The 57,671-nt window shown below is 54.0% G+C and carries 46 protein-coding genes (1 of these 46 running past the window's edge); 27 read left to right on the plus strand and 19 right to left on the minus strand.

The window, feature by feature from the left end; all coding sequences use genetic code 11:
- Positions 1-234: 234 nt before the first annotated feature.
- Together FUA23_RS17750 and FUA23_RS17755 are read left to right on the plus strand one after the other, a co-directional pair.
- On the plus strand, positions 235-1,506 hold the full coding sequence (locus FUA23_RS17750; RefSeq protein ID WP_147932109.1) for a T9SS type A sorting domain-containing protein: 1,272 nt from the start codon (positions 235-237) through the stop codon (positions 1,504-1,506).
- Between the two features lie 962 nt (positions 1,507-2,468).
- Positions 2,469-5,456: a glycoside hydrolase family 3 N-terminal domain-containing protein gene (locus FUA23_RS17755; protein ID WP_147932110.1), complete on the plus strand. Its 2,988-nt coding sequence runs from the start codon at positions 2,469-2,471 to the stop codon at positions 5,454-5,456.
- A gap of 67 nt (positions 5,457-5,523) precedes the next feature.
- Here the strand turns inward: FUA23_RS17755 and FUA23_RS17760 are convergent, their stop codons facing one another.
- On the minus strand, positions 5,524-6,243 hold the full coding sequence (locus FUA23_RS17760) for a hypothetical protein (RefSeq protein ID WP_147932111.1): 720 nt from the start codon (positions 6,241-6,243) through the stop codon (positions 5,524-5,526).
- 84 nt (positions 6,244-6,327) lie between these two features.
- Here FUA23_RS17760 and FUA23_RS17765 point away from each other — a divergent pair, with 84 nt between their 5' ends.
- Positions 6,328-8,706, plus strand: a complete 2,379-nt coding sequence (locus FUA23_RS17765) for an APC family permease (RefSeq protein WP_147932112.1) — start codon at positions 6,328-6,330, stop codon at positions 8,704-8,706.
- 213 nt (positions 8,707-8,919) lie between these two features.
- A complete protein-coding gene (locus FUA23_RS17770) occupies positions 8,920-9,396 on the plus strand; it encodes a cytidine deaminase (protein WP_147932113.1) in 477 nt (158 codons plus the stop codon).
- Between the two features lie 67 nt (positions 9,397-9,463).
- Here the strand turns inward: FUA23_RS17770 and FUA23_RS17775 are convergent, their stop codons facing one another.
- From FUA23_RS17775 to FUA23_RS17785, 3 genes are all read right to left on the minus strand, one after another.
- Positions 9,464-10,402 (minus strand): D-2-hydroxyacid dehydrogenase, encoded by a 939-nt coding sequence (locus FUA23_RS17775; protein ID WP_187271115.1) that lies wholly within the window; start codon positions 10,400-10,402, stop codon positions 9,464-9,466.
- Between the two features lie 215 nt (positions 10,403-10,617).
- Positions 10,618-13,314 (minus strand): sensor histidine kinase, encoded by a 2,697-nt coding sequence (locus tag FUA23_RS17780; protein WP_147932114.1) that lies wholly within the window; start codon positions 13,312-13,314, stop codon positions 10,618-10,620.
- Positions 13,315-13,405: 91 nt separating this feature from the next.
- Entirely contained in the window at positions 13,406-13,942 is a 537-nt protein-coding gene (locus FUA23_RS17785) for a hypothetical protein (RefSeq protein ID WP_147932115.1), read from the minus strand.
- Between the two features lie 233 nt (positions 13,943-14,175).
- Between FUA23_RS17785 and FUA23_RS17790 the strand changes: the two genes are divergently transcribed.
- From FUA23_RS17790 to FUA23_RS17830, 9 genes are all read left to right on the plus strand, one after another.
- A complete protein-coding gene (locus tag FUA23_RS17790) occupies positions 14,176-15,060 on the plus strand; it encodes a YicC/YloC family endoribonuclease (protein ID WP_147932116.1) in 885 nt (294 codons plus the stop codon).
- Between the two features lie 2 nt (positions 15,061-15,062).
- Complete coding sequence (gene gmk, locus FUA23_RS17795) at positions 15,063-15,656, plus strand: guanylate kinase (protein WP_147932117.1); 594 nt, start codon at positions 15,063-15,065, stop codon at positions 15,654-15,656.
- A 230-nt stretch (positions 15,657-15,886) separates the two neighbouring features.
- Positions 15,887-16,333 (plus strand): DM13 domain-containing protein, encoded by a 447-nt coding sequence (locus FUA23_RS17800; protein WP_147932118.1) that lies wholly within the window; start codon positions 15,887-15,889, stop codon positions 16,331-16,333.
- A 134-nt stretch (positions 16,334-16,467) separates the two neighbouring features.
- Positions 16,468-17,316: a hypothetical protein gene (locus FUA23_RS17805; RefSeq protein ID WP_147932119.1), complete on the plus strand. Its 849-nt coding sequence runs from the start codon at positions 16,468-16,470 to the stop codon at positions 17,314-17,316.
- Between the two features lie 183 nt (positions 17,317-17,499).
- The gene (locus FUA23_RS17810; protein ID WP_147932120.1) at positions 17,500-17,892 is read left to right on the plus strand and encodes a hypothetical protein; all 393 of its coding nucleotides are present in this window, start codon (positions 17,500-17,502) and stop codon (positions 17,890-17,892) included.
- Positions 17,893-18,243: 351 nt separating this feature from the next.
- Positions 18,244-19,155, plus strand: coding sequence for a transporter (locus FUA23_RS17815; RefSeq protein WP_147932121.1), 912 nt, complete (start codon positions 18,244-18,246; stop codon positions 19,153-19,155).
- Between the two features lie 97 nt (positions 19,156-19,252).
- Positions 19,253-20,122 carry an MbnP family protein gene (locus FUA23_RS17820; RefSeq protein ID WP_147932122.1) on the plus strand — a complete coding sequence of 290 codons (870 nt, stop codon included), beginning with the start codon at positions 19,253-19,255 and terminating at the stop codon, positions 20,120-20,122.
- 105 nt (positions 20,123-20,227) lie between these two features.
- Positions 20,228-21,235 (plus strand): cytochrome-c peroxidase, encoded by a 1,008-nt coding sequence (locus tag FUA23_RS17825; RefSeq protein ID WP_147932123.1) that lies wholly within the window; start codon positions 20,228-20,230, stop codon positions 21,233-21,235.
- Between the two features lie 66 nt (positions 21,236-21,301).
- A complete protein-coding gene (locus FUA23_RS17830; protein ID WP_147932124.1) occupies positions 21,302-22,828 on the plus strand; it encodes a hypothetical protein in 1,527 nt (508 codons plus the stop codon).
- A 66-nt stretch (positions 22,829-22,894) separates the two neighbouring features.
- On the opposite strand, the gene fumC is transcribed toward FUA23_RS17830, so the two are convergent.
- Both fumC and FUA23_RS17840 read right to left on the minus strand, forming a co-directional pair.
- The gene (gene fumC, locus FUA23_RS17835) at positions 22,895-24,283 is read right to left on the minus strand and encodes a class II fumarate hydratase (protein WP_147932125.1); all 1,389 of its coding nucleotides are present in this window, start codon (positions 24,281-24,283) and stop codon (positions 22,895-22,897) included.
- 91 nt (positions 24,284-24,374) lie between these two features.
- Positions 24,375-25,136, minus strand: coding sequence for an SDR family NAD(P)-dependent oxidoreductase (locus tag FUA23_RS17840; RefSeq protein WP_147932126.1), 762 nt, complete (start codon positions 25,134-25,136; stop codon positions 24,375-24,377).
- A gap of 411 nt (positions 25,137-25,547) precedes the next feature.
- On the opposite strand from FUA23_RS17840, the gene FUA23_RS17845 reads away from it, so the two are divergent.
- Together FUA23_RS17845 and FUA23_RS17850 are read left to right on the plus strand one after the other, a co-directional pair.
- Positions 25,548-26,015: a (2Fe-2S)-binding protein gene (locus tag FUA23_RS17845; RefSeq protein ID WP_147932127.1), complete on the plus strand. Its 468-nt coding sequence runs from the start codon at positions 25,548-25,550 to the stop codon at positions 26,013-26,015.
- Positions 26,016-26,138: 123 nt separating this feature from the next.
- Entirely contained in the window at positions 26,139-28,331 is a 2,193-nt protein-coding gene (locus FUA23_RS17850; protein WP_147932128.1) for a xanthine dehydrogenase family protein molybdopterin-binding subunit, read from the plus strand.
- Positions 28,332-28,466: 135 nt separating this feature from the next.
- Here FUA23_RS17850 and FUA23_RS17855 read toward each other — a convergent pair whose 3' ends face one another.
- The 5 genes from FUA23_RS17855 to FUA23_RS17870 all read right to left on the minus strand — a co-directional run bounded on the left by FUA23_RS17855 (position 28,467) and on the right by FUA23_RS17870 (position 30,939).
- The gene (locus FUA23_RS17855) at positions 28,467-28,949 is read right to left on the minus strand and encodes a hypothetical protein (RefSeq protein WP_147932129.1); all 483 of its coding nucleotides are present in this window, start codon (positions 28,947-28,949) and stop codon (positions 28,467-28,469) included.
- A gap of 126 nt (positions 28,950-29,075) precedes the next feature.
- Entirely contained in the window at positions 29,076-29,555 is a 480-nt protein-coding gene (locus FUA23_RS17860) for a hypothetical protein (RefSeq protein WP_147932130.1), read from the minus strand.
- A gap of 120 nt (positions 29,556-29,675) precedes the next feature.
- Positions 29,676-30,170, minus strand: coding sequence for a DUF4385 domain-containing protein (locus FUA23_RS17865; RefSeq protein ID WP_147932131.1), 495 nt, complete (start codon positions 30,168-30,170; stop codon positions 29,676-29,678).
- Positions 30,167-30,319, minus strand: coding sequence for a hypothetical protein (locus FUA23_RS22425; protein ID WP_187271116.1), 153 nt, complete (start codon positions 30,317-30,319; stop codon positions 30,167-30,169). The genes FUA23_RS17865 and FUA23_RS22425 overlap by 4 nt, the downstream gene beginning before the upstream one ends.
- A gap of 77 nt (positions 30,320-30,396) precedes the next feature.
- Positions 30,397-30,939 (minus strand): type 1 glutamine amidotransferase domain-containing protein, encoded by a 543-nt coding sequence (locus tag FUA23_RS17870; protein WP_147932132.1) that lies wholly within the window; start codon positions 30,937-30,939, stop codon positions 30,397-30,399.
- A gap of 269 nt (positions 30,940-31,208) precedes the next feature.
- Between FUA23_RS17870 and rlmD the strand changes: the two genes are divergently transcribed.
- On the plus strand, positions 31,209-32,639 hold the full coding sequence (gene rlmD, locus FUA23_RS17875) for a 23S rRNA (uracil(1939)-C(5))-methyltransferase RlmD (protein WP_147932133.1): 1,431 nt from the start codon (positions 31,209-31,211) through the stop codon (positions 32,637-32,639).
- Here rlmD and FUA23_RS17880 read toward each other — a convergent pair.
- The 4 genes from FUA23_RS17880 to FUA23_RS17895 form a co-directional block, all read right to left on the minus strand.
- Positions 32,626-33,336, minus strand: a complete 711-nt coding sequence (locus FUA23_RS17880; protein WP_147932134.1) for a ComF family protein — start codon at positions 33,334-33,336, stop codon at positions 32,626-32,628. The two genes, rlmD and FUA23_RS17880, sit on opposite strands and share 14 nt — an antisense overlap.
- Positions 33,326-34,111 (minus strand): hypothetical protein, encoded by a 786-nt coding sequence (locus FUA23_RS17885; RefSeq protein ID WP_147932135.1) that lies wholly within the window; start codon positions 34,109-34,111, stop codon positions 33,326-33,328. Before FUA23_RS17885 ends, FUA23_RS17880 begins: the two co-directional genes overlap by 11 nt.
- A gap of 112 nt (positions 34,112-34,223) precedes the next feature.
- Entirely contained in the window at positions 34,224-35,609 is a 1,386-nt protein-coding gene (locus FUA23_RS17890) for a glucosaminidase domain-containing protein (protein ID WP_187271117.1), read from the minus strand.
- Positions 35,610-35,842: 233 nt separating this feature from the next.
- Complete coding sequence (locus tag FUA23_RS17895) at positions 35,843-40,870, minus strand: T9SS type B sorting domain-containing protein (protein WP_187271118.1); 5,028 nt, start codon at positions 40,868-40,870, stop codon at positions 35,843-35,845.
- A gap of 506 nt (positions 40,871-41,376) precedes the next feature.
- Here FUA23_RS17895 and FUA23_RS17900 point away from each other — a divergent pair.
- The 7 genes from FUA23_RS17900 to FUA23_RS17925 all read left to right on the plus strand — a co-directional run bounded on the left by FUA23_RS17900 (position 41,377) and on the right by FUA23_RS17925 (position 47,647).
- Entirely contained in the window at positions 41,377-41,616 is a 240-nt protein-coding gene (locus tag FUA23_RS17900) for an acyl carrier protein (protein WP_147932138.1), read from the plus strand.
- 156 nt (positions 41,617-41,772) lie between these two features.
- Positions 41,773-43,038, plus strand: a complete 1,266-nt coding sequence (gene fabF / locus FUA23_RS17905) for a beta-ketoacyl-ACP synthase II (RefSeq protein ID WP_147932139.1) — start codon at positions 41,773-41,775, stop codon at positions 43,036-43,038.
- A gap of 6 nt (positions 43,039-43,044) precedes the next feature.
- A complete protein-coding gene (gene rnc / locus FUA23_RS17910) occupies positions 43,045-43,788 on the plus strand; it encodes a ribonuclease III (protein WP_246144337.1) in 744 nt (247 codons plus the stop codon).
- Between the two features lie 403 nt (positions 43,789-44,191).
- Entirely contained in the window at positions 44,192-45,214 is a 1,023-nt protein-coding gene (locus FUA23_RS17915) for a sensor histidine kinase (RefSeq protein WP_246144339.1), read from the plus strand.
- A gap of 130 nt (positions 45,215-45,344) precedes the next feature.
- A complete protein-coding gene (gene mnmE, locus FUA23_RS17920; RefSeq protein WP_147932141.1) occupies positions 45,345-46,742 on the plus strand; it encodes a tRNA uridine-5-carboxymethylaminomethyl(34) synthesis GTPase MnmE in 1,398 nt (465 codons plus the stop codon).
- A gap of 331 nt (positions 46,743-47,073) precedes the next feature.
- On the plus strand, positions 47,074-47,307 hold the full coding sequence (locus tag FUA23_RS22430) for a hypothetical protein (protein ID WP_187271119.1): 234 nt from the start codon (positions 47,074-47,076) through the stop codon (positions 47,305-47,307).
- Complete coding sequence (locus FUA23_RS17925; RefSeq protein WP_147932142.1) at positions 47,264-47,647, plus strand: hypothetical protein; 384 nt, start codon at positions 47,264-47,266, stop codon at positions 47,645-47,647. Before FUA23_RS22430 ends, FUA23_RS17925 begins: the two co-directional genes overlap by 44 nt.
- A 236-nt stretch (positions 47,648-47,883) precedes the next feature.
- Here the strand turns inward: FUA23_RS17925 and FUA23_RS17930 are convergent, their stop codons facing one another.
- Complete coding sequence (locus FUA23_RS17930) at positions 47,884-48,651, minus strand: glycoside hydrolase family 73 protein (protein ID WP_147932143.1); 768 nt, start codon at positions 48,649-48,651, stop codon at positions 47,884-47,886.
- A gap of 185 nt (positions 48,652-48,836) precedes the next feature.
- On the opposite strand from FUA23_RS17930, the gene FUA23_RS17935 reads away from it, so the two are divergent.
- Positions 48,837-49,340 (plus strand): OmpH family outer membrane protein, encoded by a 504-nt coding sequence (locus FUA23_RS17935; RefSeq protein WP_147932144.1) that lies wholly within the window; start codon positions 48,837-48,839, stop codon positions 49,338-49,340.
- Positions 49,341-49,347: 7 nt separating this feature from the next.
- Here the strand turns inward: FUA23_RS17935 and FUA23_RS17940 are convergent, their stop codons facing one another.
- Together FUA23_RS17940 and FUA23_RS17945 are read right to left on the minus strand one after the other, a co-directional pair.
- Positions 49,348-51,012 (minus strand): amidase, encoded by a 1,665-nt coding sequence (locus FUA23_RS17940; protein WP_147932145.1) that lies wholly within the window; start codon positions 51,010-51,012, stop codon positions 49,348-49,350.
- A 299-nt stretch (positions 51,013-51,311) separates the two neighbouring features.
- A complete protein-coding gene (locus tag FUA23_RS17945; protein WP_147932146.1) occupies positions 51,312-54,098 on the minus strand; it encodes a 2-oxoglutarate dehydrogenase E1 component in 2,787 nt (928 codons plus the stop codon).
- 365 nt (positions 54,099-54,463) lie between these two features.
- On the opposite strand from FUA23_RS17945, the gene FUA23_RS17950 reads away from it, so the two are divergent.
- From FUA23_RS17950 to rpsT, 3 genes are all read left to right on the plus strand, one after another.
- Positions 54,464-55,198, plus strand: coding sequence for an electron transfer flavoprotein subunit beta/FixA family protein (locus tag FUA23_RS17950; RefSeq protein WP_147932147.1), 735 nt, complete (start codon positions 54,464-54,466; stop codon positions 55,196-55,198).
- A 144-nt stretch (positions 55,199-55,342) separates the two neighbouring features.
- On the plus strand, positions 55,343-56,302 hold the full coding sequence (locus FUA23_RS17955) for an electron transfer flavoprotein subunit alpha/FixB family protein (protein WP_187271120.1): 960 nt from the start codon (positions 55,343-55,345) through the stop codon (positions 56,300-56,302).
- Between the two features lie 461 nt (positions 56,303-56,763).
- Complete coding sequence (gene rpsT, locus FUA23_RS17960; protein ID WP_147932149.1) at positions 56,764-57,018, plus strand: 30S ribosomal protein S20; 255 nt, start codon at positions 56,764-56,766, stop codon at positions 57,016-57,018.
- 90 nt (positions 57,019-57,108) lie between these two features.
- Here the strand turns inward: rpsT and FUA23_RS17965 are convergent, their stop codons facing one another.
- A protein-coding gene (locus FUA23_RS17965) for a YpdA family putative bacillithiol disulfide reductase (RefSeq protein WP_147932150.1) crosses the window boundary here: on the minus strand, positions 57,109-57,671 show its 3' portion. It continues 418 nt past the right edge of the window; 563 of the gene's 981 nt are visible here — the last part of the coding sequence; the start codon falls outside the window, past its right edge; its stop codon occupies positions 57,109-57,111.

A 57,671-nucleotide genomic window follows, 5' to 3' on the forward strand; every position in this document is an offset into this window, starting at 1 on the left:
ACGACGATTAGTCCGTTCTGGTCCCCCCGGCCCCTGTTCCGCTACGCTCCACAGGGGCCGGGGGACCAGAACGGAAAGAAGAAACTCCACTTTTAAACTGTCCGGCTAAAGCCGACCACCTCAGTAGACATCCCAATTCAGTTTGAAGGAGGTTCTGCCCAGATTTCCGATAGAAATGGTAACTTGTTGCTTTACACCAACGGATGCGAAATATACAACGCTTCTCATCAGTTAATGGAAAATGGTGATCACCTCAACCCCGGATTTATCTACGATCTGATTTGCACTGACGATAGAAGGGGGTATGCAAACTCTCACCAATCCGCTACGATACTACCATGGCCAGGAGACGATACTAAGTATATCCTTTTTCATAAGACACTAGAGTTCGATGAAGATCAAGTGGATGGAGAGTTTTCCGATAATCGTCGTACAATGATGACGGTCATCGACATGAAACTGGGGGAAGGATTAGGAGCAGTCACCATCAAGAATGATTTGTTCGATACTACCCGGGTGGAGCCCACCATGTACTTTAACCGTCACGCAAATGGAGAAGACTGGTGGATGCTTAGCCCTCATCGTAGCATTGATGTTTTTTCTATTTTCCTGATTGATAGTGCAGGCGTTCATTTTCAATTTACGCAGCAAACAGGGCTGATCGACTCAAAGTGGACGAGAGGTGGCGACCAAGGCTTGTTTAATCCGGCGGGCGACCAGTTTTACCGCTGGAACGGCAAGCAAGGAATGCAGTTGTTCGATTTTGACCGGGAAACAGGAATGCTGAGTAATTTTCGACACATTCCGCTGTCTTTGGCTGACCAGACCATTGGGCAGAATGCATCGGGAGGTATGGGGGTGTCACCAAGCGGTCAGTACGCTTACACAAGCAATGTGTACGATATTTTTCAGTACGACCTCTGGGCTGAAGATGTCGGGGCCAGCCGTCTCACGGTCGGGGAAGTCGGTAACCCCGATAACCTGCCACAGGGCTTGCAGCCTTCGGCCTTCAGCTTTCAGTTGGGCCCAGACTGTAAGTTGTACTCCTTTGCCATAACGGGCGATGCTCACCACGTGATCCACAACCCCGACGAACGCGGCCTGGCGTGTGGTTGGGAACAGGGGGGGCTGCAACTGCCATTTCCAGTCTTTCGCGACCAGATTTACTATCCCAACTTTCGGCTCGGCCCTCTGGGCGACGAGGGCAGTCCCTGCGCTGAACCTATTGTGACCTCCACGGATGGCCCCACAATGGAGCCAACAAACTTGTCCGTTTATCCTAATCCCGCTACGGGGCCGGTCACACTGTCTTTGGCCGCACGTGCTGGAATGTTACAACTTCGCTGGGAGCTGATAACGGGCCAGGGCCGAATAGTCAGAACAGCGATCCTGGGTTTTGGGGAGGACGTCTCCGTTCAATTGGAGGGGCTGCCCGCTGGGATGTATTTCTGGCGATTGTCCGGGCAGGGGCATCTGGTTGATTCGGGCAAGTTGATAGTCGAGTAAGTAGTGGTTATACCCTGCTGTAGCTACACGGGGTCCGCGACCTCATTCTGTTGAAATTTCTGACGTTTTTCTTTAGATTTCCAGCACCGGCTATTCTCCGTCTCCTTAGCTGGTTACGATTTCATAACTGAATAGATAGAAACCTACCGTTTAGATCGCGTTATGTTTAACTGAACATTCTTATAAGGACTAGATTTACAGGCTCCATAGCAATGAAATCCTCCACCTCAACCCGAACTTCTACTTCTTTGGAGGCGCCTTTCGGGTCGTCTTCGTACTTTTTGAAGGTTTCAGAGAAGGAGTATTACCTGGAGTACTCTTGTTATCTCTCTGGCGTCTGTCGGGTTTGCCGGTTGACTTGGCTATCCTTTTCGGTCCTGGTTTAAGTGGCATGATATTTTATGTTTTACTTTTAATAATACGCACCCTTAAAACAAACGGCAGGTTTGAGAAGTTGCAAGAAGCTTAGTAAAGTTGGGATAAGCTATGTGTAACATAGTGAACACTATTAGCTATAATGTTTCACCAAGGCAGGCCATCTGTCTCAAAAAGCCCGACTATTAGGCCTGATGATCAACTCTTACCCGCAAAATCTGAAACACTACTGGCAGGTACTGTTTCAACCTTCATTGTGCCGAAATCCACCTGACAGAATACTACGCTGGGACAGATTTCCCTGCCAGGGAACGATCCTCCCTCTAAATTCCGTACCTTGAACCCGGGCGCAAACCAGATTGTCACTCAACCCCCTCCCAGCCTCCCCACACCGCTGCGCTGGGGAGGAGCAATCGCGACAATCTGGTTTGCGCCCCCTTCCACCCGGCCTACTTTAACAAAGGTTTTTCCATCGTTTAAGAATCAAGTCGTAAGCGGAGAGCGTTCTCTGTAAACCTCCGCTCCGCATCCTGCGACCGCGCCGTACTATTATTGTCAGATAGCTTTACCCCAGTCTTTCCCGAGTTATGAACATGATCCCGCGTATTCTTTCCCTGATCCTGCTGTGTGCAGCCAGTACCCTAACCGCCCAACAGTCATACAGGGGCGACCTTTCCACGCATACCGCAGAGGAGGGGCGTTGGGTAGATTCCGTTTTTGCCACCATGAACCTGGACCGTCAGCTGGGGCAACTCATTATGCTGCGGGCACACTCGGACCGGGGAGCAGACCATGTCGCTCACGTGAAGGCCGAGATAAAAAAGTACCACGTCGGCGGACTCTGCTTTTTTCAGGGGACACCCGAAAAGCAACTGGCCCTGACCAACGAATACCAGGCGCTGAGCAGCCTGCCGATGATGGTGAGTATGGACGCGGAATGGGGGCTGGGGATGCGCCTGCCCGACCATACGATCAGCTTCCCGAAGCAGATCGCGCTCGGAGCGATCCGTAACAACGAACTCATCTACGATATGGGCGCTGAGATTGCCCGGCAGATGCACCGTATGGGAGTGAATGTCAGCTTCAGTCCCGTGCTGGACGTCAACAACAACCCCAATAATCCGGTCATCAATACGCGTAGTTTCGGCGAAGACCGCTACAACGTTATGGCCAAAGGATACCAGTACATGAAAGGCCTGCAGGACAATGGCATCCTGGCCAGCGCCAAGCACTTTCCCGGTCACGGAGATACGGGCACCGACAGCCACTACGACCTGCCGGTGATAACCCATGACCGCGCCCGCCTCGACAGCCTCGAGCTTTACCCGTTCAAAGCGTTGATCCGTTACGGTATCGGGTCGATCATGGCTGCTCACCTGCAAATACCGGCGCTGGACGACCGGAAAAACCGCCCGACTTCTATGAGCCTCCCGGTCATTACCGACTTACTACGTCACGAACTCGGCTTTACGGGATTGGTGTTTACCGATGGGTTGGAAATGAAAGGTGTAACCAACCATTACAGTAACGGGGAAGTTGAAGCCGAAGCGATTATGGCCGATTCCGACATCTTACTCTTGCCGGAAAGCACGCCGGCAGCCATCACTGCGATAAAGAGGTACATCGCTGAGGGGAAGATCACGGAGGCGGATATCGAGAAGAAGGTCCGTCGGATTTTGTTGAGTAAATACCGGCTTGGCCTGAACCGACTTACGTTTCCCAGTCCGCGAAACCTCCGCGGCGAGTTGAACAGCCCGGAGGCTTACAGCCTGAAGCAGCGTCTGTTCGAAAACGCTATGACCCTGGTGCGCGATAGTGAAAAACTAGTGCCTGTACAACCAAAAGCACGGGGCAAAGTCGTGACCGTTCACATCGGGCAGCAAAGTCCTACTCCGTTCAGCCGGCGGGTCGATGACTACGTAAAGACAACACATTACAGTACTTCTTACAAGGTCTCCGGGGCCGACCGCCAGCGGATCGAAAATGCCGTTGGCGAAGGAGATCAGGTGATTGTGGCACTGTATTCCGATGGCAGCCGCTTCCTCGAGAAAGTTCCCGTGGGGCCGGAGGTGCTGGGGCTTCTCCGGGCGCTGGATGCTAAAGCCGAACTGGTACTTTCGGTATTCGGCAATCCTTACAGCCTGGCCGGGCTCGATGGTTTTGGGACCGTATTGATGGCTTACAGCCGCGATGATGTAGCCCAGGATGCCGCGGCTCAGGGTTTATTCGGGGCCAATAAGATTAACGGTCGCCTGCCGGTGACGGCAAGCCCCTCGGCGGCGTTCAACGCCGGCCTGGAAACCTCGCCCGCCTTCCGGATGGGCTACGCCAACCCGGAAGCAGTAGGTATAGACGGTAACCTGCTGGATGCCAAAATAACCACCCTGGCGAATCAGGCAATGAGCCGCAAGGCGACCCCAGGCATGGTAGTGCTGGTAGGGCGCAACGGAAAGATTGTTTACGAAAAAGGCTTTGGCCGCCATACGTACAGCCGGAGCTCCCGGAAGGTAGACCCCAGTGATATTTATGACCTGGCCAGCCTCACCAAAGTATGTGCCACCACCCTTTCAATCATGAAGTTGGTGGAAGAAGGAAAACTCAACCTCGATGTCCCGATTAGTAACTACATGCCCGAATTGGTGGGCACCGAGGTGGAATTTCTAACCCTGAGACCGATTCTGGCTCATCGTGCAGGCCTGCGCAGTTGGGTCCCTTTTTACGTGGAAACCCTGAACGCAAACGGGAAACCGAGCTCGCAGTATTACCGGAGTCAGAGAACAGGGGATTTCCAGATTGAAGTCGCCGAAAAATTATTTATGCACAAGAGCTACGTTGATTCGATGTGGCATAAAATATACACCAATGAGTTGCCCAACGAGGGGCAGTACCGCTACAGCGACCTTGGTTTTTACATTATGGCTAAGTTGATTGACCAAATCTCGGGCCTTACGGTAGACGAGTACGCTGCACGTAATTTTTACCGCCCTATGGGCCTTGAAACGATGACTTACCGCCCGCTGAGGAGCTTTCCTAAGAGCCGCATACCGCCGACGGAGAACGATAATTACTTCCGTCATGCGCAGGTTCACGGAACGGTCCATGATATGGGCGCTGCTATGCTTGGTGGCGTAAGCGGACACGCTGGCTTGTTCGGGTCGGCACGGGATATTGCAACCATCTTCCAGATGTTGTTGCAGGAAGGCAACTACGGCGGGGTACAGTACCTGCGCCCCGAGACCGTCCGCCTCTTTGCGCACCGGTATGCTGATGAAACACGCCGTGGGCTTGGCTTTGATATGAAGCAACTCAACGAAAACCGGAGTATGAACATTTCACCCTTTGCCTCCGAGAAAGCATTTGGTCACCTCGGGTTTACGGGAATTGCTGCCTGGGCGGACCCCGTAGAGGACATAGTTTTTGTCGTGCTCTCTAACCGGACTTACCCGAGCATGAACAACAATACGTTCGGGAAACTGGACACGAGGCTACGACTACACTCCGCCTGTTACGAGAGCATCATGAAGGGGAAATCCTTTGAAGGTCGGGGCGGGTTCGGGTTCAGTAAAGCGCCCTGATCGGAAAAGCATAGAGGCTTTATCCGGCTTTGACCTTACGCTCTGTTGAACCCTCGTTGTTGATCTGTCACTCCAATTCTTTTTGCACTAATGCCAGCGTGCTGCGGGCTTGTTCGATGGCCTCTGTATAAGCGTCGATGGTGGAACTGATACTGAACTGGTTGTAGACGACGTGATTCATAGCGGCCCGTTTTACGGTCAGATCGGTCAGGTTAGGTAGGATGTCCGGACTCTGCTGGTTATAAGCCGCAAAGTTGAAGTTTTGTACTATGAAAGGTAGCAGGAAATTATCGCGGTAGCGGGTTACGTCGTCATTGTTGTGCTCAACCAGGCTGTAGGACCTTGTGTACAATTCGGTCAGGTTGCGAACGATGTCGTCGTTGCGAATGAGCTCCATACGGCCGGTGCTTTCCAGGGCCCGGAAAGTGACCAGGCTGGGGTTGAAGTTGATTGTACTGGTAAGACTTATAAACGAAGCTGCCATACCTGCGGTCTGGCCCGGAGTGGGATTCTGCTCGCTAAAAAAAACGCTTATTTGCTGGCAGGCGTCGATTTGATCCTGGCGTTGTTCGAGGTCAGCTTCCAAAGCTTCCAGATCGCTGGTCAGGTCTTTGACGATGTCGTTGAGATAGGCGCTTTCGCGGGCTCCGTCTTTGTATCCGTTAAACCATTCGGTGATGGCAACCGAAAGCAGAATACCAACGATGATGATGGAGATTTCGAGCAGTGCTTTTCTGAGCCAGGAGCGTTTGGCGGGGGGAGTTGAAGCAGGTGGCTTGGTAACCATAAGGCGAAATATGGGTTTGAGTATTTCAAATATACGGTACGGCGGTGAGCCGTACCTTCGCGTTTCAGGCAAGCCAGTCGACACATGAGTAAACAAAAATTCGGAACAGCCCCGGTATTCTTCACCGCCATCAGCACCATCCTGGGAGCAATCATGTTCCTCCGGTTCGGGTTTGCGGTAGGTATGGTTGGGTTGGCGGGTACTATGGTCCTCATCCTGATTGGCCATGCCGTTACGATTCCTACGGCGATGGCCATCGCCGAAATCGCCACCAACCAGAAGGTAGAAGGCGGCGGAGAATACTACATCATTTCCCGGAGTTTCGGCTTAGTGATTGGTTCAACGATCGGGATGGCGCTCTATATGTCTCAGGCGATTTCGGTAGCGTTTTACATCATGGCTTTTACGGAAGCCTTCCGGCCGTTGGTCGATTGGGTGCTAGCTACCTATTCACTCCTTCCGTGGGCAGACTGGCTGCTGTCTCAGCCGCAGACGATTGGTATTCCTGCTCTGTTGCTGCTGACCGGCCTGATCCTCTCCAAAGGGGCAGACCTGGGCGTGAAGGTGCTCTACAGCGTGGTGTTCACGCTGGGTATTGCGCTGGCCGCTTTCTTTTTGGGAAGCACGGAGTATGCTGAGAACAACGACATCAACTTCTTCAACAGGTATACAGGTACGGTAGCAGAGAGCCAGGCAACCATCGACGGAATAACCCAGGCTGACCCTTCCGATACCGTGTCTTTTGGGGGCGAAGAAGTGGGGCTTCGCGAAGCACCCTCCGCTGCACCTGCGTCCGCGCCTGCTCCGAAACCAGTTGTTCCCAATATCAGTTTTTTTACCGTTTTTGCCATCATTTTTCCTGCTTTTACCGGCATGACGGCGGGCGTGGGATTGAGTGGAGACCTCAAGGATCCCGGGCGCAGCATTCCGTTGGGAACCCTTGCCGCGACGATTGGCGGAATGGTGATTTATTTCTTCATGGCGTGGAAACTGTCGGTTTCCGCTTCTCCGGAAATGCTGGCTGATACCAACCGCCTGGTGATGGCCGACATCGCATGGCAGGGTTGGTGGATTATCCCACTGGGACTCGCCGCCGCAACGATCAGTTCTGCCCTCGGGTCAATTCTGGTCGCGCCCAGAACGTTGCAAGCTATTGCCGCAGATGAAATTTTCCCCGCTCCGGCACTCAATAACTGGATCAGCAAAGGGAAGGGCGAAAACAACGAGCCCTACAACGCCAGCCTGATTACCGTGCTGCTGGCTGCTTTTTTCATCATGCTGGGAGCGCTGGACAGTGTCGCCGAGATCATCTCGATGTTCTTCATGGTTACTTACGGCTCGCTTTGCCTGATCAGTTTCCTCAACCACTTCGCGGCCGATCCGAGCTACCGCCCCACTTTCCGCTCCAAGTGGTATGTCTCCCTTTTTGGCGCGCTTGCCTGTTTCGGGCTAATGTTTTTCATGAACTCGACTTACGCTGCGCTGGCGGTGGTCCTGATCGGGATCCTCTACGTTTACATCGCCTACGCTAACCCGGACAAGCGGAGCATGGCCCTCATCTTTCAGGGGGTTATTTTCCAGTTCAGCCGGCGGCTGCAAATTTTTCTGCAAAAGGCCGATAAGGAGGAAAAGAAGAGCTGGCGCCCGAGTGTGATCGCAGCCAGCGATGCCACGTTTACCCGCCTGGGAGCCTTCGATTTACTGCGCTGGCTGAGCCAGAAGTACGGATTCGGAACTTACCTGCATTACGTAAATGGCTACCTGAGCCACGAAAAAAGTGAAGAGGCCGCACAAATTAAAAAACGGATCATCCGGATGGCCGAAGCGACCGACAGCCGCATCTATGTGGACACCATCGTCTCGCCTTCTTACACTTCAGCTATCGCCCAAACGGTACAGTTTCCGGGCATTGCAGGTACCGAAAACAATCTTTTGCTGCTGGAATATTCCAAGAACAACAAAGAAGGCTTGTCGGACATCATCGACAATTTCAAGCTCATCAAGTCGGTTGATTTCAACGTAGGAATTCTTGGCTTGTCGGAGCGGGGCTTCGGACTGAAAAAAACGATCCACGTATGGATCACAAGGGCGCACTACGAAAGTGCCAACCTGATGATTTTGCTGGCTTACGTGATGACGGGACATCCCGACTGGCAAGGTGCGCAGATCAAACTCTTTGCGGTCTTCGAAGAATCCAAGATGGCTGCCGAAGAGCAGGCGCTTTACGACCTCATCGAAACCGGTCAGTTGCCCATCAGTCGCAACAATATCGACGTGTTGTGCCGGATGGACGACACGGACTCCAAGGCCGTCATCGCCCGCAAATCGGGCGAAGCAGACCTCGTTATCCTCGGCTTCCGGGACAAAGCCCTCAAGCGTATCGGCGAAGATTACTTTGCGGGCTACGATGAGATTGGTAACGTCCTGTTCGTGAATGCGAGTGAGGAGGTGGAAATCCGTTAAGTTTTTTTCCCGGGCACGGATGCAGGTGCAGGGCCAGGTTGCTGAAGGGGAACGTACGTCAGGGTGAGTTCGGAATGTATGCCATAATTTTACCTTCTCCGGGCAGCCCAATCGCTACACTTACCCGGTTGGGCAGGGTTAAAGTGGTCTGATGTCGGCAGTCACTTGAACCTCAGGAGGCTCATTTCAATTTAGTTGTTACAAATTTCGGTTATGCCAACGCACAACATTTCTTACGACGCCCATCCATCACCAGCAGCACTGAGTGCTGAGGACCAGGAACTGCTGGAGGCCGCAAAAGGAGCTCTGCCCAATTCTTACTCTCCTTATTCCAACTTTCAGGTGGCTGCCGCTGCCCGGTTGGAAGACGGTACCGTCGTCACCGGTTGGAATACCGAAAACGCTGCTTACCCAATGTGCATCTGCGCCGAGCCGGCGACCCTGGCGGCGGCCGCCAGCCAGCGGCCCGGAATGCCCGTCGTTGCAATGGCCATCACGGTAAAGTCGGCCAACCACGTGCTCGATCAGCCCGCGAGCCCCTGCGGCTCCTGCCGGCAACAACTGCACGAGCACGAGTCGCGCTTCGGAACCAAAATGAAGCTCATCCTCCGTGGAGAAAGCGGACCGGTTTTCGTTTTCGAATCGGCAGGTGATATTCTACCCTTCGGTTTTTCGGGGAAGTTGCTCTGAGGTAGAAACTAAAATGCCAGCAACCCTGTGTGGTTACTGGCATTCTAGCTTAATGGCTTCCTGCGTCTTATTTCTTGAAGTGCGCAATAATCTGATCCGCAAGTTCAGTACCGATGTTGTACTGCGCTTCGCCGGTGGCAGCGCCGATGTGTGGCGTTACGCTGATCTTCGGGTTCTCGAGAAGGTCACGGCGTGGGTTGGGCTCGCCTACGAATACGTCAAGGGCCGCACCGCGGACTTTACCAGATTCGAGCGCAGCGAGCAGGGCATCTTCGTTGATGACACCTCCACGGCTGGTGTTGGCGAGGATGACGCCGTCCTTCATTTTGGCGAGTTCATCTTCTCCGATGAGGTTGCCGCCGGGAACGTGGATGGTGATGTAGTCGGACTCGGCCAGCATTTTGTCCATGCTGACAACGGGTACGTCGACCATCACTTTCTGACCCATCAAATCGATTTCGATGGCTTCGGTTTCTTTGACGAGGTCTACGGGCAAAACGTTCATGCCCAGACCGATCGCAATGCGCGCAGCTTCGACGCCGATACGGCCGAAACCGAGGATGCCGAGCGTACGGCCGCGCAGCTGCTGGCCGCCGGCGTAAGACTTCTTGAGTTTCTTGAACTCGCTGCCTTCGGCGCGCAACTCGAAGTTGGAGCGCTGTACGTCGCGGCTCAGGCCGAAGAAGTGAGCAAAGACGAGCTCGGCAACACTGGCGCTGGAAGCGGCGGGGGTGTTGTAAGTCGGGATGCCCTTGGTCTTGGCGTAGGCGTGGTCGATGTTGTCGATGCCCACACCACCGCGGCAGATCACCTTCAGGTTCGGGCTGGCGTCGATCAGTTCCTGCCGCACCTTGGTGGCGGAGCGGACGCAGATGACGTCGAAATCGTTGAGTTTGGTCATCAGCTCATCCTGGGGGATGTGATCCGTGACGACTTCGAAGCCAGCGGCTTCGAGTTGGGCTTTACCGTTGGGGGCAATTCCGTCGTTGGCAAGTACTCTGATCATTACGTTTAGTTTTCTTGGGGGTTAAAGTCGGGCTCGTTAGCAGGTGCAAAGAAACGTAAAAAGATGGGGCTAGTAAGCGGAAATAGTCGGCTTTTTACGGTGGCTCTCCACCCCGGCCGCAGTACACTCCGTGTGCAAGTGGCTGCGGTGCCGAGTAGACCTTCGCGCTCGGAGAGCACGACGACCGCTCGCAGCCGGAGGCTGCATCGACCGGGTTACCAACTTTCGACGGGGAAGACCAACTCCACCCGCGTACCGGCCACCTCGCCTTCCGCGTCGAGTACATCCGCAACCTCCATCCGCCCCTTCATCGTTTTCAGCCGGGCCTGGGTAACGTCCAGCGCGACGGATTTGTGGCTGGTCGGGCGGCTGGCTTTCCGTGCGGCGGCGGCGTTGCGGCCGATACCGTTGTCGGAAACCGTACACTGCATCCTGCGGCCGCGCATAATGAAACTTACGCTGATGTGCCCGGCCCGGCCCTCCAGCGGGGACAGTCCGTGGAGCACCGCGTTTTCGAGGAACGGCTGCAGTAGCATCGAGGGCATGCTCACCTCTTCGGGGTCCACGTTTTCTGGTGGGGAGATGGTGTAGGTGAAGTCGAACGGTTGGCAGAAGCGCTCCATTTCGAGGTACTCCGTCAGGGTGCTGATTTCCTGGCTGAGCGGTATTGTTTCGCGGCGGCTGTTGTTCAGGATGCCCCGCATCAGCTTGGCGAAGCGCCCGATCTGGCGGCGGGCTTCGGCGTCGTTTTTTCCGTCTACTAAACCTCTGATGCCGTTCAGGGCATTGAAGATGAAATGCGGATTCATCTGTAGTTGCAGCGCTTTTTGCTCCAGGCTGAGGAGTTGGTTTTGGGCTTCAATTTCTTCGCGCTTCCGGGCCTCGGAACGTTGAATGCGCCGGTAGAAAAAATAAAAAGCAGCGACCATAAGCGCGATGCCCGCCAGTGCCATAAGCGACCAAACCCAGCCTTGCCGCCAAAAGGGAGTCGCTACAGCGAAGGTATATTCGGCTGTCTCGCCCCAGGTTTTGCCGCCGTCGGTAGTCGCCCGGACTTCAAAGGTGTAATTCCCGGCTGAAAGGGAAGTGTACCTGACCGACGTCTCGTCGGTCACCGGCGACCATTCTTTCTCGTAAGGTGCGAGCCGCCACTGAAAGCGGACACGGTCGGGGTAAGTAAGGTCTACGGCTCCGAAGCGGAAATTGAGGTGGTTGTTGCCGGCAGCCAGATGCGGAATTCCGTTCTCAAGGACGTAATCTTCTTCTTCAATTGGTTCGTAAAACAAGTCGATGCGACTGATATTGACGGGAGGAGGAGCAACGTAGCCATCGGCGTCATCGGGAAGGACCGACACGAGCCCGTTGGTGGTGCCGAACCACATCCTTTCGCCGTCGTAGGCCGAGGAGATGACGCTTGCGGCAGGAAATCCCTCCGCCTTTCCGTAGCGGCGGAACCAGTCTGGTCGGCCATCCCGGTCGAGGTAAATGCGTACGAGGTCCCGATCGGTTCCCAGCCATATCTCAGCGCCGTTGTTGTTCCGTTGCCTGGTGTAGCCTTGCGGGACAAGTATAGTGTTGATGTCGGTCGGCATCACCCCGAATCTGGAGGGTAGGGGAGCGAAGCGGACTTTGTCCATCATCAGGTCCGTATAGTACAACCCGTAGCCAGCGACCGCAACCCACAGCTGGGTGCCGGAGCGAACGCCCATTGCGGTTACGGGCCCGCGGGGCAACCCCGTTTCGGAACCATAAATGGCTACCATCGTGTCAACTTCCTGATCCCAACGGTAGACGTTACCGAGCTTGTCGCCCAAGATGATGTTTCCTCGTGGCCCGTAGGTTGCAGCGGTGAAATTGGTCAGGGGGATATCTTCGTCTGGGCCAAAGTTCTCGACCTGAAAGGTCGAATCCGCTGGCCTGATCATACAAATTCCCTGGTCGTAGCTCACCGCCCAGAGGATCTCTTCCCTACTTGGGAGAGAAGTAAGGAACTGGTTGCCGGGCAGCCCGTCCCGAAAGGTGAGGTGGCTTACTTTCAGGCTGTCGTTGAGGACGTAGATGCCCCGGTCTGCGGTAGTGATGAAGAGCCCGTAGCCCGGTACTTCGTTCAGGGAGGTTATCTCGGTTCGGGGTGGAACCACGTCCGTAAGCGGCGGATAAAACCTGCTGGAATCATAGCGTTGCAGGCCATCCTTGCCCAGCGCCAGCCACAGGCCTCCGTCGTAGGCGGCATAAATATCCGTGATGCGCCGGCCTGCGGGGCCGTCTTTACCGGGAGGGGAATACTGGATTTCGGAGGGGACCATCCGTGCAAGGCCGCCGTTGGTCGCTATCCACACCCGTCCCTGCCGGTCCTGAATCAGGGCGCGGACGCGGGTGCCGGGTAAGTTGAGGGGAGCGGTGAAATGCCCGTTGGGCTCACCGTTTTTACCGATGAGATAGAGACCATCCTCAGTGCCCAACAATTGCTCTCCTGAGGGCAGTTTGAGCTCAGCGGTAACGGAGAGGTTCTTTCCGCCCGGAAGGCGAACGTTCTTTGGGGCGGCGGGCTCCGGCGCTTCAACTTTCTCTGCACCTGCGTCTGCGCCCGAAAACAGGTTTTTTACGGCAGAGAAGCGCGATGTTCCGGTGTTGGTCCTGACGGTCAATCCCCGGCCATCGCTATACACCGACCTGACGAAATTGTCGGAGAGCCCCTCTGCGGTAGAGAAAACGGTGAAGCTTTTGCCATCGAACCGGGCTACTCCGCCTCCGTTGGTGCCAACCCAGAGGTAGCCGTTGTCGTCTTCGGCCAGAGCGGTTACGTCGGTAGCGGGCAGGCCATCGGCGACCGTCCACTGCAGAAAAGCATAAGACTGGGCCTGCAGGAAACCACAGGTGAGGGAGAGGATGAAGATCAGGTGGAGGCGCACGACTGCAAGATAGAGGTCAGCGTGCAGAAAGCAGAGTGTAGAATTCAGTGTGCAAAATCCAGGTGGTAAAACGCTGCTTTCTGCTATCTGTTTACTTCAGCTTCCGGCCTCCAATCACTTTACCGTTCACATCGGAACTGCGGAGTCGTTTGAGCGGAATCATCAGGCTGGCGTAGGCGTCGGATGAGTTGACCGTCCATTTTTTACCGGCATAGGTGACTGATCCGTTGCGTCGGTTCCAGTCGGCGGCCATGATCACGTAGCGGTTGCCAGCCTTGGGGTTAGGACCGAAGACCAGGAAATTATCATCGTTACTTTCAAAACTCACCGCCATACGTTGGGTCTTCGGCGAGAAAACAAAAACACCGGGCGTGTTGCGCTTAAAGACGAGCTGTTCTACTTCCCGTCCGTCGACAATCTTTACCTGGCCGTTGCGGATTTCGGAGTTGCCGTTGCGCAACTCGCGGGTAAGCACCAGATCCTCGGAGAGGTAGAACTGAATTCGTTTGAGTTCGTCCTGGCTCCAGTTTTGGTCATCCACAAGCCGTTGGGTCAACGGACTGAGTTTGGGGCCACAGCTGGAAAATAAAACGGTGAAGAGCGCAAGGGCTGAAAGTAGTCTGGTCATGGCTGAGGTTTTTAAGTTCAGACAAAAGACGCCGCTTGCTGGTTTAAAGTCTATTTAGGAGCGGATTTTTAAGGTTAAATTAACTAAGGACCCGTAGCTCCGGAGCCGGCAGGGGGGCGGGGCTTTTTCAGTTGCCGGCAAATCCGCTGGGCGGGCCGCTGGCCCAATCACTCCGGCTTAGGTATAGTGTTTATCTTTGCCGCCTATTCATCCCTTATCGTCAAAGCATCCTCATGCTCCTATCAATGACCGGTTACGGTCGCGCAACTCACAGCCACGCCGGCAAAACCTACACCGTCGAGATTCGCTCGCTCAACAGCAAGCAGAACGACTTACGGTTACGGAGTTCCCAGCACCTCCACAAATATGAAATGGACCTGCGCCGTCTCATCCTCGATCAGGTGCAGCGTGGAAAGATGGAAGTTAACGTGGACATTGCCGACGAATCCGGTGGCGGTGGCGTAAAAATCAATACTGTTCTTCTCAACCGTCTCTACGGCGAAGTCTGGGGCGCAATCAATCCCGAAGTACAAAAGCCTGGCCACGCCGAAGGACTGTACGCAGCTCTGCTGAGGATACCCGGAATGGTGGAGGCCGGAAGCAACCGGCTGGAAGAGAGCGACTGGGAGCAACTGAAGATCGCCGCCAATAACGCAGTGGCTCACCTCAACGAGTACCGCACGCAGGAAGGAGAGGTGATGGCTAAAGACCTCGCCGCCAGCGCCAAAGGAATCGCTGACCTGCTGGAAGAGGTAGCACCCTACGAGGAAGTGCGTGTAGAGTCTGTCCGGACCCGGATGGAGAAGCACCTCAAAGATTACCTCGGCCGCGGTAATGTGGACAAGAACCGCTACGAACAGGAGATTCTCTTCTATCTCGAAAAGATGGACATCAATGAGGAGAAAGTACGCCTGAAGCAAAACTGCGAGTACTTCCTGGAAATACTCGGCAACGAGGATTCGGTTAAGGGCCGGAAGCTCAACTTCATCAGTCAGGAAATTGGCCGGGAAGTGAATACGCTCGGGGCTAAGGCTTACGCCGCCGAAATTCAAAAACTGGTGGTCAACATGAAAGAACACCTGGAAATGATCAAAGAACAACTTGCCAACGTTGCCTGAATATGGAGGATACAGTTAAAGGGAAAATGCTGATTTTTACCGCTCCGTCCGGAGCCGGGAAAACGACGATTGTACGTCACTTACTCAAGAATTTCGACGAGCTGGCTTTTTCAGTGTCGGCTACCAACCGGCCAATCCGGAAGGGGGAAACGGACGGAGAGTCGTACCACTTTTTATCGACCCAGGAATTCATGGACCGCGTTGAAAACGGGGAATTCATCGAGTACGAAGAGGTTTATCCGGGCCGTTTCTACGGAACCCTGCATTCCGAAGTAGAACGCATCTGGGCCCTGGGCCGGGCTATTGTTTTCGACATCGAGGTGAAGGGAGCTACGAACCTTAAGCAGTTCTACCCGAAGGAAAGCATGGCTGTTTTCGTTAATCCCCCGAATTCCGATGTCCTCTTCCAACGCCTGCGCAACCGCAGTACGGAAACCGAGGATGAAATCCGGGATCGTATTGCCCGTGCTGCCGAAGAGCTCTCTTACGTCGACTCTTTCGACCGCGTGCTCATCAACGATGACCTGCAGGTTGCCTTCGCCGAAGCAGAAGATATTGTAGAAGATTTTCTGGGCCTGAAGGCCGAAGAAGAGTAGTTGCAACAAGGGGGGATGTTCTTTGCGCGTACTAAAATGGCGCAAAAAACTTATCACAAAACCCTAACAAAACTAACCGGAAATATCATTTTGGGCTTGGTTGTCGTCCCGTAACCGGAGAGGCTCAAGCGGAACAACTTCATGGAGAATCGGGAGTTTTTACCCCCGACAGCGTGGCACTCGTGTGCCACCAAAACAACAACTTTTTCATTCCCCACAAAGAACTTCCAATGAAATTTCTTCTTCCACTTTTTGCCTTCCTTGCCGTATTTACTTTCAGCAGCTGCGACGACGATGAGACCATCGTAACCATCGACAGCTCGCAGCCCAACAACTTCGTCGCTGCCCGCAGCGGAAGCCTCACCGCACAAAACGGAACACCTACTGCCGGTACCGTTGAGCTTGGCGAAGACGACGATGCCCGCACGTTCCTCCGTCTCGGCAACGACTTCACCACCGAGCAGGGAACCGGTACCGTTACCGTTTACCTCTCTACTTCAGATACCTTCACCCCCAGCCCAGGAACCGGTAACCCCGACCTGATCCTGGTAGGAGGTCTGAACTCGAACGGTGAGCAGTTTTTCCAGATCGACCGTGACGTGCCTGCTAGTTTCACTCACGTAATCCTCTGGTGTGCTTCGGCCAACATCCCGTTTGGTAACGCTCGTATCCAGTAAGTAAAGCTGCTGCACAGATCATCGTTCCCAACCCGATGATACCACGGTGCCTCCGGGCACCCCATCTACGGCGACGGCCATTGCAGCTTAACGGCTGGTGGCCGTCGCTCTTTTTTCCCTCCCAAGCTAAAATTATGATCTCCAGAATTATCACCTCTGTATTTGTTCTCTTTCTTTTCGGTTCGCTGTATGGCCAGAGTGGCTGGCTGAAGCCCAAAGGAAGTGGCTATGCGCAACTCTCCGCCGCATTTTTGTCTTCCGATAATTACTACAATACCGACGGAAACCAGCTGACCACGAATGAATATCAATCCTACGCGCTTACGGCTTATGCTGAGTATGGGGTCACCGACCGGTTCAACCTGTTGCTGAACGGGCCACTGCTTCGTCGTCAGTCTTTCTCGTCGACCGAGGCTACTTACGGTGTCGGTGACGTCCGGGTCGGTGGCAAGTACGCGTTGCTTTCCGGTGCCTGGCCTGTTTCGCTGGCCCTTGAAGCCGATATTCCTTTGTCTCCGCAAAACCAGTTCGCCCGCAATAAGGAGCAGCTTACCCCTGGCATCATCGATCAGATCAACCTGCCGGCCAGCGACGGAGAGTTCAATTTCTGGGGGACGCTGGCTGCGTCCCGCTCACTGTCTGACCGGTCTTTCGTATCGGCGTTTGGCGCGTTCAACGTCCGGACGAAAGGGCTGAGCCACCAGGTAAAGGCCGGCGTGGAAGCCGGATACAGATTTTTTGATAAGCTGTACGTCATGGGGCAACTCAGTGCGCTGCGCTCCCTCGGCGAACCAAAGGAAGGACTTTCTTTTGTGCGGGGAGAAGGCGTTGCCTACACCGCCGCGGGTATTACCCTGTTTTACGAAATCGACGAACACTTCAACCTGTTGGTTTCGGGAACTACGTATAACGACCTGGTTTTTTCCAGGAAAAACATTTATAGCGGGGCAGCACTCAATCTGGGTGTAGCTTACCAGTGGTAGCAGTTTCGGGCGCTGACGCAGGTGCAGGGGAGGGTTTGGGGAAAAGCCTGCTCTCCCCTGTACAGGCTTCCGGATTAAAGGCCGAGACCCTGACCTGAAAATCCTCCTTGCCCGTTTTATGTCTTTTGTCAGACAGATCCATGTCGGAATATCCGAGCAAAGAATTTACCTTTGTGGCGTTAGATGAAAGCTACAATAGTCACCATTATGCTCACAATGTTGCTTCTCGCTCAGGCGGGGAGGACATCGTTGATGCTGCAATGGCAGACATTGGCCAACGAAAGCTTTACGGCGCTTTTTTGCGTTAACAACGATTGGGAAACCGACGTACCTATGTGTGCCGGTTCCTGTCAGCTCCCGGAACTTTTCCAGGAAATGACCTCCGGCGAGGGCGGCGATGAATTCAGCGCCTCCTTCCCCTCCACCACTTCACCTTATTGCCAGTTGCCGGTACGTATTACACCGTTGCAACCGGTTCTTCCTGCGGTTTTAACCGTTCCTGCGCCCGCCACTGTGCCGTTTTATACGCCTGGTGATTATGTGGGTAGCGTATTTGAGCCACCCGCAATGGGCTAACCGGCACGTACGCACCTCTCCTTTTCTGAAAGTCTCGACCTATGGCTTGGTTTGTCCGCACTGCCGGGTAAACACTGGATCCGTCGGACCCGATGCTGCTCAGCCCCGATTGTCCTGGTCTGGATCGTAGCGGGTTTTTCTGCCGGAAGGTGAAAAGCGTATTAACCAACTTCATCAATTGGTATGGCCGCGACGAAGCTCCGGCCCAGCAGCCAAAGACAGACCCTGCCGGTACGTATGCTGGCGCTGTCGTCTCCGGTGTGGCGCCGGATCAAATCGTAAATCTACCTGACTCATCACTCCGTTTCTCCCGCCCGTCGTGAGGGGGGCGGGCGGGTAAAATCATCAACTATGCGTTTCCGTATTATTCTGCTACTGGCAGTGACCCAGATCTCCTTTTCCAGCCTGTCGGCCTGCGATGCCTGCGGTTGCGGAATTGGCGGAGGAGGTTTCGGCCTACTGTCCGTTTATCGCAACAACTACGTTGGTATCGGCTACGGTCATTTGCCCTTCAAAAGCCGGCTCACAAGTGGAGAATATACCGGAACGGAGGATGCCTTTCACCAGGTGGAACTTTCTGTACGCTACGAAGTACTGAGGGGTTGGCGGGTCGATGCCTTTTTGCCTTACCGTCACCACACACGTACCGGTCCCGCGGGCGACCAGTCGTTGAGCGGAATCGGGGACGCACGCCTGGGCCTTGCTTACGTACTGGCCGATAACCGCCCCCTCGGCGCGCAGGGCGGAAGCTGGTACCTCGAGGTGGGGCCGGTGGTCAGCCTGCCCACGGGAGCGTACGACGATGATCTGCTGGACAGCGAATTTCTGCCCGACAACTTCAACCTCGGTAAGGGAGCCGTGGGCTACGGCTTGCAATCAACGATGGTACTAAGCTCCGGAACTTACGGAGTAGCCATCAACGCCCGGCACCAGCGGTACGGTAAGAGCACTGCGTATTACCGCTTCGGTGAAGAGACTTCTGCCGGAGCCCGCTTGTTCGGGCAGTTCGCGCACGATCCGCACTGGAAGTTCATCCCCTTTGCCGGGATAAACTACGAATACACCGCAGCGAACCGGACCGTCGATGATCAGCCCGTGCACGCGACCGGAGGTCGCGCGTGGCTGGCTTCGGCAGGTGCCAATGTCCGCTACGATGACATAACGATTAGCTACAGTGCCGGCATCCCGCTCAGTCAGAATTACTCCGACGGACAAGCGGAGGCCGGGCTTACAACCAACCTTCAGCTCACGCTGAATTTTTAAACCCAACTCTTTTCAATCCACGAACCCTGCACCTGCGTCCTCGCCCAAAACAACTATGCGAGCCAGGCTCATTCTGCAACGCTTAATAATTCAAACAATGAAAACTTATTCCCTTTACTTTTTCCTTTTTGCGGCGGCACTCTTTGCCTTTACTGGCTGTGACGACGACGATGACATCAGCCCTGTTCTTGAGGGAGGCACTTTCGAAGTAGAATTCGAAAACGTTTTTGGCCCGCAGGACAACCAGCGGAGCTTCTCGCTCAGCGACGTAGGCAGCACCGATTACGGCTTTACCAACTCTATGGGCCAGGATTACAACATCACTTTCCTGCGCTACTACATCAGCGAAGTCGTACTTGAAGGCCCCGATGGCGAACGCTTCGAAGACCCAATGAGCGTTAGCGCAACGGGAGCCGAAGGTTACTACCTCATCAGTGCCGATGACCCGTCCAGCATGACGTTCGATCTCGAGAACGTCCCCGCCGGACGTTACAATAAGATCAGCTTCCTGCTCGGAGTAGACAGCACCGGCGTGCAGGAAGGTGCTGCCGGCGGCAGCCTTGACCCCGCCACCAGCGGGATGTTCTGGAGCTGGAACGCAGGTTATGTAGCCTTCAAGATAGAAGGTCAGAGTGCTGCCAGCGCCGGTGGAGCCAGCGGCAATACGATCGAGAACACCAACGATAAAGGCATCGTGTTCCACCTTGGCGGCTGGAAAGACATCGACGGTACCGCTTTCCGGAACAACAACCAACGGGTAACCCTGGAATTCGATACCAACGCCAGCGTAGGCGCAGGCCTGGAACCGACCGCTCACCTGGAGCTGGACGTAGACGCGGTGTTCAACGGTCCTGAAACAACGATTGATTTTGCCAACAGCAATGTGAATGTTCACCGCCCTGTAGACGGAGCCGACATGGCAGTAAACGCAGCCGCTGCGTTCCGTTATGACCACATTCACCAGTAGACCCCTCCTGAAACCCTGATTCCCATGACGGCGGGTGGCCGGTGGTTCGTAAATAATTTACGACCGCCGGTCTACTCCCGTTTTTCAGAATAAAAAATCACCGTCATGCGTCCGCTTGTATTTGCTCTGTGTTTTATGCTTTTTGCCGGTTGCCAGCCCGGCGAAACCCAATCGGATACGTCGTTCACTTTTGTACAGCCTGAGCATTTTCCTCCGGCGACCTACGATTTTGAGCGAAACCCCGTCACCGAGGCCGGGTTTAAACTGGGCAAACGCTTATTCGAGGACGTGCGCCTCTCCTCCGATAATTCAGTGAGCTGCTCTACCTGTCACCAGCAGGCGGTTGCTTTTTCTGATCCGCAGCACCGGCTGAGCCTTGGTGTGGAAGAGAGGGTCGGGACGCGCAATGCTCCCGGGCTTTTCAACCTTGCGTTCACCAGCGAATTTATGCTCGATGGTGGCATTACCCACCTCGATTTTGTACCGATCAATGCCATTACCAGCGAGGTGGAAATGGACGAAACCCTTGAGAACGTAGTGGCTAAACTCCGGGCAAATGCCGGATACCGGGAAGCATTTCAGGATGCTTTCGGAGAGGACACGATCACCTCCGGACTAATGTTGCAGGCGCTGAGCCAGTACCAGAATATGCTCGTCTCGGACCGCAGTAAATACGATGATGTGGTGACAGGACGTAACGATGCTGCTTTCTCAGCAGCGGAATTGCGCGGCGAGGCATTCTTCAAAAACAATTGTGCCTCCTGCCATGCGGGGGTGCTCTTCACCGATCAGAGTTACCGCAATAACGGACTTGCGGGCGACGGCGCGCAGGATGCAGGGCGGAGCTTGATTAGCGAGGTCGGAACGGACATCGGTAAGTTCCGGGTACCTTCTTTGCGAAACGTAAGTCGTACGGCTCCCTATATGCACGACGGGCGCTTTGAAACCCTGGATGAGGTACTACTGCATTATCGCGACGGCGTTGTGTCGTCATCTACCCTCGATCCCGGACTGGAGGGCGGAATAGCAATGACTTCCGATGAAATGGCCGACGTGATCGCTTTCCTGGAAACCCTTACCGATTGGGAGTTTGTGCAGGACCCCCGGTTTTAGCCATAAATCAATTCGGACGAACATCCGGCGGAGTACATCAGGTTATACCTGAAAGCCAACCCGTACGTGAAAAAAATTACATACCTCGCAGTAGGTCTCGCATTGCTTCTTATTGTTATTTATGCTGCCGGTAAGATCATCGCTAATAGCAAGCTGAACCAACTGATCGAATCCTCCAATGAGGAAGGAAACCTGCTTTCCGTCGGGGAGCGAAGCCTTTCGTTTAACTTACTCAACTTTGGTCTGGAACTCGACAGCGTCAGGCTGGACCAAAGAGTCGGGCCCCGTCGGGTATCCGGATCCATCGGCAGCGTTTCGCTCAGCGGCCTTAGCCTGCTGAAAGCGATTGGTGGAAGCATCGACATCGACGACCTGCTGCTGGAGGGGGCTGATCTGGACATCCATCCCGCGCAAATGCGCGAGGATTCAACGAAAGATGACAGGGAAGACAAGAAGAAAATAACCCTGCACGAACTACGTCTGGTAAACAGCCGTGTTTTGAGTTACGACGAAGAAGGAACCCTGAAAGCAAAGATTGACGGCCTGAACATCAGCGGTGCCTTACAACTTCCCCTTGCACCTGCGACCGCGCCCAAAATGCAGCTCTCGGCCAGTAAAGTCTTATTTCCTGCCACCGACGACACCGACCAGATAATAGATTCTCTGGAGATTAACGTAGAAAAGCGAACAGTGGAGATTGGTGATTTCAGGATTGCCCCGAAGATGGCAACCCGGGCGTTTCTGACTTCAATCGAGTACAAAAGAGCATGGCAGGCTCTACACCTCAAAGACGTAAAAGCAAGCGACGTACCTTTCGATAGCCTCCTCGCCGGAGGTCGTTCGGTGTTTCCCGAAATAACCATCGGTGATCTGAGTTTTGCGATCTACGAAAACCCCAGCCTGGAGCGTTCCCCGAACGAACCGTACAAGAAGTTCCCGATCGAAAAGTTCCGGCAGTTAGGTGAGGAAATATGGCTCCAATCGCTGACGGTGGAACAGGCCAACATCGCTTACGGCGTCCATAAAGAAGGGGCTGAAAGACCAGACATCACCTTCTCCGGAAGCATCAAAGCCGGTAACTTCAGCACGTGGAAACAGAATAAGCCCGCTTTTATGGAGATAGACTGTCTTTTCGAGAAGACGTCTCCTCTTAAGGTTCGCTTTGAGCTTGACCAACGCGGAGACGGGCGCGATTTCACCACTACAGGAACCCTAAGGGATTACGACCTTCCCAAGATAAACCCGCTGATGATTGTTGCGGCGAACGCCGATATAGAAAAAGGATACATCACGGAACTAAACCATAATTTCAGCATCGAAAACGGAGTGGCGAAGGGGGATTTGCTGCTGAGATACAACAATCTGGAAGTGAAAATGACGGGCAAAAATGCCTGGTTCATTAACCTTATCGAAGATCTCGCTATCCGCGATTCCAATCCGCGCAACGATGGCGACCTTGTTGTCGGAACAGTACATGCGGAGCACATCCCGACAAAGTCTTTCTTCAATATCTACTGGAAATCCCTGGTGTCAGGGATGAAAAGCTCAGTAGCGGGGAAGGTCTTCATCCCCGAAGAGATTACCCCGGAGTAATAACTGCGGGGAGATTGTAACGTCGCCGGGCAGCAACTGCTACCCGGCGACGCTTCAATGCGGTAATTATCCGATCATGTCCTCGGGGCGAACCCAGGCGTCGAACTCATCGGCGGTCAGGAAACCGAGCTCAAGCGCAGCAGCTTTGAGGGTGGTGTCTTCAGCGTAAGCTTTCTTGGCAATTTTGCCGGCTTTGTCGTACCCGATCTTCGTGTTGAGAGCGGTTACAAGCATGAGGCTGTTCTCGAGGTGCTCTTTGATCTTTTTCTCGTTGGGCATAATACCGACGGCACAGTTTTTCTCGAAACTGCGGGCAGCATCACCGATCAACCGGGCGCTCATCAGGAAGTTGAAGATCATCATCGGCTTGAAGACGTTGAGCTCGAAGTGGCCGGTCATGCCACCTACATTGATCGCTACGTCGTTACCAACTACCTGAGCCATTGCCATAGTGAGGGCTTCGGACTGGGTCGGGTTCACCTTGCCGGGCATGATGGAACTGCCCGGCTCGTTGGCCGGGATGATGATTTCGCCGATTCCGGAACGGGGGCCGCTGGAAAGCATACGAACGTCGTTACCGATTTTCATCAGGCTTACGGCGACGGTTTTCAGTGCACCGTGGGCTTCTACGATAGCATCGTGTGCTGCCAGTGCTTCGAATTTGTTTTCGGCGGTACGGAAGGGCAGGCCGGTCAGTTCGGCAATTTCACCGGCAACGTGCTCGGCGTAGCCTTTCGGGGTGTTCAGCCCGGTTCCTACGGCGGTTCCACCCAGGGCCAGCTCGCTCAGGTGGTCGAGGGTATTCTTGATCGCTTTGATGCCGTGGTTCAATTGGCTTACGTAACCACTGAATTCCTGACCCAAGGTAAGTGGGGTCGCGTCCATAAAGTGGGTGCGACCGATCTTGACCACGTCGGCCATCGCTTCAGACTTTGCCTGCAGGGTGTCACGAAGTTGCTCCAGACCAGGGATGGTGTTCTCGACGATCATTTTGTAGGCGGCAATGTGCATTGCCGTGGGGAAAGTATCGTTGGACGACTGGCTTTTGTTGACGTCGTCATTAGGGTGAAGCGCCTTTTTAGCATCGGTCAGGGAACCACCCGCAAGGACATGGCCACGGTTGGCGATTACCTCGTTGCAGTTCATATTGGACTGGGTGCCGGAGCCGGTTTGCCATACTACCAGAGGGAACTCTCCGTCGAGCTCTCCCGCCAGGATTTCATCGGCAACTTTGCCGATAAGGTTCGATTTGCTCTCGTCCAGTACCCCCAGTGCGGCATTGGTACGGGCTGCCGCTTTTTTCAGGATAGCGAACGCGCGGATGATTTCGACGGGCATTTGCTGGCCGCCGATCTCGAAGTTGGTGAAGCTGCGTTGGGTCTGAGCACCCCAATAGCGGTCTGCGGGGACTTCTACTGGGCCTATTGAATCGTTTTCGGTGCGGTAGTTGGACATGATTTTAGTCTTTTAGTTTGTTAGTCTTTCGGGTTACCTGTCCGCGAAGGTACGGCCCCCGAACAGACTAACGAACTAACCATCCACCGAACTATAAAGCGGACATTCCGCCATCGACACTGTACTGCCCGCCGGTCAGGAACGTAGCGTCGTCTCCGGCAAGAAACAGTACAAGTTTAGCGACGTCGTTTTCACTGGCGTAGCGGCCAAGAGGGATCTGGCTTTCGAACTGCGACTTAACCGCGTCACCCTTTCCGCCGCCGAAACCGTCTTCAATACTGCGCATCATCCGGTTGTCTACCGGGCTGGGGTGAACCGTATTGACCCGGATATTACTGGCGGCACCTTCCAGTGCTGCGACTTTCATGAGGCCGATAACGGCGTGTTTGCTAGTTACGTAGCCACTCATGTTGGGAGTGCCGCCGTGGCCGGCTACGGAGCTGGTGATGATGATGCTTCCACCGTCGGCCATTTCCTTCATCACGTACTTCAGGCCCAGGTAAACGCCGAGAATGTTGACGTGGATAACTTTGTGGAATGCCTCTTCGGGATAATCCACAATAGGCATTACCGGGCCTTCGATGCCGGCGTTGTTAAAGAATACGTCAATACCTCCCATTGCCGCTTTTGCCTCCTTCACGTAAGCCTGTACTTCTTCGCTTTTAGTTACATCGGCAGTATGGATGTAGAGGCGGTCAGAGTCCAGTTTTTCTTTGGTCTTTTTGAGGTCCTCTCCGTTGATGTCGACGAGCATTACGTACGCACCTGCATCGAGGAATTGCCGGGCTGTTTCGGTTCCGATACCGCCGGAACCACCGGTTATGAGTACTCTTTTACCACTGAAATTTGTCATGATGATTTTCTTTCCCATACGCCATTCGACTTCATTGTGTTCGTTAAGGAAGGTGGACTATTTTAATTTTTTTTAATTTTTTCTTCGTTGACTGTAAGCTGAGTACGAAGCCAGGTGCCTGAAGAGCAGATAAGGTGAAACTTCATATATAGGATTCGTACGGTCAGGGCCCGACGCCTGAAAAAGACAATCAGGCGCGAACGCAGGATGCAAAGATGGTTTCAAGGAAGAGCCAGTAGTACAGGGTGACCGGGAGACGGGGCCAATTGCCCAAACGCACGAATTCCGGGCAGTGAATGTTAATTCTCATACTACAACTGTAATTTAAATTCATTCTTTGTCTTTCAGCCCCTAACTTTAGGGCCCTTCCGGGGGCTTTTATGCCCCGGCCAAACCCCCAAACCAACACCCATGGCTAACTTTTCAATCAGTGTAAACGGCAAAAGCCACGAGGTAGACGTCGATCCTAAAACCCCGCTCCTTTGGGCCATTCGTGACGAACTTGGCTACGTAGGTACCAAATTCGGCTGCGGCATCGGACAGTGCGGAGCGTGTACTGTTCACGTAGACGGCGTAGCTATGCGCTCGTGCCAGATGACCGTAGAGAACATCGCTTCGCGGAACAGCGAAATCACAACCATCGAAGGATTATCCGAAAACGGAGACCACCCCGTTCAGCAGGCCTGGCTTGAGCACGACGTGCCGCAGTGCGGCTACTGTCAGGCCGGGCAGATTATGAGTGCAGCTTCGCTGCTCAGCAACATCCCTAACCCTTCGGACGAAGACATAAGTGCGGGAATGGCCGGCAATATTTGTCGTTGTGGTACTTATAAAAGGATTCATGCTGCGGTTAAGACTGCCGCCACGAAGATGAGCTAGAAAGCCGCCGCATCATCCAGGTTGCCGTAGCAAGGGCAAAGCCCTTGCTCACTTCCTGTGAGGAATAGCTGGCGCTCAGCCTCTCAACAATCCCTCTTTTCCATCCCACACCAAGATAAAATTATGACCACCAATACTAACCGAAGAAACTTTCTTAAAGTCTCCGCCGCCGCCGGGGGAGGCTTTCTTCTCGGCTTTTCCATACTTACCTCCTGCGAGCAGAAAGCTGTGGCAACCATGACTCCCGAATTGGTAATGCCCGCCGAGTTTACCGAATTCGCCGGCTTCATCAGAATAGCCGAAAACGGGGTAGTAACCATCATGAACCCCAATCCGGAAATTGGCCAGAACGTAAAAACTTCAATGCCAATGCTGATTGCCGAAGAGCTTGATGTCGATTGGAATAATGTGATCGTTGAACAGGGTAAGCTGGACACCGAGCACTTCACCCGCCAGATTGCTGGCGGCAGCCAGAGTATCCGTCAGGGCTGGACGCCCCTGCGTACCACCGGAGCTACTGCCCGCGCCATGCTCCTTGCCGCCGCAGCTCAGAAGCTGGAAACGGACGTTTCTGAATTGCGCACCGAAAACGGCATGATTTACGGCCCCGGTGATAAGGAAATCAGCTACGGCGAAGTAGCTGCACTCGCTGTAACCATACCCGTGCCGGATGAAGTAGAGCTGAAAAAACCTGAGGATTTCAAAATCATCGGAAAAAATACCAAAAACGTCGATGGACGCAAGATTGCCACCGGCAAGCCACTCTTCGGAATGGATGTCCGGCGTGAAGGAATGCTTTACGCCGGGGTTATTCAGCCCCCGGCCTTCGGGATGGAACTGAGCTCCTTCAATGCTGATGCTGCCCTGGCAATGCCAGGCATAGTCGACGTGATCGAGATTGATTGTGCGCCGGAAGGAAAAGAGTTGCAGTGGACCGATAGTGCAACGGTCCGCAAACAAATAGCTGTTGTCGGCAACTCCACCTGGCAGGTAATGCAGGCCAAAAAAGCCGTCGAGGTAGAATGGAAGCGCGTCTCGCCCGCTGAAAGTAACGCCGGGCACCGAAGCAAAATGACCGACTTGCTCGCGACGGGAAAAGTTGCCGAAGCCCGCCGTGACGGCAACCCTGAGGCGGCCTTTAAAAGCGCCGCCAAAGTAATTGAGTCTACTTACTCCGCTCCCTTCCTGCCTCACAACACGATGGAGCCGATGAACTTCTTCGCCCACGTCACGGACGAAAAAGCGGAACTTCACGGGCCAATCCAAACCCCCGAATTCCTGGAGAAGACCATTGCTAGCCTGTTCGATATGGACCCGGCAGACATAGAAGTGGGCATGACGCGCATGGGAGGAGGCTTCGGCCGCCGCCTGTACGGGAGCTTTGCCGTTGAGGCCGCTTTGATCTCGAAGGCGGTGAAAGCTCCGGTGAAACTCGTGTATAGCCGTGAGGATGACATGACCCAGGGTACTTACCGCCCGGATTACCTCGTGAACTACCGCGCCGGCCTCGATGAGAACGGCCAGCTCATTGCGTTCCACGTGCGTGGAACCGGTACTGCGGGCAGCCCCGTTTTCGAAAACCGGTTTCCCGCCGGAGCCGTAGACAATTACCTGGCCGAAAACATCAGCCTCGACTCCAACATCAGTACCGGCGCGTGGCGTGCGCCACGCTCGAACTTCATCGCCGGTGCAGAGCAGGCTTTTCTCGACGAAGTCGCTCAGGCGGCGGGGAAGGACCCCATCGACTTCCGGCTCGAACTCTTTGACCGGGCAATGGAGAAACCCGTGGGGGAAAACAATGATTACGACGCTGAGCGTTACGCTGGCGTCATCAAACTCGCCCGCGAAAAATCGGGATGGAAGGGCAGTGAAGGTGAAGGCGTTTACCGTGGCTTTGCGGCTTATTACTGCCACAACTCCTACGTTGCTCAGGTACTTGACGTTACGATGGAAGGCGATAAGCCTAAAGTTGGCCGTGTATGCTGTACCGTGGATTGCGGTATCGTCGTGAATCCCGAAGGTGCGCTCAACCAGATCGAGGGTGGTATCATCGACGGAATCGGGCACGCGCTCTTCGGCGAAATGACCTTCACCGAGGGCAAACCGGACCACGAGAACTTCAACACTTACCGGCTCATCCGTCATCCGGAGGCACCGTCTTCAATCGACGTTCACTTCGTCGATAACGGTATTGCTCCCACCGGGCTCGGGGAGCCGTCTTTGCCGCCCGTGATCGGGGCGCTGGCCAATGCACTGAGCGCGGCAAAAGGTGAGCGCGTATACGATCAGCCGTTCACGAAAAGCCTGCGCGGGTAAGCTCAGGTTACCGTACCGGAAACGCAAAGGCCAGCCTTCCCCTGAGGGGAGGCTGGCCTTGCTTTTTGGCCCCCGGAGCCGGGCCCTGATGGTATCATTGCACCTGCGTTCGCGCCTTCTGCACGATGTTGCTGCTTATTCCACTTTGAGGGAGTCCAGCGCTTGAACGACCTCATTGAGTCCGTTTTTCAGGATGTTGTTCAATTCATCGCCCTCCGGGAGGTCGTCGATCAGGCCGTTGACGGCCCTCTTCATCTCTCTTTTAGAGGGTAATTCGTCGGCGAATTCTTCAAGGGCTTCTTCTACTTCTGCTTTGGTGGGGGCCTCTTCGGCGAACTCCTCGATGGCTTTGTCGATGGCCTCGGAGATCTCAGCGTCGGTTGGCCAGTCGGCCAGGGTTTCTTCCAGTTCGCGGCGTGCTTCGGCTTGCTCGTCGGCTGGCATCTTCGCGATACGCTTCTCGGCTATTTCGCGGAACTCTTCTTTGGAGGGCATTTTGTCCTGCATCTTGCGGGCGAAGTTTTTCATCGCGTCGCTATCGACCAATCCGTCGCTGGTGCAGGAAAAAGTAAGGGTGAAAAGGAAAACAGGAAGTAGGGTGAGTAGGAGCTTGCGCATAGTTATCAGGGGTTATTTGCTGCATAGGTAGCGGCGGAAACCCAATGGGTACGAGTTTGCTCGACGAAACAGGGCGGATCGTCGATCAACGCTCCGCCCCCGATTCAGGCAATATAGAATGAGAAATCAGTCTTTTGCTCTGGCCCGGATCTCATCGGCCTGAGCTTCCATTTCGTCGAGGCTTTTCTCCACCAGACCGTTCACTTTGCTGCCGGAGGGCGCCTCGTCCATTGCACCGCGGATCATTTTACTGATCATGGAGCCACCGGGGGCTTCGTCGAGTTCTCTCAAAGCTTCGTTGATTTCGGAGCGGGATGGGAGGTCGTTGACGGCTTCGGAAATAGCTTCGGTGATTTCGCCGTCGGTGGGCCATTCGGCAAGCGTTTCTTCGAGGCTTTTGCGGGCTTCGGCCTGCTCTTCGGCGGGCATTCTGACGATCTGCTCTTCGGCGATTTTCTTGAATTCTTCTTTGGTGGGCAGCACTTCTTTCTGGAAACGTTCGGCGTATTCCTGAACGAGAGCGGCGTCAATATTGCCGTCGGCGCCGCAACTGGTGAAGGCCAAAGTCAATAGGAGGAGAGGGATAAGGTTTAGCAAAGAGCGCATAGCAAAGGTGGTTTTGTCCCTTTATGCGCAAAAGCGGGGTGCTGTTACACCGGCGTGGTTTTTTTTGGCGCGGCCGCGGGTGCAGGGAAGGGTTGATGGCTATGTTCTGGCCTTTTGTGCTTACCGTCCGTACTGGTTGATGAATTCCTGCCGCAGCCGGAGGTACTCAGGATGAGTTTTGGCCGCGTCCCACTTTTCTTTGAAAATGCGTGCGGCTTCGGCTTTTACGGGGTCTTCGGGCTGGCGTGGCAGTTCGGCGCGGCCGTGTGCACCGCTTATACCTTTTTTACCGGCAGGTACGGGGCCGTCGTATTTTTTGCCTCCTTTATGGTTGGCGTACCGGCGGGCCCGGGTGAAGCCCATCTGAAGAAACTTGCGGGCCATGTCGGCTCCGACGAAGTCCTTTTCTTTCAGGTAGCCGAGGAACAACTCCCATATTTTTTCTGACGAAACCCGTGCTGTTTCAGGGTCTTTGAAACGCCAAAAGGGAAGGATTTCTGATTTGTATGGCTCAACCGAAAGAACGCCCTGCTCTCCGCGTCCGATGGCGTAGAGATCAGGGCGTTCCCGGAAGTCTGTAGTATTGAAGTCGATTGAATAGTCGAAAGCTCTCATGATGTTTCGGGTTCATCGCTGTTGTCGGATTGAGCAATGTCGGGCAAGGGAAGATCGGCATCTCCGGTATTGGCCGCGAAGCGGGCAAGTCGGTAATCCTTAGGCTTATAGCTGCTGGGGATGGTTGAGAAGTTGTTTTCGTCTTTCATGCCTCTGATGAATTTTAAATATTAAGGTATGGGGAAGTGATAATGGCCACTTCCCCATAATTGTTCAGACGGCATAATTAGGCAGGTACGCCGGCAAAGACTTCCAGCATTGCTTTGTTGAAGGCCGGGATATCGCCTGGGTTACGGCTTGAGACGAGGTTGGCATCGACGACTACTTCTTTGTCGATGTAGTCTGCTCCGGCGTTTCTCACGTCGTAACGGATAGATTCGTAACAGGTCATTGAGCGGCCCTTGATTACTTTGGCGTTGATCATTGTCTGGCTGCCGTGGCAGATTACGGCCACAGGTTTGTCAGCGCGGAAGAACGATCGGACAAAAGCAAGTGCCTGTTCGTTGATGCGCAGGGAATCGGGGCTTAGTACGCCGCCGGGCAGGAGCAGAGCGTCGTAAGCAGCAGGGTCGGCGTTGTCCAGTACAACTTCTACATCGTAGCTGCCACCCCAGTCGTCGCCATCCCAGGCTTTGATGCTGCCGCTTTCGGGGCTGACCAGGTGTACGGTGGCACCGGCGTCTTCGAGGGCTTTGCGTGGTTCGGTGTATTCGACTTCTTCGAAGCCGTTGGTAATCAGAGCGGCTACCTTCAGATTGGAAATATCCATGATTTTAAGAATTTAGTTTACTAATGCTGGTGGTAAAACGGATGCCGATATTTCAGAGTTCGGTTTTGCGGGGGTGTATGTTGTCGGATCCAATTTATCAAAAGCCATCTTTGCATCCTGCGGCCGCGCCTGAACATCCTGTCAAACTGTCGATAAAAACCTCCTTCATTCCATGTACCTTTGCGGCGCTGGAAAGTCAGCGGTCAAATAGTCGCAGCTGCTGCAGCGGGCTAAAAGACCAAAGAACTAACGAATAAACAGACCAAAACATGGGCCGTAACCGCCGTAACCGCTTCCCTGAACGCATCGATAACGTAACCATCACTGGTCTGGCCGATAAAGGCTTCTGCGTTGGGAAGACCGACGAGGGAATGGTAGTCTTTGTGGAAAAAGTTGTGCCCGGCGACGTAGTGGATGTGCGCCCATTCCGCAAGAAGAAGAAAGTACTCTTCGCGGCACCGCTCGAGTTTCATAAGAAGAGCGAAGACCGGGTGGAACCCTTCTGTCAGCACTTTGGCGTCTGTGGTGGTTGCAAATGGCAAAACTTCAGCTACGAAGGCCAGCTGCGCGAAAAAGACCGCATTGTCCGCGATGCCCTCACTCGCATCGGCAAGGTTGAGGTCGGCGAATGGGAGCCGATTTTGGGTAGCGAAGAGACCAGCTTCTACCGCAACAAATTGGAATTCGGCGTCGCCAACCGCCGCTGGCTTACCGCCGATGAAGTCGGCGACGACACCGTTACCAACGAAACGGATGTCATCGGTTTCCATAAAGCAGGTGCCTACGATAAACTGATCGACATCGAGAAGTGTCACCTTCAGTTCGGACCCAGCAACGAGCTGCGCAACGGCATCCGTGCCCTGGCAATTGAAATGCAGATCCCGTTCTTCGACATGCGCGAGCGTGTTGGCCTCTTCCGGCAGTTCATGATCCGGACCACCACCACGGGAGAGTGCATGCTCGTTCTTGCCTTTTTCGAAAACGATCAGGACCAGATTAAGCCTTTCCTGGACGCGGTTATGGAGAAATTCGGAGAGCACATCACCAGCCTCTACTACTGCATAAACGGCAAGATCAATGAGTACATGATGGACCTGGAGATGCACCTCTTTGCGGGTACCTCCACCATTCGCGAAACACTCGGACACGTGAAGTTTCACATCGGCCCTAAGTCTTTCTTTCAGACCAACAGTCGCCAGGGTAAACGCCTTTATGACATCACGGCCGAGTACGCCGGGCTCACCGGCAACGAGAATGTTTACGACCTCTATACCGGGATCGGTTCCATCGGTCAGTACGTGGCTAAAGACGCAAAGTCGGTTGTAGGTATCGAGGAAATCGCCGCCGCGATCGACGACGCTAAGATCAATGCCGAACTTAACGGATTGGACAACTGCACCTGGTACGCCGGGCGTACCGAAAACATCCTCACTCCTGAGTTTGCGGCCAAACACGGCCGCCCCGACGTACTCATCACCGACCCGCCCCGGGCGGGTATGCACCCCAAAGTAATTCCGATGCTACTGGAGCTCGCCGCTCCCGTTATCGTTTACGTTTCCTGCAACCCTGGTACCCAGGCGCGGGACCTGGCGCTGCTGTCCGAGAAGTACAAAGTCGTTAAGGCGCGGGCCGTGGATATGTTCCCGCAGACGAGCCATTGTGAGTCGGTAGTGCGGTTGGAACTGATTACTCCGCAATAGCAAGTGTCGCTACTCCCAGCTTCAGGCCTTCATGGCTGGCCAGCAGGATGTTCCCGCAGAAGTCGACCGTAGCTCCGGTAGTAAGCACATCGTCGACCAGGAGCAAGTGCTTGCCGGCGAAGTCTCCTTCTCCGGTTCCGAAGGATTCCCGGGTGTTTTCCACCCGTTCGTAGCGGGTCCGTTTGGTTTGTGAACCCTTGAATACGACTCGCTTCAGTGCTTTGGGGTAAACGGGCTTGCGAAGCACCGTGGCCATTCCTTCCGCAATCTTCTCGGCCTGGTTGTAACCCCGTTCGTGCCTCCGGTTGGGGTGAATCGGGACAGGGACGATGCCGTCGAGGTCCTGCAGCGCAGGGTGATCTTTGATCAATTCCGCGAGCTGTTCGCCGAGCTGGACGCCGACCTCCGGCCGGTGATAATACTTGAGGGCATGAATCAGCTGCTGGCAGACGGTCCCCGTATTGAACGCCAGAAGCGCCGCGCCAAAGGTTACGGGAAGCCGGCCGACCATACGATCGGTTACGCCGTTCTCCGGCATGAGCCAGTGGTTGGTAAGGGCTAGATCATTGTTGCAGGGAATGCAAAGCTGGGGGCGTTGCCCCGCCACAACTGCCCGCTGGCAGTTGAGACAAAGACGGGGAAAGAGCAAAGTCATCAGCCCGTCGCCGAGGGTATGAAAAGTCCGTTTAATCGACATATGTCCACTTGCGCAGAAAGCGCAACCCGAAGGAAATTTCAATGGTGAAGTTCCGGATGGCGCGGGCGGGCAGGGTGCGCAGGGTTCCCGATCCGTCGATTACGTTGTCGATTTCTCCTGACTCGTACTGGAAGCTAAAGTCAGGGTGGCCCTGTAGCTCTACCGTTCCGCCTAGTTTTTCTGATATCGGGAAGAGGACACCTGCTCCGAAGCTTGCTCCGTAGGTAATGTCTTTGATGAAGTCAGGACTGTCCAGGGGGTAATTCAGCCGGAAGGAGGTACCGGCGGTTTGCTCGAGGATGTCGTAATCGCTGAGGTTGGTCTTGACGTTGTAATCAGCTCTGAGCCCGAGGATATAGTAGAAGTCTCCCAGCCGGGAATAACCGAAAACGGATTTAGCACCGAGGCCCAGCGAGACGTTGTAGAACCTGAAATCATCGCTGGGTAGGGTTACCTGCCCTCCGTTGAAGGTGATGCCCCGCCGGCGGCTGATTTTGCTGCCCCGCGTGTGATAGCCCAGTTGACCGTAGAAACTGAAACGACCCTGTGAAGGGATAGACTCGAAGTAAAGGTCACCGTGGTAACCGATCAGAAGCTCTGTTTCCAGGCCGCTCCAGTCCTGATTTCCCAGGCTCAATCCTCCCTTTACCCCGAAGAGATAGCCTCCCCAATCTATGCCGTATTCTCCTTCCTGGTCCAGATCCTGAGCGGTGGCCAGGTTGAAGGGTAGGAAGAGAGCGAAAACAAAAAACAGGGTTGAGCTGATACGACGCACGGGCATGAGTTTGGTTGATCGGCTAAGGTAGCAAGTAAAAGTATAACAAGGAGCCACCGGTGAACTGCAGATATTTGTTGTTTGCAGGCCACCGGTGGCTTCGGTATTCGTCTTACCGTACCCGGAGTCGTTGTCCGATAGAGATGTTGTTGCCGGTGAGGCCGTTGAGTTGCTTCAGGGCGTCTACCGTCAGGCCGTAGCGCCGGCTGATGGCGTAAAGTGTTTCTCCGGCAGAGACGGCGTGGTACTGCTCAGCAGTACCGTTCGAGGGGCCGTTGGGGTTGGCTACTTCCGGTGGCACCACTGCCGGAGGAACGGGCTGAGGGGTGGTTGTTGGTGGGGTGGGCGATGGGTTGTACGGAGGGTAGGTCGGCGTGGTCGGCGTCGGATTGTACGGAGGCTGAGGATTGGTGGTCGGTGTATCCGTAGGGTCATCGACGATGATCTGACCATTATTATCGGTAGGGATGGTAGGAGTAGGAGGTAATGTTTCGTCTATCACTCCTTCTAACCGTGGTGCTTCGCGTAGCTTGCTTCCTCTTAGCTTCACCTTCTCGCCGGTGGCGGGGTCTGAAGTTTCCTGCAGGCGGTTCCGCCGGGCAAGTATGTCGAGACGAAGACCGTAGCGCTGGGCTATGTCAAACAGGTCTTCCCCTTCTTCGGTGACGTGGTAAGCTTCGCGGCCACGGTATGCTCTGCGTTTTTTCTGGAGGTAAACCCGGTCGCCGGAAGGTACTTCCTGGTTTTCCTGGCGGAGGTTTTCGTTGTATTCCAGCAGGCGACTTACACTTACATCTACCTGGCGGGCTACTTCCTGAACACTGATCGGTGCGTCGTTTATGAAGTAGCTCACGTCGTTGGTGCGGAGGATGCCCCGTTGTAATTCCTCAACCGGGGTAAGGACGATTTCAGGGTCATCGATCACGATACTCGACTGGTCGTACTGGTTGAGGTTGTACCGTTCGATGAGTGAGATAAGAAGCTGAGGGTAGTTGGGGTTGGTGGCGTACCCCGACGTACGCAATCCTTCGGCCCATGCCCGGTAATCAGTAGGGTCTAACCGGAAAAGGAATCCGTAACGGAAAGATTTTGCCGGGTCACGAAGAAATTCGGAATGGGCGACGAAACTGGCATCTGCATTACGGTACTGACGGAAACAGCTTTTGATCAGCTTACCCTGGTCATTGTAATCATCATCTTCTTTGTAGTATTCTTCACCGTTCCATTGGCTTCCACACTTAATCCCGAAGTGATTGTTCGCAGAGCGGGCGAGCTTGCTTCTGCCGGCATCGCTTTCCAGAATGCCCTGCGCCAGCTTGATGCTGGCGGGGACTCCGCTGCGCTCCATTTCACTCATAGCGATTTTCTTGAAACGCTTGATGTAATCTTCCTGATCAGCTTCGGACGAAGTCAGGATTATCTCCGGGGAGGAGGTATTTGCTGCGGAGAACCCCAGGGTTCCCAAAAATAACAGGAAGGTTAAAACGTGCTTAATCATGTCTCTTGTGCTCTTGAGTAAATACATAGATATAAATAGCTCCGTTGGGGGGCAGGCGCGCTTAGCGCGCCGGGCACCTCCCCGAAGGGTGCATGGCTCCCCGATCGGAATGGATAAGTATGGAACGGCAAAGTAAAGGGTAATGAGGGTGTTGATGCCTCACTTTTTTAGTTTGTTAAGGATTTTTACCGGGAGGTTAGCATATTGATAGCAGTTGGTTGCCGCCTGCCAAGTTAACGCATCAGCAACACATCACCCGTAATTTCCACTTTCCGACCTCCTGAAAGCTCTACAATAACCTTAAAGATGTAGACGTCTTGCTCGTAGACGTTCCCGTCGGGATGGTGGCCATCCCAGCCCCAGTTACCGTCGTTCGGGGTGACGGACTCTTCCATAAAGTAGACCATTTCTCCCCACCGGCTGAAAATGGCGAAGTCACTAAAGCTGAGCACTGTGGAGCGGGCGTATATCCGGAAGAGGTCGTTGACGCCATCGCCATTGGGGCTGAATACATTCGGCGCATAAATCGGTACGTAATCATCGACGATGATCTCTACCATAGCCGTCGCCGTACAGCCGAATTCATCCATCGTGGTAATCTCGTAGGTGGTGTTCTTGCCGGGGGAAACGAAAAAGTTGTCGGATTGAAACAGACTGTCCGGACCGGGAGAGAGCAGGTACCCCGTACCGTTCAGGTTGGTCAGGAGCTGCAGGCGAACACTGTCACCTTCCGCAATAATGGCACGGCGGGGACTGACGATCAGTTCTCCGCGGGGCGGAGCTTCGAAGTCGAAGCGTTCGCTCAGCAGGCAGCCGTTCATATCCTCGATCTGTAGCACCGAAGCACCAACCGGTAGTTGCAACGAGTCGGGCAGGTCGGGCAGGGGACGATAATTCTGGTCTGCGCTGGTTCGGAAAAGGTATGGGCCAACGCCGCCCTGTACCTCCTGCAGCACCAGATAAGGCAGCGTATCTACACAGTTTGCCTCTACCCGGCTCACCTGGGTTTCCAGTGACTCCGGAGCGACCAGAGTAACCTCGGCCTCTGCGGTACAGCCGCGCCTGCTGGTCACGCTTACGCTGTAATCTCCGGCAGGCAGGTTCTGAAGTACGGCTGAACTGCTCCCGTTGTCCCAACTGTAAATATAAGGCCTTTGGCCTCCGTTGGGGATTGCTATTATGGCCCCGTCTGAGCCTCCTGCACAGCTGACGGCATAGGCATCGTCGCCACTTAGTATTTCTATGTTTGCCGCGAGGTCTGTTTCTCTTATCTGCACGGTTCCCTGGCTGCCTACCTGGCAGCCATCACCGCCGGCTACGGCCAGAATGCTGACCTGGGTACCCACGGGAATTTGCCGGTTGATGGTGATCGAGCCATTCAGCAATGATATGGTATCCGTTGGGTCAGAGCTCAATACAACAGTGGCTATTCCGCTGCCATCGTAACTCAGTACCAGGTTTGGGGAGCCTCCCGGGCAAACGATTCCATCGCCGGAAAGCCGCACCGTAGGGACGGCATAATTACGAACCGTTACGAATACAAGGCTGTCGCAGCCGTATTGGTCTGCTATGTCGAGTTGGGTTAGTACCGATGTGGCGGGACGAACAAAGGTGACATCACCGTACACGAGCGTATCTCCCGTACAGATGGTGGTGTCCAGAAACCCTATTACTTCGGGCGGGAAGCTCAGGTTTACCATCACGGTCGTATCGCAGCCGGAGGATGAAGAGATAGGTAGCCTGACGGTTCCCTGTGGCCTGTTCACGTCGAAGAACTGACCGTAATAGTTCAAGCGGGAATACCGGCAAATTGTCGTGTCGAGGGTGCCGAGGGCTGGCTCCCGAAAGCTCACATTCACCATTACCGTACTGTCACAACCATTTGCCGAAGGTGTTGGTACCACCACGGGGCCCGAAGTCCGGTTCTCATGGAAGAACTGCCCGAAGAAGTTGAGCCGCTGCCCGGGGCACAGGGTCGTATCGAGGGCGCTGAACGCAGGTGCATAGAATTGGATGGAAACATTGATCGTGCTGTCGCAGCCCGCCGCCGAGGGCATCGGGGTGAGTACTTCCCCGGTCAGCCGGTTGGCGTTGAAAACCTGACCAAACAATCTCAGTTGATTGCCGATGCACAGTGTTGTATCCAGGTAGCTTACTGCCGGAGCAGCATAGCTGATGTTTACCATCAGGAAACTATCGCAGCCCCCCGCCGAAGGAAACGGCAGCGAAATTATATCCGAGAGCCGGTTTTCGTCGAAAACCTCACCAAAGAGGTTGAGCGGTGTTTCCGGGCAGAGCACAGTGTCGAGCTGCCCCACAGCGGGAGGCAGAAGCACGACGGGAAGGGTTCGGCCTACGGGGCGTGAACAACCGTTGCCGTCCGTTATGTCAAGAATTCGGATAACCACATCATTAAGGTCAGTAAGACCCAATTCGGCGGCACAGATCATCTCTGACCCCGAAGAATTCCGGTTGATGGTCATCTCCTGCTCTGGCCCTCCATTTTGGCTGAAGACGTAATCGATGGCGAAGGGAGGGGTTCCCGCCAGGTTCAGTTGCAAACTGACACAGTCGTCTTCGCAGGCGGGGCTCAGCCCCGTCGTCGATAACGATGGTATATCAGTAAAAGGCGTGATGTTTACACCATCGGTTGCTTCGCAACCGGATTCATCGACGATGGTGACGGTGTAGGAGCCGGGAGCCAACATGCCTATACTCGCCGTAGTGTCGCCGTTGCTCCAGCGGTAGGTCACCACGCCGAAGGGGTTGACGGGCGTCGCGGTCGCTGCTCCGCGGGCGTTGCCGCAATCCGGTTGGGTAGAAGTAGTTAATAGCCCGATCATACAAGGGCCCGGGTTGACGATGGCAGTACACTGGGTCGTACAGCCGTTTTGATCGGTCAGGATCAGGTTGTAGGTCCCTGGCCCCAGACCGTTGATGGTTGTGTCTGAGTTGGCGCTGATAACAAAGTCTCCCAGGTCTCCGCTGAGCTGCATAACGTTCCCTGTACCTGCGTTCGCGACTGAAACTGTTCCGTCCATGATACTGGCCAGTGTTTCTGCCGTTGCCGAGCAACTCAAGGTCAGTTGCGGTGGCTGCGTGATGACGAAATTATTGTTCGCTACGCAACCGTTGGCGTCGGTTACCTCAAGGGAATAGTTGCCGGCAATCAAGCCTCCCACGAGACTGTCGTTGGGAAGGCTGTCTACCGACCAGTTGTAAGTTAGGGGATATGCTCCTCCCGAAACGATTGCCGCAAGACCTCCGGTACTGTCCCCAAAACAATTGATTTGCTCGGTCAGCGTAAGGTCGACTCCGAACGGTTCCGGGTTATCGAGAACGACCACAATTGTATCCAGGGGGCAATCTGTCCGGTCAGAAACATGTATCCGGTAGGTGCCGGCGGGCAGGTCATTGACGACCCAGCGGCCATCGTATGCATCTACGTCCCAGTCGACAACGAGGCCGGGGCTGGCGCCGGTAATATCCAGCCGGATACTGCCATTATTTTCATCATTACAGCCGGGCGGGTCAAAGTCAACGGTAGCAGCGAGGGTACAGGGAGGAGGGACGATCGAAAACACACAGCTTCCCGTACAACCTTCGGTATTGTAAGTGCTTACGGTGTAGTCTCCGGCGAGCAGGCCTGTGATCTCAACGGTCGGTACGGTCGTTACAAACATTGAATCGAGCGGCCCGGATATGGTAACGAACCAATCTGGCCCGCTATCGAAATTCAACGTTACCTGTCCGTCACCAAAAATAGAGACAGGGTTGGTGGGGGTACAGTTGGGAAAGATATCGCAGTTGGCTTCGCCGATGGTGGCAACACACGTCCGGCTGCATCCGGTCTGGTCAGTAATCTCAAAAAAATAAGTGCCGGAAGGCAGGTCGTAGATCGTATCGCCGCTGGCAACTATGAGGTCATTTACGGCGGGCAGCGAATCTCCGGCCTGATCTACCGCAACGTAGCTCAACAGGAAGTCCGGAGTGCCACCGCTTAGCTCGAGTCCGATTTTACCGTCGTCCAGGAAGGGTAGCGTTTCGTCTACACCTCCGCAGTTGAAGGTGAAAGACGGTTCCGAAATTATGTTGACGGAACCACTGACTTCGCAAAGCCGGCTGTCGGTTACCGTATAGGTATAGGTTCCCGGGCCAAGACCGGTGAGTTCGGGCTCGGTTGAGCCATCCACGCCTGGTCCTTCCCATACGAGCATCGGGTTATGGTCGCCGGAGAAAGTCAAAGTAATGCCTCCGTTGAGGTTGCCATCGCAATCGCTGTTGATGACCTCAAGAATTTCTGCCGCTAGGTCGGAGCAATCGGGTTGGGGGATGATCAGGGTGCAATCTTCGGTACACATACTCTCCAGATCGAATACGGTGAAAACGTAAGTCCCTGCGGGCAGCCCGGTTAGGGTGGTAACCCCGTCGTTTATATTATTGAGGTTACCGCTTACCGGACCGGTCCAGCTGAGGTTATAGTCTCCCAGCCCGGCGAGGATGTCGATGTTTATCGTTCCGTCGGAGCCGCCGATAGTTGTTGGAGCGGTGAAGTCCGAGCAGGCAAAGGCGACATTGTCTAGTTGGGTGATGTTAGCATCCCAGTAGGCTGTGCAGCCGTAAAGGTCCATAATTTCGGCGCTGTAAATACCCGGCGTAAGGCCGGATATCATCGGCCCGGTTGCGGTGAACCCGTTGGGTCCGGTCCAGTTGATAGTAGTGCCGGTGCCATCTTCGGCTACACAATAGAAGCTTTCTGTCCGGAAAGAGTGCAGCCTTACGGAGCCTCCGGAGCCATTACACCCTATATCGCGTGCATCGACAGTAAAATAAGGGATATTGGGAGGGGCGCAGGATGGGCGGAAATCATAGGTACACTCCTCGTAACAACCAATGATGTTGCCATCGAAATCAGTGTCTGGCTGCAGATCGCCGTCAAAATCCTGCACACTCCAGACCTGAACGGTATAAATTCCGGGGGGTACACATTCGTTGAAAACATTGTCTCCTACAAGTATATAGGCTTCATAAGAAGTTCCGTCTGGCTGGTTTGGAGAGAAAACGGATTGAACAGGAAGGTGAGAAAAGCTGGCGCGGGAAATCTCGAAAGTATCCGTCCCGCTGTAAATTCTACTGTAATAAAGGTTGGCTCCGTTGGCCGTCCATGTCATAAAAGCGCCATTTCCGGGATTGTTATCTCCAGACGAGGGTGTTTCCCCTTCACAAGTGATGGAGAGGCCGATAGAGGGATCACATGGCATTTTCAAAGGGGATGGGGCGAAAGAAGCTCCAGATATGCGGTGTAATTCCAGGTCGCTTTTTAGGTCCTGGCTATGTTGAGCGGGCAAAAAATCCCCAATCATACACAGCATCAGGCAAAATAAAATCGGTTTCATAAAAGGGAGGCGTGTACTGATCAAGCCAAAGAAGTCAATCTAATGCAATTCAAAGATAGCCACGAAAAAGCTAAATGCACATTAGTTTAACATTCAATGGGTTAAACTAATCTGGATGTTGGGTAGCAAAGACGCGGTAAACGGTTGTTTTTGAGGGGGGAGCGGTTCCTCGTATAGCCTCAAAAATGACGCATTACCAGCCTTTTTTTTAAAAAGCGATAATTCCTCAACGCCAACCTTCACAAAATACTTACTTATCTTGTTGTAAGTTTGCACCGCGGTTCGGAGTCACATGCAGTGAGAAGAATTTGCTAAAGTTGCCCGTAAGGGTTTTCTTTGCGCCGCAATTGTTCATTAAACGCCAATAAGTTATGGCTAGCATTGAGAAAAAAGTAATACAAATCATTGTCGACAAGCTCGGCGTAGACGAAGCTGAAGTCACCTCGGAGGCAAGCTTCCAAAACGATCTCGGAGCAGACAGTCTTGACACTGTCGAGTTGATCATGGAATTCGAAAAAGAATTCGATATCAGCATTCCGGACGAGCAGGCGGAGAATATCCAAACTGTCGGCCATGCTGTTACCTACCTGGAAAGCAGCGTGGAAAAGTAATTGTTCCCATTTACTTTCTTTCCGCCGCCCGACGTTCCTGCCCCGGCAGGCCACGGGCGGCGGTTTTTTGTTTAAGAAGGGCTCCTCTCTTCCCGGAGTCCCCCCCTTACCCGCGGCAAAGTATATTTGCCCCTCACAATCCAAAAGATTTAACCCATGAAGCGCGTAGTAGTGACCGGTATCGGTGCCCTCACGGCCATCGGGAACAACGTCCCCGAATACCTCGAAGGCCTGAAAAGTGGTAAAAGTGGTGCACAGCCCATTACCCAGTTCGATCCTGAACAATTCAAGACTCAGTTTGCCTGTGAAGTCACCAACTGGGACCCTACAGACAGATTGGATAAACGCGCCATCCGGCGCCTCGACCGCTATATCGTTATGGCGCTCTACGCTGCCGATGAAGCGCTGAAAATGGCGGGCATAAATAATGAGGCTGGAGAGAGAATCTTTGACCTTGACCCAGACCGCGCCGGCGCAATCGTTGCCTCTGGTATTGGCGGCCTTGGTACGCTCGAAAAAGAAATAATGGATTTTGCGGATGGCAGCGGTACACCGCGCTACAATCCTTTCATGATTCCAAAGATGATTGCCAACATGGGGGCTGGTCATATCAGTATGGAGCATAACCTGCGTGGCCCCAGCTACGCAACCGTCAGTGCCTGCGCATCCGGAGGCCACGCCTTAGCCGCTGCAGCCGACGACATCCGGCTCGGCCGGGCCGACCTGATGATCACCGGTGGCTCCGAAGCAGTAGTGACTAAAGTTGGCATCGGTGGCTTCAACAGCATGAAGGCGCTGAGTACCCGCAACGACGACTACAAAACAGCCAGCCGCCCTTACGACGCCGAACGCGACGGATTCGTTCTCGGTGAAGGTGCAGGAATCATTATTCTGGAAAGCCTCGACCACGCCCTGGCCCGCGGCGCTACCATCCTCGCAGAAGTAGCAGGTTACGCCGCCAGTTCGGATGCCTACCACATCTCGGCGCCTCACCCCGAAGGCGCGGGTGCTAAAATGGCGATGATCAATGCCCTGAAGTACGCTGAACTCAAGGCCTCTGATGTAGACTACATCAATACCCACGGTACCTCCACTCCGCTTGGAGATACTGCAGAACTGAAAGCCATTCAACTTGCCTTCGGCGAAGACGTCTACGACCTCAATATCAGCTCTACCAAGTCGATGACCGGTCACCTGCTTGGAGCCGCCGCTGCAGTAGAATCAGTCGCCTGTATCCTGGCAATTCAGCACAATTTCGTACCCCCAACCATCAATCACTTCACGGACGACCCCGAAATTGACCCTAAACTGGACTTAACCTTCAATAAGTCGGTCGAAAAGCCCGTGAATGTTGCGCTTTCTAATACCTTTGGGTTCGGAGGTCATAATTCGGCCACAATATTCAAGCGCTACAACCCCTAATACAAGGTGATCAAAACGATCAGACGAATTTATAATTTTTACTTCAGCCCGGAGAAGGATTTTGTCCGTCGGCTACGACGTCTCCTTGGCTTTACGCCCGCTTACCTCAAAATCTTCAAGCTTGCTTTTCATCACAAAAGCAGTAACGATGGCGCTAAAAGCTCGCCTTACGGAGGGCAAAGTAACGAGCGCCTCGAATATCTGGGAGACGCCGTGCTCGGGACAATCGTTGCGGAATACCTCTACAAGAAGTACCCCACCGAAGACGAAGGCTTCCTGACCAAAATGCGCTCCAAGATCGTGAAGCGCAAAAGCCTCAACGAGATCGGGTTTAATATGGGGCTCGACGAAATCCTCTCCACCTACAACAATACCCGGATCGCGAAGTCCATGCTAGGTAATGCTGTGGAAGCACTTGTAGGTGCAGTTTACGTAGAGCAGGGATATGCGCTGACGACGAAGTTCGTCGTTCGCCGGATGCTGAAAAATTACGTTGATGTGGAAGGTTTGGAAACCTTCGATGACAATTATAAAAGCCAATTGCTGGAATACTGTCAGAAAAACGGCCAGCGGGTGGATTACAAAATCCTCAAACGCTTCAAACAAGACAAACGCGACCGCTTCCGCGTCGCTGTCCTGGTAGACGGAGCAAAACTGGCCGTAGGCGAAGACTACAATAAAAAATCTGCGGAGCAGATTGCGTCTAAGCGGGCGCTCCAGGGGATGGGAATGGCGGTTACCCAGAAGTGAGTTAGCGGATTGGAGCGTTGCGGCCGCAAGCAGCATTCGTAGTGCCAGGCTTTCTCATCCGAGGAAGCCGTGCAACTCATAGTTCATTCGAAGTACCGTGCCCGGCTCGGCGATCAGAAACGAGAGCAGGAACTCTGCGACTCACTTTTACCCTAACGTGCTTTGCACCTGCGGTCTCGCCCATTTACTTTTCCCTTCCTAACAAATACCTTACCCCGCGCCGCAACGTTACCTTTGTGAGTCGATTCAGCATATGAGCATCTTACCTTCTTCATCCCGTTGGCCCCTTTATCTGGCAATTGCCGGGTTAATTGTTGTAGGTGCGTCTGTTTGGTATACAAACGTTCTGGCCAATAAACTCGCAGAAATCGAGAAGAAGAATGTGAGTTTATACAGTCAGGTATTGCAGAGACTGCAGTTCTTTGACCCTAATGAAGACGATGGGGATGTGATGGACGATGTATCCATAGAGCAGGAAATTCTTGCCAATATGGAAACCGTACCCCGGCTCCTTGTGAATTCCTTTACGAATGAAATAGACGATGCTCAGGGGTTTGGAGAGAGTAATCTTGATACTCTTTATCTTAAAAGCGTCCTGGAACGATGGGTTGAAAGTGGGGTGGAGCCTATCCAAATCGATGCGCAGTTGTTGTATGTAGGTGAAAGCTGGTTGTTGCAACAGTTACGGTATTTTCCTTACGTGCAGTTGTTCCTGATTACATCATTCGTCATCATCGGTGTTCTCGGCATCAACCAAACCAGAAAGGCCGAGCAAAACCGCGTCTGGGTCGGCCTCGCCAAAGAAACCGCGCACCAATTGGGAACCCCCATCAGTGCCATCATGGGCTGGGTCGAGCACCTGAAAATGATGTACGCCGATGACGACGACATCATGGAAGTATCCAACGAATTGGCTTACGATGTAGACCGCCTCAGTATGGTGGCCAATCGGTTCAGTAAGATCGGTGCAACGCCAGAACTTGAGCCAGCCAACATCTACGCAGAGCTGAATAAATGCCGCGATTACATGCAAAAGAGAGCGCCCCGTAAGGTCGCTTTTGATTTTCCCAACGCTGATGCCGGCAACGCCCAGGTATCAATCAATCCCCTGCTTTTCGACTGGGTTTTCGAGAACCTGCTCCGCAATGCGCTCGACGCGATGGACGGCAAAGGCAAGCTCACCGGACGCATTCGAGAGGAGGATACAAAGATCCATATTGACATAACGGACACCGGAAAGGGAATTGCGCCGAAGAACGTCCGCAAGGTGTTTAACCCGGGCTTTACGACCAAAAAGCGTGGCTGGGGGCTGGGACTGAGCCTCGTCAAACGCATCGTGCAGGAGTACCATAACGGTAAAATTGCGGTCAGCCATTCCGAAGTAGGGAAAGGGACTACGTTTACGATTACACTACCCAGGGTTTAGAATCTGGAATCATGGAGTCTGAAGAGCCACCGCACGTATTGTTTGCTGCGCTGTGCTTGCTCACCCTGGGCGAACAAGCGTAGCGTAATGAGCGGCTCCAGACTCGTCTCCCAACCTTACCTTTGCCGCTATGCAAGAAACCATCGTCGCCATAGCTACGCCCACCGGAGAGGGAGCCATCGGAATCGTTCGTTTGTCGGGCAGGGATTGTATTGCCCTGGTCGATGATTTTTTTCCGGCGCGGACGCTGGTGCAAAGTGAGGCCCGAAAAGCATGGTTCGGCATCATTACCGATGAGGAGGGTAGGGCGATCGACGAAGTCGTCGTCACCCTTTACCGCGCTCCGGCGAGCTATACGGGGGAAGACTCGGTCGAGATCAGCTGCCACGGCAGCCCCTTCATCCTCAGTCGGGTGGTACAGCTTTGTTTAGACGCTGGTGCGCGCATGGCCGCCCCGGGCGAGTTCTCCCAACGCGCTTTCCTGAACGGAAAGCTCGACCTCAGCCAGGCGGAAGCCGTCGCCGATCTCATCGCCAGCCAGTCTGCCGCAGCTCACCGGATTGCCCTGCACCAGCTCCGGGGTGGCGTTTCCAACGAAATAAAAGACCTCCGCCAGAAGCTGATCGACTTCGCCAGCCTCATCGAGCTGGAGCTCGACTTCGGAGAAGAGGACGTCGAGTTTGCCGACCGCAACCAACTCCGCGACCTCGTCGAGAAAATCCGTGCCCGGATCACTCAGCTCACCACCAGTTTCCGCTTGGGCAACGCCATCAAGCTGGGCATCACTACGGTGATCGCCGGCCGGCCGAATGCGGGTAAGTCTACGCTCCTCAACGCCCTCCTCAACGAGGAGCGTGCCATTGTATCCCACATTCCGGGAACCACCCGCGATACCATCGAGGAAACGCTGAACATCGGCGGCGTTACCTTCCGCCTCGTCGATACCGCCGGCATTCGCGAAGCCTCCGATACCATCGAGGCTATCGGCGTAGAGCGGGCCATCGAACGGGTGCGGACGAGCCAGCTGCTCGTCTATGTTTTCGACGTCGTCGAAACCAACCCTGAAACCCTCGCCAGCGATCTTGACCGCCTGTACCGCGAAGACCTGCAACTGATCGTTGTCGCCAATAAAATGGACCTCAACCCATACACGAAGTACGAACAGTACTTTGGGGACGACTACGCCGGGAAGTGGGCCGTAGACAAGGAAGACTTCATCCCGATGGTTGCAAAAGACCGGGCCAACCTGGGGTATTTACAAGATCGCCTCCTCGCTACGGCCACCGGCGGCACAGCTGGTTTAGACCAACAGCAGGTTGTGCTTTCCAACGCCCGCCACTACGATGCGCTCCGCCGCGCCGACGAAGCACTGGTCCGGGTACTGGATGGTTTGAACGTTGGCATCAGCCAGGATTTTGTAGCGATGGACATCCGCCAGAGCCTGCGGGAGTTGGGGGAGATTACCGGAGAAATTACCACAGATGATTTGCTCGGAAATATCTTTTCAAACTTTTGCATAGGTAAGTAGTCATGCGTTTTAAGCCTGATATGCTACCGTTCCGTAAAAATATCGTCACATTGCAACTTTTCTTCAGAGAAATGGCGCTTCGTAAATTGTGTAACCTTTTTGCGTGATTTTGTATTTTTAGGCATTGTGTAATCTTATTGGTGTCGAAAAAGGACCTAAATGTGTTGTTAGGGTATTGTCTCCCTTGCGTTGCTGCTAAGTGACTTACTTTCAGTGCTTTCGTCGGAAAGAACAGGCATCGTATCTTTGATGTTAACGGATTAAGAGCTTTGACCAGAAAATTGAAACTACTCTCTTATTACATTGGTCTCTCTTCTAAAGGTTGCATAACGTGAATACAGATTTTAACGACAACCAGTATTTTGCTGGCGAAAGAACATCAGGAGCCATGGCCCACGCCGCTCCCCAAATTTCCTCAGGGATTTCCACCAAGCGTACGATTCCTTACGGAATGGATGAAGCGGAGTACGAGTCGTACGTAATTGGCTGTCAGGATACGCTGGAAGCGTGCAATGACTATCTTGCGTTTTATACTCAACATGCCAATGCCCCCTTTGCCGTTTAAGAGCTTTCATATTTATGAAGCCAGACCTAAATCCAACCTACCCGATCAGTTTGTAATTAGTATTACTTCCGCCACTTATGTGAGCCGTCAGGAAACAAGCTTTTTAACCGTCGTGCCTTTGCGCGAATTTCAGATCACTTACGATCACCCCCTCATTGTAATTGTCGACCCGGCCGCTAACCGCGATATTGAACTCGTTCGCCCCTTGGCTGCATATGTCAGTTCCATCCAGTCTATCCCTTCCCATTTGTACATTCCTCATAGCCAGGGAGAGATTTCTGAAGTGGTCAAAAAGGAATTAAAGAAAAAGCTCAACGGCTGGCTTGATCTGGGGAGTTGAAAAAGCCCGTCCCTCCCGCGGGGAGAAACGGGCGCATACACTCAAAACGTCAAAACCTAAATGGCTTGCAACGAGCAGGGTGGCGGCTGTCCTCACGGTACATCCGGTCTTCAGTCTTCATCTCGCTCTCAACGGATTACTACTCTGAATTCAGAGACCTTTATTGGATCGCCGCCAATACCCCCTGTCGTTATTTCTTGTGCTCTTTTGTTGTCTGATACAGCGGCGGTGCTGTCCTACAGCCGGTCGTAACGCCACAGCTCCAGGTCCTCGATCATCCGGACGAGTTTGTCGCCATAGCGGGGGTCTGTTGCGTAGCCTGCTTTCCGCAGGCCGTGCGACCAGTTTTTATAGTCGGTTTTTGCCAGAGTGAAGAGGCTTTTGTAGCGCGACTTCATCAGTACCTTAGAGTGTTCCCGGTAGCTCTCTTCGGGTGTTTCGAAATTGCGGAAGAAGTCTTTGTGGTGATCGTCGGAATGGTTCGAGCAGTGCCCTTTGCGGCACTTCTTGCTGAAGCATTTGATGCCGAAGTGGTTGTTGTTCTTCCGGGCAAGGGTGCTCCGCCCGGTCCCGCTTTCCAGCAGCCCCTGGGCAAGCGTTATACTGGCGGGTATGCCGTGTGTTTCCATCTCGGCGAGCGCAACGAGCTTAAAGCGATCTACGTAAGCGAGCTGTTTCTTCTGGCGTGCGGTCCATTCTTTTGCCGGAGCAACGTAGCCCGTCAGCTTTGCTTCAGTAACGGCCTCTGCACCTGCGGCCCCGCCCGAAATCGTTGGGCCGCCCGCTGAATTATTGAATACTGAAGTCTCTTTTACCGATAGCCATCCGTCTCCACCCCCGATGGACACATTGAAACTGAACTCTCGTTGGGTAAACAAAAGGGTGAGACAAGCCAAAACTACAAGTTTTGTCCAGGGGCTGGTGACCTGTTTATGTACCCGCTGATAGAGTTCGTTCAAAAGAAGCTTCCAGCCGGTGGGTATGGGGAGTTGCGCTTGTTTCATTTTGTTTTAATTGTGAGCGCAAGGTATACACTTTGCTTTAAGTTTGCAACAAAACAAGATTTGTTTGTTAATTTTAATTCGTTTTGTTTGAATTTGATTCGTCGTTTACGCAAGCCTTAACCCTTTCTTAAGAGGCCTGTCCGGGCCTGCTGGTTAACTTTGCGGTCTTACAATTCCCCTGTTTTATGAAAAAGCTTTTTTTTGTTTTCCTGCTTACTGCCTTTTCCATCTCTTCTGCTTTTGCTCAGAAATACGGACACGTTAACTTCGGGAATCTTCTCAGTCTGATGCCTGAGGTTGCTACTGCCGAAGCCGAGCTTCAGACTTACGAAAAAGAGCAAATTGCTATAGGAGAAAAGATGGTGGCAGACTTCAAGAAGGAATACGCCGAAACGGAAGCGAAGGTGAACGATATCACACCAAAGGAGTTGCAGACCATTCAGGCCAAGCTCGAAAAAGACCAGGTTGCTATCCAGAAATTTGAGCAGCAAATGGGCCGTAACGTAGAGATCAAGCGCCAGGAGTTGCTTGGCCCGATCATTCAGAGCGCCAAGGATGTAGTAAACACAATCGCCGAGGAACTGGGCTACGAACTGGTCTTTGATTCTTCGATCTTCGGTTCAATACTATTTGCTGAAGATACTACCGATCTTTTGCCTGCGGTTAAAGAGCGCCTCGGTATCGAGTAACACCGGTTTAAAAACCTTCCGGGTGTAAATCGTCCCACTGGGTAGCTGCCTGGTAGGCAGCTGCAATATTCACGAGGGACTGCTCACCGAAGAGCTTTCCCGTAAAGGTGATGCTGGTGGGCGTTCCTTCTTCGTTCATCCCGTTGGGTACCGTGATGCTCGGGTGCCCGGTCATATTGGTAATGAACAGACTGTTGGAGTGCCAGCTCGGGTTTACGTAGGCGTCTACATCAGCTTCGGCGAACGCTTTGTCTACATCTTCCATGAGTTGGCGGCGCAGCCGGCTGGCCTGTACGTAGGCGACGGCGGGCACGAAGTGCGCGGTCCGGAAAGCGTTGGGCCATGCGTTGGCTATTTGCCGTGTCAGTTCGTCGTCTTTGTTACTGCGGGTCAGAGATTCAAAGGCGGCCGCTGCTTCGACGTTGAGCATAAAACCGATGTTAGGTTCCTCCGGCAATTCGATCGGCACCAATTCGTAGCCCAGTTCTTTGAGCACCTCCAGGGCGGTGGAGTCCTGACTGCGGAACGGGTAATCCCGCTCCATTCTCGATTTATAATATCCCAGGCGGGTTCCTGCTTTCACACGGGTAGTTGGCCATTCGTACTGAAAACCCGCTTCAATGGCGTGCGCATCGCGCGGGTCGTAGTTGGCAATGGCCGCGAGCACCAGTCCGGCATCGGCTGCAGAGCGGGTAATTGGGCCAATTTTATCCATACTCCAGCTCAGGGCCATCGCTCCGTGGCGGCTTACCCGCCCGAAGGTCGGGCGCAGACCGGTGGTGCCACAAACGGTGCTCGGGCTCACGATGCTGCCCAGCGTTTCGGTGCCGATGGCGAAGGGAACAAGGCCAGCCGCAACGGCGCTTGCGGAGCCGGCGCTCGAACCCGAACTACCCTTTTCCGTATCCCAGGGGTTGCGGGTCATCTCGCCGTACCAGACATCTCCCCAGGCCAGGGCGCCCATGCTGAGTTTTGCGATCAGGATGGCACCGGCATCGTCGAGTTGCTCGATGACCGACGCGTCCACATCAATAGTTTGGTCTTTGTAGGGGGCTGCGCCCCAGGTAGTAGGGTAACCTTTAGCGGCAAGCAGGTCTTTTGCACCGTAGGGAATGCCGTGCAGCGGGCCACGGTATTTCCCCGCGGCGAGTTCGGCGTCCAGAGCGTCGGCCCGGGCCAGTGCGCGTTCTTCGGTCAGGGTGATCACGCAGTGCAGTTCCGGTGCTTTCAGCTTCAGCCGTTTTATGAAAGCTTCGGTTACTTCCCGGCAGCTCGCTTTGCGGTCTCTGATGAGGTGGCCCAGGCGCGCAACGGTCATCCATTTCAGCCAACCTCCGTCGGCGCAAAGTGGCGAAGAGAGAGGAGGCGGGGCCGCAGGTGCAGAGACGGTTTTTGAAGCAGGAAGCTGCTCCGCCCGCAGTACCGGGTTGAAGATCAGGGTAGGGGACAGGCCGTTGTTCAGCGGGGTTTGGCCCAACTCCTGCAGTGTTTCGCGTTGCCGCTCAAGGCCGGGTAGTGCGAGCTCGATCTCGTCGTCGTCCAGAAAATCGATGCCGAGGACTTTGGCAGCGGTCTCTACGTCGCTTTTCGTGAGGGCTTCGTTGATGGCCATGCCGAAGGCGAAGATGAGCAGGGCGATGCCGGTAAGCAGTAGTGGCTTTGGGATATTCATGCTGATACTGAGTTAGGGGGGAGGTGAAGATACGAACCTGCCGGTACGCATGGCGGAGGCAAGGAGATATTGTGTGCATCTCGTGACACACACGTAGGTGTTGAGCAGGCAACTCCGCTTGCTTTTACGCTAAACCGGGATTGGCGCTCCGGTGACGACAATAAAAAAGCGTTCAGCATCCATATTTAAACATCCGGGCAGCACGTAGTGCTGAGTGAATGCTTAAATGTTGAATACTGAACGCCTGATGATCGGGACCCGCTCACCGTTGGTGAGCCCCCGGAAACAACTCAGAAGAACTAAGCGAAGGCTTTTTCTACCAGAGCTGTCTGCTCTTTAACGTGTACTTTCTTGTAGCCGGTTGCGGGAGATGCGGTACCAGGGCGGCCAACGTAAGCAAGCTTAATGCCAAATGCCTCGTTGTACAGCATGTGCTCGCTGATGTAAGACCACGCACCTGCGTTGCGGCTTTCTTCCTGAACCCACATCACTTCAGCGCCTTTGTAACGTTTCAGGATGGCTTGCATCTGTTTGGTCGGTAGCGGGAAGAGTTGCTCTAGCCTCACAATCGCCACGTCGTCGCGCTGGTTCTGTTCTTTGTACTGAGCCAGGTCGAAGTAGACCTTACCTGTGCAGAGGAGCAGGCGCTTGACCTTTTTGTTGCCGGTTTTGGTAACGGTCGGGTCGTCGAGGATTTCCTGGAAGCGGGTACCGGGGCCAAAGTCTTCGACCGGGCTGACCGCCATTGCGTGGCGCAGGCCTGATTTCGGGGCCATGTTGATGAGCGGCTTGCGGAAGTCCCAGGCAAGCTGACGGCGCATCAGGTGGAAGAAGTTTGCTGGCATCGTTACGTTGGTAACGATCATGTTGAACTCGGCACAGAGTTGAAGGAAGCGCTCGAGGCGGGCGCTGGAGTGCTCGGGGCCCTGGCCTTCGTAGCCGTGGGGCAGGAGGACAGCCAGGCCGTTCATCCGTGACCACTTCGACTCTCCGCTGGAGATGAACTGATCGAAGATGGTCATGGCGCCGTTGGCGAAATCACCAAACTGAGCTTCCCAGATAACGAGGTTGTCCGGGCTGGCGGTAGCGTAGCCGTACTCGAAACCGAGTACCGCAAATTCTGAGAGCAGGGAGTTGAAGATGAGTAGCTTGCCCTGGTCGTCGCTCAGGCCGTCGAGACGGTTGAGCTTCTGGTTACCGTCGGCACTGGTCAGTACAGCGTGCCGGTGGCTGAAAGTGCCACGGCGAACATCCTGACCGGACATCCGGACATTGTGACCGTCCATCAGCAGCGTTGCATAAGAGGTCAGTTCTCCCAGTGCCCAGTCGAGCTTATTCGCTTCGATGGATTTGCGGTAACCTTCAAAGAGGCGGTTAACTTTCTTCACCGGCGCGAAATCTTCCGGCAGGGTGACCAGGTGGCTGAGGATCGACTTCACCTTGTCAAGCGCTACTCCTGTTTCAGGAGATTGCTCGAAGAATTTCATTTCCCAGTGGTCGCTCTCCAGTGCGCGCCATGCTTCTTCCGGCGGCTGGTAGCGGTAAGGGATGTCTTTGCTCTTTACGCTGGTGTGAATGTCTTGCAGACGGTCCTTAAATTCTTTACCCAGCTTTTTGGCTTCTTTTTCAGCGATGTCTCCGCGCTCTACGAGTTGAGCGATGTAGAGTTTGCGGACATCAGGGTGCTTTTTTACTTTTTCGTACATCCCTGGCTGGGTGTAGCCGGGGTCGTCACCTTCGTTGTGGCCGTGCTTACGGTAACAAAGCATGTCGATGTAAACGTCGGAGTTGAACTTGTTGCGGTATTCAACGGCCAGGCGGGAGACATAGAGCACGGCTTCGGGGTCATCTCCGTTGACGTGGAAAACGGGCGACTGGGTAACCGACGCAACGCCGGTACAGTAGATGCTCGTCCGGGCATCATCCTGATCGGTGGTGAAGCCGATCTGGTTGTTGATTACGTAGTGGATGGTACCTCCGGTGGTGTACGCATCGAGCTCACTCATCTGAGCGGTTTCGAAAACGACGCCTTGCCCTGCCACCGCAGCATCACCGTGGATGAGGATGGGGAGAATCTTATCGTAGTCGTTGCCGTAGAGCATATCTGCCTTCGCGCGGGCGAAGCCTTCCACTACGGGGCCTACTGCTTCGAGGTGACTTGGGTTGGGAGCGAGTTTTACGTGAACCTCTTTATCTGAGGTAGTCTTCATGATGCTGCTGAAGCCCATGTGGTACTTTACGTCACCGTCTCCTTTTACCTTATCGGGAACGACGCCCTCGAACTCCTGGAAGATGCTTTCGTAGCTTTTGCCCATGATGTTGGCAAGGACGTTGAGCCGGCCACGGTGGGCCATGCCGATCACTACTTCTTCGACGCCTTCAACGGCAGCCTGGTTGATGATGCCGTCGAGACCAACGATTGCCGCCTCTCCTCCTTCGAGGCCGAATCGCTTCTGTGCCGGGTACTTTACCTTCAGGAAGTCCTCGAAGCCTACGGCGTCGTTGAGTCGGGAGAGAATGTGTTCTTTGTCGGTTTTGCTGAGGCTGAAGGCGTTCTCCGGCTCGTGTTTTTCGATGCGGGTACGCAGCCAACGGCGCTTTTCGCGGAGGAAAATATGGTCGAACTCGACACCGAGAGCGCCCAGGTATACTTTATCGAGGTGAGCGATGATCTCCCGCAGGGTGCTGGGTGGGAGGAAGAGTTGCTCGGCAGCGTGGAAGACCACGTCGAGGTCGCTCTCGGCCAGCTCAAAGCGGGTGAGATCCAGAACTGCGTCAGGATCATCAAATTCATTGATGGGGTCGATGGCAGCGTCCATGTGTCCACGAACGCGGTAGGCTTTGATGAGCGCGAAAACGCTTAGCTCTTTACGAACGTGCCCCCAATCGGTTGTGCCGTCTGCAGTTTTTGGCAGGGCTGCGGCGTTTGGCTCGTAGCTTCCGTTCTGGTTGGCCGATGCGTAATCGAAACCAAGGAAGAAATCTTTCCAGCTCTGATCTATAGATTCGGGATCGGTAAGGAACTGCTGGTATAGGTTCTCGATGTACCGCGGATTGGCGTTGGAAAGCTGAGAAAAGTTGCTCATGGTATTAGTTGATCGGCGCGCAAAGGGATGATGGTTGCCCCTTGCAGGTAGCTTAGCTATTTGCTTAATACGCAGCAGAAAACCTGCTGTATAAATTCCCGCAAAGTTCCGCAAAAAAGCTGGGGTACGGGTGGTTTTTTGTGGTAAAATTTACGGAAAGTGAGACTTTTGACAATCTTTTCCAGCGAAAATTCGCTGGAATGGCTTTTTTGACCGTCCGAAGGGGCCTATATTTGCGCTCCGGCGAGCAAACATTTAATCTTTTTTGCTCCCGCAGGGTTCTTTCAATGCACCCGCGTCTGCGCCACTTTGTACTGATTGAGTGATGAGCAGGACGGAACCTTAAAGTCACATAACCGAAGTTTATGAAAATGCTAGTTTGCGTCAGTAAGACGCCCGAAACCACCACAAAGATTCAGCTGACTGCTGATAAGACCGACCTTGACAAGGGCGGTGTTCAGTACATTATGAACCCCTACGATGAATGGTACGCCCTGGTGCGTGCGTTGGAGCTGAAAGAAGCTGGTGGCGGTTCCGTCACAATTCTGAACGTTGGGCCGGCCGATAACGATTCCGTGATCCGGAAAGGTTTGGCGATTGGCGCTGATGATGCTATCCGGGTAAACAGCGAAGGAGGCGGCAGCCTTTACATCGCCAAGCAAATTGCGGCACAGGCGGAAGGATACGATATCGTATTCTTCGGTAAAGAAACGATCGATTACAACGGTTCCGAAGTCGGAGCTATGGTTGCCGAGCTACTCGGAGTTGCTTACGTAGGCGAAGCGAGCCACCTGGAAATGAACGGCAACGTTGCTACAATTACCCGCGACATCGAGGGTGGCGTGGAAGTTGTTGAAGTGAGCACGCCGCTGGCGATCAGCGCTGCGAAAGGCATGGCCGAGCAACGTATCCCTAACATGCGCGGAATCATGATGGCGAAGCGCAAGCCGCTCAACGTTGTTGAGCCGGTCGATGCTCCTTCGACCACCGAAGTTGCCAGCTACGAACTGCCCCCGGCCAAATCGGCCGTAAAATTGATCGATCCTGAAAATATGGACGAACTGGTACGGCTTCTGCACGAAGAAGCAAAGGTGATCTAGTCTGTTAGGTCGCTGCAGGGCACGCATATCTGGCCTGTCCAGAGTTACGGACCACCGGCGATGGCTGCCGCAAGGCGCGGACTACTCAATGGTTTAAACCTGACCACTAACAGGTTAAATTACTAACAGACTAAAAGACTAATCATGGTATTGGTATTTGCAGAAGCAACAAACGGAAAGTTCAAAAAAGCTGCCCACGAGGTGGTAACATACGGTGCAAAAACGGCTGCGGCCCTTGGTTCCGATTGCGTAGCCCTTACGTTGGGCAACGTTGAAGACGCCGGCGACCTGGGTCGTTTTGGCGCAACAAAAGTTTATAACGTTTCAGCTCCTGAGCTGGCGGGTTTTGACAGTGGCGTGTTTACCGCTGCTATTGCCGGCGCGGCCCAGCAACTGGGAGCGAAGGTGATTGTGCTCTCGCACAACAGTACCGGTAAAAACCTGACCGGCCGCCTGGCGGCGCGGCTCGATGCTGGTTCTGCGCCGGGCGTGAAGGCTGTGCCCGTTGTCGACGGGGGTAAGTTTACCGTACGCAAAGCTGTTTTCTCCGGAAAGGCTTTCGCTGACGTTGAAATCCTGACCGACACGAAAGTGGTAAGCCTGGTCGGAAACTCGATCCCCGTAGAAGAGAGTGGCAGCGCCGTTGGTGTAGAGTCGCTTACGGTAGAGCTGCCCGCTCCGAAAGTTAAAGTATTAAGCACTAAGCGGGCTGAAGGAACAACGCCTCTGCCTGAGGCAGAGCTCGTCGTTTCCGGTGGCCGTGGCCTCAAAGGCCCGGAAAACTGGGGCGTGATCAATGACCTCGCGGATGCGCTTGGCGCAACGACGGCCTGCAGCCGTCCGGTAGCTGACAGCGACTGGCGCCCTCACCACGAGCACGTTGGGCAAACCGGGGTAGCTATTCACCCTAACCTTTACATCGCTGCGGGCATTAGCGGAGCTATTCAGCACCTTGCCGGTGTGAACAGTTCGAAGACAATCGTAGTGATCAATAAAGATCCCGAAGCTCCTTTCTTCAAAGCTGCTGATTACGGTGTGGTGGGTGACCTCTTCGAAGTGCTGCCACGTCTTACCGAAGCCGTTAAGAAGTTCAAGAGCGCGTAAACAGAACCGCTGTTTCTCTTCTGGTTCTGCCAGAAGACAAAGTGTGAACGCCCGGTCAGCCTTGCTGATCGGGCGTTTTACGTTATTGCTGAATGGCTCGAGCTTACTGCAACAGGCAATGGCAGCTTGGACGGTCAGAATAGTTTCTGGTTTGGTGCTGCGCCCAACCCGGCCGATGATGTTATCAAGGTCACAGGTCTTACCGCCGGTGCCGAATGGTCGCTGACCTCTGCCAGAGGAAGAATTGTCGCACTAAAAGGTAGTGTTGCCGGAGGAGACCTGCTGTTGGGTGTAAGCTCCTTAAAGCCAGGTGTTTATTGGCTCAGGAGCAAGGAATTAGTAAGAAAAGTAGTGATTCGGTAAAAGGAAAGCGCAAGAAAATTATTTTGTATTGCGTAAATCAAAGATTACCCGTACCTTTGCGGACCGATTCGGACCCCTGAATTCTAAAAAAGAAGAAAATGGCACATCATAAGTCAGCAAAGAAGCGTATTCGTCAGGACGAAAAGAAGCGTCTTCACAACCGTTACTACAAGAAATCTACCCGTACTGCTCTTAAGAAAGTACGTGAAATGGAAGATAAGGCCGAGGCCGAGAAGCAGCTTCCGGCTCTTTTCAGCATGATCGACCGTCTTGCTAAGCGCAACCTCTTTCACCCAAACAAGGCTGCTAACCTGAAGTCTGGTCTGGCCCTTCACGTTAAGAATCTCGGCTAGGAATTCTCCTGGGTTTACGAATTAAAAGCCTCTTCATCTTTACGGATGAAGAGGCTTTTTGCGTGGCGGGAGGTTCTCATTATTGTCGGTTTATTGACCGGCTTCGTGCTTTTTAGCGAGGATATTGTTCACGATGATGTCTCCGTGGTCTCTGGTGTTTTCGATGAATAGCTTAGCCGTAGCCAGGCCGCCGCAGGCGACCCCGGCCATGTAGACATCAGGCAGCGAGGTTTCCAGGGTATCGGGGTTGAATACAGGCTTGCAGGCTTCATCATCGCCGATTTCGAGGCCGAGGGCTTCGAATAAGCTGTAATTCGGGGTGTAGCCGGTCATGGCGAGCACGAAATCGTTGGGGAGAGTAACCGGACCGTCTGGCGTCATCAGGTCTACTTCATCGGCACGTATTTCGCTTACGGTAGAGTTGAAATAAGCCTTGATGCTTCCTTCTTTGATGCGGTTGTCGATGTCGGGGCGGACCCAGTATTTCACTCTGGGGTTAATTTCGGGACCCCGAACAGCCATCGTTACGCTGGCGGCTCCTTTGCGGTAACATTCCAGGGCCGCATCGGCGCCACTGTTGGCCGCTCCTACAACAAGTACGTGCTGGCGTATGTAGGCGTGGGGGTCGTCGTAATAGTGTTTCACTTTGGGCA

The organism is Neolewinella aurantiaca (genome assembly GCF_008014675.1).
GTDB classification, from domain to species: domain Bacteria; phylum Bacteroidota; class Bacteroidia; order Chitinophagales; family Saprospiraceae; genus Neolewinella; species Neolewinella aurantiaca.

Bases quoted from the DNA above. Each gene is read 5' to 3' on its own strand.
- FUA23_RS17845 (WP_147932127.1), top strand. From the start codon at position 25,548: ATGGCTAACTTTTCAATCAGTGTAAACGGCAAAAGCCACGAGGTAGAC.
- FUA23_RS17855 (WP_147932129.1), bottom strand. From the start codon at position 28,949: ATGCGCAAGCTCCTACTCACCCTACTTCCTGTTTTCCTTTTCACCCTT.
- FUA23_RS17895 (WP_187271118.1), bottom strand. From the start codon at position 40,870: ATGCCATGTGATCCCTCTATCGGCCTCTCCATCACTTGTGAAGGGGAA.
- rpsT (WP_147932149.1), top strand. From the start codon at position 56,764: ATGGCACATCATAAGTCAGCAAAGAAGCGTATTCGTCAGGACGAAAAG.
- FUA23_RS17890 (WP_187271117.1), bottom strand. From the start codon at position 35,609: ATGATTAAGCACGTTTTAACCTTCCTGTTATTTTTGGGAACCCTGGGG.
- FUA23_RS17930 (WP_147932143.1), bottom strand. From the start codon at position 48,651: ATGAAACAAGCGCAACTCCCCATACCCACCGGCTGGAAGCTTCTTTTG.
- fumC (WP_147932125.1), bottom strand. From the start codon at position 24,283: ATGTCCAACTACCGCACCGAAAACGATTCAATAGGCCCAGTAGAAGTC.
- FUA23_RS22425 (WP_187271116.1), bottom strand. From the start codon at position 30,319: ATGAAAGACGAAAACAACTTCTCAACCATCCCCAGCAGCTATAAGCCT.
- FUA23_RS17955 (WP_187271120.1), top strand. From the start codon at position 55,343: ATGGTATTGGTATTTGCAGAAGCAACAAACGGAAAGTTCAAAAAAGCT.
- FUA23_RS17810 (WP_147932120.1), top strand. From the start codon at position 17,500: ATGAAAGCTACAATAGTCACCATTATGCTCACAATGTTGCTTCTCGCT.
- FUA23_RS17860 (WP_147932130.1), bottom strand. From the start codon at position 29,555: ATGCGCTCTTTGCTAAACCTTATCCCTCTCCTCCTATTGACTTTGGCC.
- FUA23_RS17945 (WP_147932146.1), bottom strand. From the start codon at position 54,098: ATGAGCAACTTTTCTCAGCTTTCCAACGCCAATCCGCGGTACATCGAG.
- gmk (WP_147932117.1), top strand. From the start codon at position 15,063: ATGGAGGATACAGTTAAAGGGAAAATGCTGATTTTTACCGCTCCGTCC.
- FUA23_RS17805 (WP_147932119.1), top strand. From the start codon at position 16,468: ATGATCTCCAGAATTATCACCTCTGTATTTGTTCTCTTTCTTTTCGGT.
- fabF (WP_147932139.1), top strand. From the start codon at position 41,773: ATGAAGCGCGTAGTAGTGACCGGTATCGGTGCCCTCACGGCCATCGGG.
- FUA23_RS17755 (WP_147932110.1), top strand. From the start codon at position 2,469: ATGAACATGATCCCGCGTATTCTTTCCCTGATCCTGCTGTGTGCAGCC.
- FUA23_RS17775 (WP_187271115.1), bottom strand. From the start codon at position 10,402: ATGATCAGAGTACTTGCCAACGACGGAATTGCCCCCAACGGTAAAGCC.
- FUA23_RS17770 (WP_147932113.1), top strand. From the start codon at position 8,920: ATGCCAACGCACAACATTTCTTACGACGCCCATCCATCACCAGCAGCA.
- FUA23_RS17950 (WP_147932147.1), top strand. From the start codon at position 54,464: ATGAAAATGCTAGTTTGCGTCAGTAAGACGCCCGAAACCACCACAAAG.
- FUA23_RS17865 (WP_147932131.1), bottom strand. From the start codon at position 30,170: ATGAGAGCTTTCGACTATTCAATCGACTTCAATACTACAGACTTCCGG.
- mnmE (WP_147932141.1), top strand. From the start codon at position 45,345: ATGCAAGAAACCATCGTCGCCATAGCTACGCCCACCGGAGAGGGAGCC.
- FUA23_RS17750 (WP_147932109.1), top strand. From the start codon at position 235: ATGGAAAATGGTGATCACCTCAACCCCGGATTTATCTACGATCTGATT.
- FUA23_RS17825 (WP_147932123.1), top strand. From the start codon at position 20,228: ATGCGTCCGCTTGTATTTGCTCTGTGTTTTATGCTTTTTGCCGGTTGC.
- FUA23_RS17940 (WP_147932145.1), bottom strand. From the start codon at position 51,012: ATGAATATCCCAAAGCCACTACTGCTTACCGGCATCGCCCTGCTCATC.
- FUA23_RS17790 (WP_147932116.1), top strand. From the start codon at position 14,176: ATGCTCCTATCAATGACCGGTTACGGTCGCGCAACTCACAGCCACGCC.
- FUA23_RS17800 (WP_147932118.1), top strand. From the start codon at position 15,887: ATGAAATTTCTTCTTCCACTTTTTGCCTTCCTTGCCGTATTTACTTTC.
- FUA23_RS17900 (WP_147932138.1), top strand. From the start codon at position 41,377: ATGGCTAGCATTGAGAAAAAAGTAATACAAATCATTGTCGACAAGCTC.
- FUA23_RS17815 (WP_147932121.1), top strand. From the start codon at position 18,244: ATGCGTTTCCGTATTATTCTGCTACTGGCAGTGACCCAGATCTCCTTT.
- FUA23_RS17880 (WP_147932134.1), bottom strand. From the start codon at position 33,336: ATGTCGATTAAACGGACTTTTCATACCCTCGGCGACGGGCTGATGACT.
- FUA23_RS17785 (WP_147932115.1), bottom strand. From the start codon at position 13,942: ATGACCAGACTACTTTCAGCCCTTGCGCTCTTCACCGTTTTATTTTCC.
- FUA23_RS17850 (WP_147932128.1), top strand. From the start codon at position 26,139: ATGACCACCAATACTAACCGAAGAAACTTTCTTAAAGTCTCCGCCGCC.
- FUA23_RS17870 (WP_147932132.1), bottom strand. From the start codon at position 30,939: ATGGATATTTCCAATCTGAAGGTAGCCGCTCTGATTACCAACGGCTTC.
- FUA23_RS17935 (WP_147932144.1), top strand. From the start codon at position 48,837: ATGAAAAAGCTTTTTTTTGTTTTCCTGCTTACTGCCTTTTCCATCTCT.
- FUA23_RS17820 (WP_147932122.1), top strand. From the start codon at position 19,253: ATGAAAACTTATTCCCTTTACTTTTTCCTTTTTGCGGCGGCACTCTTT.
- rlmD (WP_147932133.1), top strand. From the start codon at position 31,209: ATGGGCCGTAACCGCCGTAACCGCTTCCCTGAACGCATCGATAACGTA.
- FUA23_RS17765 (WP_147932112.1), top strand. From the start codon at position 6,328: ATGAGTAAACAAAAATTCGGAACAGCCCCGGTATTCTTCACCGCCATC.
- FUA23_RS17760 (WP_147932111.1), bottom strand. From the start codon at position 6,243: ATGGTTACCAAGCCACCTGCTTCAACTCCCCCCGCCAAACGCTCCTGG.
- FUA23_RS17840 (WP_147932126.1), bottom strand. From the start codon at position 25,136: ATGACAAATTTCAGTGGTAAAAGAGTACTCATAACCGGTGGTTCCGGC.